The 56,737-nt window shown below is 67.8% G+C and carries 48 protein-coding genes (1 of these 48 only partly in view); 14 read left to right on the forward strand and 34 right to left on the reverse strand.

Features of this window, described 5'->3' with window-relative positions; all coding sequences use genetic code 11:
• The first annotated feature begins 93 nt into the window (after positions 1–93).
• From NGK62_RS17205 to NGK62_RS17225, 5 genes are all read left to right on the forward strand, one after another.
• The gene (locus tag NGK62_RS17205) at positions 94–612 is read left to right on the forward strand and encodes a thiamine pyrophosphate-binding protein (RefSeq protein ID WP_191295103.1); all 519 of its coding nucleotides are present in this window, start codon (positions 94–96) and stop codon (positions 610–612) included.
• Positions 613–614: 2 nt separating this feature from the next.
• Positions 615–1,220, forward strand: coding sequence for a thiamine pyrophosphate-dependent enzyme (locus NGK62_RS17210; protein ID WP_165867752.1), 606 nt, complete (start codon positions 615–617; stop codon positions 1,218–1,220).
• Entirely contained in the window at positions 1,217–2,842 is a 1,626-nt protein-coding gene (locus NGK62_RS17215) for a GMC family oxidoreductase (RefSeq protein WP_251879325.1), read from the forward strand. The genes NGK62_RS17210 and NGK62_RS17215 overlap by 4 nt, the downstream gene beginning before the upstream one ends.
• Before the next feature lie 18 nt (positions 2,843–2,860).
• Positions 2,861–3,838, forward strand: coding sequence for a Bug family tripartite tricarboxylate transporter substrate binding protein (locus NGK62_RS17220; RefSeq protein WP_118931305.1), 978 nt, complete (start codon positions 2,861–2,863; stop codon positions 3,836–3,838).
• 125 nt (positions 3,839–3,963) lie between these two features.
• A complete protein-coding gene (locus tag NGK62_RS17225) occupies positions 3,964–5,184 on the forward strand; it encodes a hypothetical protein (protein ID WP_251879327.1) in 1,221 nt (406 codons plus the stop codon).
• 12 nt (positions 5,185–5,196) lie between these two features.
• Here the strand turns inward: NGK62_RS17225 and NGK62_RS17230 are convergent, their stop codons facing one another.
• The 3 genes from NGK62_RS17230 to NGK62_RS17240 all read right to left on the reverse strand — a co-directional run bounded on the left by NGK62_RS17230 (position 5,197) and on the right by NGK62_RS17240 (position 8,147).
• Positions 5,197–6,414: a hypothetical protein gene (locus NGK62_RS17230; RefSeq protein ID WP_251879329.1), complete on the reverse strand. Its 1,218-nt coding sequence runs from the start codon at positions 6,412–6,414 to the stop codon at positions 5,197–5,199.
• 51 nt (positions 6,415–6,465) lie between these two features.
• Entirely contained in the window at positions 6,466–7,425 is a 960-nt protein-coding gene (locus NGK62_RS17235; protein ID WP_251879606.1) for an LLM class oxidoreductase, read from the reverse strand.
• A gap of 98 nt (positions 7,426–7,523) precedes the next feature.
• Positions 7,524–8,147: a glutathione S-transferase family protein gene (locus NGK62_RS17240; protein ID WP_059371506.1), complete on the reverse strand. Its 624-nt coding sequence runs from the start codon at positions 8,145–8,147 to the stop codon at positions 7,524–7,526.
• 119 nt (positions 8,148–8,266) lie between these two features.
• Here NGK62_RS17240 and NGK62_RS17245 point away from each other — a divergent pair, with 119 nt between their 5' ends.
• Complete coding sequence (locus tag NGK62_RS17245; protein ID WP_251879331.1) at positions 8,267–9,142, forward strand: LysR substrate-binding domain-containing protein; 876 nt, start codon at positions 8,267–8,269, stop codon at positions 9,140–9,142.
• A gap of 31 nt (positions 9,143–9,173) precedes the next feature.
• Here NGK62_RS17245 and NGK62_RS17250 read toward each other — a convergent pair whose 3' ends face one another.
• From NGK62_RS17250 to NGK62_RS17280, 7 genes are read right to left on the reverse strand one after another with little or no spacing between them, the layout of a single operon-like run.
• Entirely contained in the window at positions 9,174–10,559 is a 1,386-nt protein-coding gene (locus NGK62_RS17250) for an amidase (RefSeq protein ID WP_251879333.1), read from the reverse strand.
• Positions 10,556–11,563, reverse strand: coding sequence for an ABC transporter ATP-binding protein (locus NGK62_RS17255; protein ID WP_251879335.1), 1,008 nt, complete (start codon positions 11,561–11,563; stop codon positions 10,556–10,558). The genes NGK62_RS17250 and NGK62_RS17255 overlap by 4 nt, the downstream gene beginning before the upstream one ends.
• Positions 11,560–12,630: an ABC transporter ATP-binding protein gene (locus tag NGK62_RS17260; protein ID WP_059371470.1), complete on the reverse strand. Its 1,071-nt coding sequence runs from the start codon at positions 12,628–12,630 to the stop codon at positions 11,560–11,562. Before NGK62_RS17260 ends, NGK62_RS17255 begins: the two co-directional genes overlap by 4 nt.
• 16 nt (positions 12,631–12,646) lie before the next feature.
• Positions 12,647–13,540 (reverse strand): ABC transporter permease, encoded by an 894-nt coding sequence (locus NGK62_RS17265; protein ID WP_059371471.1) that lies wholly within the window; start codon positions 13,538–13,540, stop codon positions 12,647–12,649.
• Positions 13,541–13,559: 19 nt separating this feature from the next.
• Positions 13,560–14,495, reverse strand: a complete 936-nt coding sequence (locus tag NGK62_RS17270) for an ABC transporter permease (RefSeq protein ID WP_251879337.1) — start codon at positions 14,493–14,495, stop codon at positions 13,560–13,562.
• Positions 14,496–14,529: 34 nt separating this feature from the next.
• The gene (locus NGK62_RS17275) at positions 14,530–16,113 is read right to left on the reverse strand and encodes an ABC transporter substrate-binding protein (RefSeq protein ID WP_059371473.1); all 1,584 of its coding nucleotides are present in this window, start codon (positions 16,111–16,113) and stop codon (positions 14,530–14,532) included.
• Positions 16,114–16,170: 57 nt separating this feature from the next.
• On the reverse strand, positions 16,171–17,610 hold the full coding sequence (locus NGK62_RS17280) for a M81 family metallopeptidase (RefSeq protein WP_251879608.1): 1,440 nt from the start codon (positions 17,608–17,610) through the stop codon (positions 16,171–16,173).
• A 450-nt stretch (positions 17,611–18,060) separates the two neighbouring features.
• On the opposite strand from NGK62_RS17280, the gene NGK62_RS17285 reads away from it, so the two are divergent.
• Entirely contained in the window at positions 18,061–19,503 is a 1,443-nt protein-coding gene (locus NGK62_RS17285; protein WP_251879339.1) for a M81 family metallopeptidase, read from the forward strand.
• A 25-nt stretch (positions 19,504–19,528) separates the two neighbouring features.
• Here the strand turns inward: NGK62_RS17285 and NGK62_RS17290 are convergent, their stop codons facing one another.
• From NGK62_RS17290 to NGK62_RS17310, 5 genes are all read right to left on the reverse strand, one after another.
• Positions 19,529–21,046, reverse strand: a complete 1,518-nt coding sequence (locus NGK62_RS17290) for a thymidine phosphorylase family protein (protein ID WP_240633172.1) — start codon at positions 21,044–21,046, stop codon at positions 19,529–19,531.
• Entirely contained in the window at positions 21,043–22,401 is a 1,359-nt protein-coding gene (locus tag NGK62_RS17295; RefSeq protein ID WP_251879341.1) for an MBL fold metallo-hydrolase RNA specificity domain-containing protein, read from the reverse strand. The genes NGK62_RS17290 and NGK62_RS17295 overlap by 4 nt, the downstream gene beginning before the upstream one ends.
• Before the next feature lie 26 nt (positions 22,402–22,427).
• Positions 22,428–24,782, reverse strand: coding sequence for a phosphoketolase family protein (locus tag NGK62_RS17300; protein ID WP_251879343.1), 2,355 nt, complete (start codon positions 24,780–24,782; stop codon positions 22,428–22,430).
• A 25-nt stretch (positions 24,783–24,807) separates the two neighbouring features.
• Complete coding sequence (locus NGK62_RS17305; RefSeq protein WP_251879346.1) at positions 24,808–25,689, reverse strand: ribose-phosphate pyrophosphokinase; 882 nt, start codon at positions 25,687–25,689, stop codon at positions 24,808–24,810.
• A 156-nt stretch (positions 25,690–25,845) separates the two neighbouring features.
• Complete coding sequence (locus tag NGK62_RS17310; RefSeq protein WP_251879349.1) at positions 25,846–26,454, reverse strand: class I SAM-dependent DNA methyltransferase; 609 nt, start codon at positions 26,452–26,454, stop codon at positions 25,846–25,848.
• 67 nt (positions 26,455–26,521) lie between these two features.
• Between NGK62_RS17310 and NGK62_RS17315 the strand changes: the two genes are divergently transcribed.
• The 3 genes from NGK62_RS17315 (at position 26,522) to NGK62_RS17325 (ending at position 33,218) form a co-directional block, all read left to right on the forward strand.
• Complete coding sequence (locus NGK62_RS17315; RefSeq protein ID WP_118931292.1) at positions 26,522–26,941, forward strand: RidA family protein; 420 nt, start codon at positions 26,522–26,524, stop codon at positions 26,939–26,941.
• A 113-nt stretch (positions 26,942–27,054) separates the two neighbouring features.
• Entirely contained in the window at positions 27,055–29,358 is a 2,304-nt protein-coding gene (locus tag NGK62_RS17320; RefSeq protein WP_251879351.1) for a beta strand repeat-containing protein, read from the forward strand.
• Positions 29,359–29,390: 32 nt separating this feature from the next.
• Complete coding sequence (locus NGK62_RS17325) at positions 29,391–33,218, forward strand: autotransporter outer membrane beta-barrel domain-containing protein (RefSeq protein ID WP_251879353.1); 3,828 nt, start codon at positions 29,391–29,393, stop codon at positions 33,216–33,218.
• Positions 33,219–33,244: 26 nt separating this feature from the next.
• Here the strand turns inward: NGK62_RS17325 and NGK62_RS17330 are convergent, their stop codons facing one another.
• The 7 genes from NGK62_RS17330 to NGK62_RS17360 all read right to left on the reverse strand — a co-directional run bounded on the left by NGK62_RS17330 (position 33,245) and on the right by NGK62_RS17360 (position 42,214).
• Complete coding sequence (locus tag NGK62_RS17330; RefSeq protein ID WP_251879355.1) at positions 33,245–34,822, reverse strand: serine hydrolase; 1,578 nt, start codon at positions 34,820–34,822, stop codon at positions 33,245–33,247.
• Between the two features lie 7 nt (positions 34,823–34,829).
• On the reverse strand, positions 34,830–36,002 hold the full coding sequence (locus NGK62_RS17335) for a hypothetical protein (protein ID WP_251879357.1): 1,173 nt from the start codon (positions 36,000–36,002) through the stop codon (positions 34,830–34,832).
• On the reverse strand, positions 35,999–37,144 hold the full coding sequence (gene ampH, locus NGK62_RS17340) for a D-alanyl-D-alanine-carboxypeptidase/endopeptidase AmpH (protein WP_251879359.1): 1,146 nt from the start codon (positions 37,142–37,144) through the stop codon (positions 35,999–36,001). Before ampH ends, NGK62_RS17335 begins: the two co-directional genes overlap by 4 nt.
• A gap of 138 nt (positions 37,145–37,282) precedes the next feature.
• Positions 37,283–38,200: a GAF domain-containing DNA-binding protein gene (locus tag NGK62_RS17345; RefSeq protein ID WP_251879361.1), complete on the reverse strand. Its 918-nt coding sequence runs from the start codon at positions 38,198–38,200 to the stop codon at positions 37,283–37,285.
• 108 nt (positions 38,201–38,308) lie between these two features.
• Positions 38,309–40,390, reverse strand: coding sequence for a DUF8189 domain-containing protein (locus tag NGK62_RS17350; RefSeq protein WP_251879364.1), 2,082 nt, complete (start codon positions 40,388–40,390; stop codon positions 38,309–38,311).
• A 140-nt stretch (positions 40,391–40,530) separates the two neighbouring features.
• Positions 40,531–41,268 carry a hypothetical protein gene (locus NGK62_RS17355; protein WP_251879366.1) on the reverse strand — a complete coding sequence of 246 codons (738 nt, stop codon included), beginning with the start codon at positions 41,266–41,268 and terminating at the stop codon, positions 40,531–40,533.
• A gap of 67 nt (positions 41,269–41,335) precedes the next feature.
• Positions 41,336–42,214 carry a LysR substrate-binding domain-containing protein gene (locus NGK62_RS17360; RefSeq protein ID WP_251879368.1) on the reverse strand — a complete coding sequence of 293 codons (879 nt, stop codon included), beginning with the start codon at positions 42,212–42,214 and terminating at the stop codon, positions 41,336–41,338.
• Between the two features lie 110 nt (positions 42,215–42,324).
• On the opposite strand from NGK62_RS17360, the gene trpB reads away from it, so the two are divergent.
• Together trpB and trpA are read left to right on the forward strand one after the other, a co-directional pair.
• Positions 42,325–43,533 (forward strand): tryptophan synthase subunit beta, encoded by a 1,209-nt coding sequence (gene trpB / locus NGK62_RS17365; RefSeq protein ID WP_059378668.1) that lies wholly within the window; start codon positions 42,325–42,327, stop codon positions 43,531–43,533.
• Complete coding sequence (gene trpA, locus NGK62_RS17370) at positions 43,530–44,330, forward strand: tryptophan synthase subunit alpha (RefSeq protein WP_059378669.1); 801 nt, start codon at positions 43,530–43,532, stop codon at positions 44,328–44,330. Before trpB ends, trpA begins: the two co-directional genes overlap by 4 nt.
• A gap of 49 nt (positions 44,331–44,379) precedes the next feature.
• Here the strand turns inward: trpA and NGK62_RS17375 are convergent, their stop codons facing one another.
• The gene (locus tag NGK62_RS17375) at positions 44,380–45,351 is read right to left on the reverse strand and encodes a Bug family tripartite tricarboxylate transporter substrate binding protein (protein ID WP_251879370.1); all 972 of its coding nucleotides are present in this window, start codon (positions 45,349–45,351) and stop codon (positions 44,380–44,382) included.
• Positions 45,348–45,878 carry a GAF domain-containing protein gene (locus NGK62_RS17380; RefSeq protein ID WP_059378853.1) on the reverse strand — a complete coding sequence of 177 codons (531 nt, stop codon included), beginning with the start codon at positions 45,876–45,878 and terminating at the stop codon, positions 45,348–45,350. The genes NGK62_RS17375 and NGK62_RS17380 overlap by 4 nt, the downstream gene beginning before the upstream one ends.
• A 95-nt stretch (positions 45,879–45,973) precedes the next feature.
• Between NGK62_RS17380 and NGK62_RS17385 the strand changes: the two genes are divergently transcribed.
• Positions 45,974–46,939, forward strand: coding sequence for a LysR family transcriptional regulator (locus NGK62_RS17385; RefSeq protein ID WP_059378672.1), 966 nt, complete (start codon positions 45,974–45,976; stop codon positions 46,937–46,939).
• Here NGK62_RS17385 and NGK62_RS17390 read toward each other — a convergent pair.
• The 7 genes from NGK62_RS17390 to NGK62_RS17420 form a co-directional block, all read right to left on the reverse strand.
• The gene (locus NGK62_RS17390) at positions 46,932–48,122 is read right to left on the reverse strand and encodes a M24 family metallopeptidase (RefSeq protein WP_118931284.1); all 1,191 of its coding nucleotides are present in this window, start codon (positions 48,120–48,122) and stop codon (positions 46,932–46,934) included. The two genes, NGK62_RS17385 and NGK62_RS17390, sit on opposite strands and share 8 nt — an antisense overlap.
• 22 nt (positions 48,123–48,144) lie before the next feature.
• Positions 48,145–49,128: a Bug family tripartite tricarboxylate transporter substrate binding protein gene (locus tag NGK62_RS17395; RefSeq protein ID WP_251879372.1), complete on the reverse strand. Its 984-nt coding sequence runs from the start codon at positions 49,126–49,128 to the stop codon at positions 48,145–48,147.
• 162 nt (positions 49,129–49,290) lie between these two features.
• Positions 49,291–50,559 (reverse strand): NAD(P)/FAD-dependent oxidoreductase, encoded by a 1,269-nt coding sequence (locus tag NGK62_RS17400; RefSeq protein ID WP_251879374.1) that lies wholly within the window; start codon positions 50,557–50,559, stop codon positions 49,291–49,293.
• A 27-nt stretch (positions 50,560–50,586) separates the two neighbouring features.
• Complete coding sequence (locus NGK62_RS17405) at positions 50,587–51,885, reverse strand: NAD(P)/FAD-dependent oxidoreductase (protein WP_251879376.1); 1,299 nt, start codon at positions 51,883–51,885, stop codon at positions 50,587–50,589.
• A 10-nt stretch (positions 51,886–51,895) separates the two neighbouring features.
• Positions 51,896–52,627 carry an amino acid ABC transporter ATP-binding protein gene (locus NGK62_RS17410; protein ID WP_059378677.1) on the reverse strand — a complete coding sequence of 244 codons (732 nt, stop codon included), beginning with the start codon at positions 52,625–52,627 and terminating at the stop codon, positions 51,896–51,898.
• Complete coding sequence (locus NGK62_RS17415) at positions 52,624–53,283, reverse strand: amino acid ABC transporter permease (protein WP_054451769.1); 660 nt, start codon at positions 53,281–53,283, stop codon at positions 52,624–52,626. The genes NGK62_RS17410 and NGK62_RS17415 overlap by 4 nt, the downstream gene beginning before the upstream one ends.
• Positions 53,284–53,337: 54 nt before the next feature.
• Positions 53,338–54,093: a substrate-binding periplasmic protein gene (locus NGK62_RS17420; protein ID WP_059378678.1), complete on the reverse strand. Its 756-nt coding sequence runs from the start codon at positions 54,091–54,093 to the stop codon at positions 53,338–53,340.
• Between the two features lie 326 nt (positions 54,094–54,419).
• Here NGK62_RS17420 and NGK62_RS17425 point away from each other — a divergent pair, with 326 nt between their 5' ends.
• Positions 54,420–55,277 (forward strand): IclR family transcriptional regulator, encoded by an 858-nt coding sequence (locus NGK62_RS17425; RefSeq protein ID WP_059378680.1) that lies wholly within the window; start codon positions 54,420–54,422, stop codon positions 55,275–55,277.
• Between the two features lie 25 nt (positions 55,278–55,302).
• Here NGK62_RS17425 and NGK62_RS17430 read toward each other — a convergent pair whose 3' ends face one another.
• The 3 genes from NGK62_RS17430 to NGK62_RS17440 form a co-directional block, all read right to left on the reverse strand.
• Positions 55,303–55,842: a hypothetical protein gene (locus NGK62_RS17430; protein ID WP_118931280.1), complete on the reverse strand. Its 540-nt coding sequence runs from the start codon at positions 55,840–55,842 to the stop codon at positions 55,303–55,305.
• 160 nt (positions 55,843–56,002) lie between these two features.
• Positions 56,003–56,209, reverse strand: a complete 207-nt coding sequence (locus tag NGK62_RS17435; RefSeq protein WP_251879378.1) for an LSm family protein — start codon at positions 56,207–56,209, stop codon at positions 56,003–56,005.
• Positions 56,206–56,737, reverse strand: the 3' portion of a protein-coding gene (locus tag NGK62_RS17440; protein ID WP_251879380.1) for an ATP-binding protein. Its footprint extends 50 nt past the window's final position; 532 of the gene's 582 nt are visible here — the last part of the coding sequence; its start codon lies beyond the right edge, outside the window; the stop codon is at positions 56,206–56,208. Before NGK62_RS17440 ends, NGK62_RS17435 begins: the two co-directional genes overlap by 4 nt.

Raw genomic sequence — 56,737 nt, forward strand, 5'->3', positions numbered from 1 at the left:
CGTATCGATAAATCAATTTATATGAATGGTGAATTATTGATCGGATTCCTAGAATTTGGATCACCGCGTAAATGAGACGACACCGTGACCGCCATGCCTGCCTCCATACCCGCTACCGCCATCGTCGAACGGCTCGACGCGCGCGGCTTCCACAAAATCGTGACCGTGCCGGACTTCGTCCAGCTCTCGGTCCATGACCTGATCGACAGGACGCCGCGCTTTCAGGTCATCCGGTGCTCGGACGAGAACCAGGCCATCCATGTCGCGGGGGGGCTGCATATCGGCGGACACAAAGTCGCCGTGCTGATCCAGAACCAGGGTTTGCTCAATTGCCTGAACAGCCTGCGGGCCGTGGGCCTGGACGCGGGCTTGCCCATGCTGTTGATGATCGGCCAATTCGGCAGGGAGTTTGCCAATGTGGGAAACGACCCAGCCCGGTCGCAGCGCCGCGTAGTCAATCTGGTGGAACCCGTCCTGGACGTCATGGGTATCGACCATTGGCGCCTGGACGGCCCGCAAGATTTGCCGAACATCGACACGGCAATCGACTCCTGCGCCGCGCGGTCGGGACCTGCAGCAGTATTGATCGGCCACTACACCGCCTGGAACTAGCCATGAGCATTTCGACGCAAGACGCTTGCAAGATCATTCAAGAAGTCAGGGGCGACGCTATCGTGATCAGCACCATGTCCGCCATGCACAGCATGGACCAGATTGCCCCCGACTATGCCTTCGGCCTTTCATCGGTTCCGCTGATGGGAGGCGCGGCCGGACTTGGGCTGGGCTTGGCGCTTTCCTTTCCGGAGCGCAAAGTCATCATTCTTGACGGTGATGCCAGCTTGCTGATGGAGCTGGGCGTACTTGCCACGGTGGCAGGCATGCGTCCGTCGAACTTCTACCATTTCGTGTTCGCCAATGGCGTGCAGTTCAATGGCGGCGCGAATCTGGCGGTGGCGGGGGACGGGCGTGTCGATTTCAGCGCGGCGGCGCTGGCCTCGGGCTACGCGGGCGCGGCCCGGTTCACGCAGGCCCACGAGTTTCGTGCGGGCATAGGCGCATGGCTTGCCGCGCCTGCGCCCGCGCTGATCGAGCTTGAGATTGAACCGACTCCGGCGCGATTCGGTCCGCAGCTTGCGCAGCCGGAACAAGGCGATGCGCGTTTCGCGCGCATGGGAATGGAAGCGCGGCGGTTGATGCGCGCGCTGGGAACGGCACAATGAACTCGCCCGAAATCGTGGATTATGTCGTGATCGGCGGCGGGTCGGCGGGTTGCGCGGTGGCGGCTGGACTGGCCAGGTCGGGCAAGCACAGCGTCGTATTGCTCGAGGCAGGCCGGGCCGAGCGCAGCATCTGGACAAGAGTGCCCGCAGGGGTTGCTTATCTGATCCGCGACGAACGTGTCGTGAGGAAGTTCTACACGCAACCTGAAGCCCGTCTCAAGGATCGTCCGATCTATTGGCCGCGGGGCCGCGTGCTAGGCGGCTCGTCCACCGTCAACGGCATGATCTGGGTGCATGGCGATCCGCAGGAGTACGACCGCTGGCGCGATGAGTATGGGCTGTCTGGCTGGGACAACCAGTCCTTCAAGGCCTACTTGCGGCGAGTCGAGCGATTTCAGGCGGGAGATTCCGCCAGCCGCGGCCGGCAAGGGCCGGTTGTCGTGAGTGAATATGGCCCGCGCCAGCCGCTCATGGATGCGTTCGTGGCCGCCTGCGTGCAGGCTGGAATTCCGGCGAACGCCGACTACAACGGCTTGCACTACGAGGGCGTCGGCTACCTGCAGATGAACACCCGGCGAGGTCTCCGGGTCAGCGCTCGCGACGCGTATCTTGCGTCGCTGCCGCGCCGGAGCGCATTGCAGGTGATCACGGACGCGCCGGCGGAGAAGATTCTGTTCGGAGGCAGTCGCGCATGTGGCGTGGAGTACCGCAGGGGCGGAGCGCGCGGCCGTGTCATGGCCGCCAAGGAAGTTATCCTGTCGGCGGGCGCCCTGCAATCGCCGCAGTTGCTGGAGCTTTCCGGCGTAGGCGATTCGCAGCGTCTCTCCGGCTTGGGCATATCCGTCCGGCATCATGCGCCGGCCGTGGGCGAGGGCTTGCGCGATCATCTGCATGTGCGGCTGACCTACGAATGCCGCAACGCGCGTACGCTCAATCAGATCGTGCCCAGCACGTGGCGCAAAGCGCTGATGGCCCTGCGCCTGGCCGCCTGCGGGGATGGGCTGATGAGCAGCGCGAGCGCCGTCGCTCACGCCTTGGTCCGTACCGATCCAAGCCTCGCGCAGCCCGACGCCAAGCTGCAGTTGCACTATCTTTCCAGCGTAGATGCCAGGACCGCGGGCAAACTGGTGCTCGACGACTTTCCCGGATTCTCGATCGGCACCTTTGCATTGCGGCCGCAGTCGCAAGGCTCGGTGCACATTACTTCGAAAGATCCCGACGCGGCTCCCGCCATCCATGGCAACTATCTCGACCATCCCGACGATGTGCACGCGACGCTCGGCGCGTTGAGGCTCGCGCGCCAGGTGGCCGCGCAGCCGGCGCTGTCGGAGTTCGTCGTGCGGGAAACGAGGCCCGGGCCTGACTGCACTTCGGACGAAGCCTGGCTGGATTACGTCGGCTCGCTGGGTCAGACCTCGTATCACCCCATAGGCTCTTGCCGCATGGGAACCGATGCCGCATCCGTCGTGGATGAGCGGTTGCGCGTGCGGGGCGTTTCCTGCCTGCGCGTGGCGGATGCCTCGGTCATGCCGACCATGCCGTCGGCAAACACCAATGCTCCCTCGATCGCCATCGGGGAGAAAGCGGCGGACATGATTCTGGAAGATGCAGTACACCCATAAAAATCTTTGAGACAAGCCATGAAAAAGCACATCAGAGGACTGATAGTTCTTGCGTCACTTTGCGGCGTCGCGTTACCTGCATGGGCGCAAGGCGATGCCGCGTATCCCACGAAGCCGATCAGGTTGATCGTCCCATCGCCCGCCGGCGGGGAGCCTGACACGCTGGCAAGACTGGTCGCCCAGCAGATGAGCGCCGATCTGCGGCAGCCCGTCATCGTCGAGAACAAGGCAGGCGCTGGCGGATTGATAGGCATCGCCGCCCTGGCCAATTCCAAGCCGGATGGCTACACGATAGGCGTTTCGTACCAGGCGGCCTTGTCGTTGTCGCCGCACCTGCTCGTGAAGAAGCTCTTCGACCCCTTGAAGGACATTGCAGGGATCGGGCTGATTTCGGTTTCCGGCAATGCGCTGATGGTTCCCGCGAAGTCGCCCATATCTTCCTATGCAGACCTGGTACAGCGCGCCCGGGCCAACCCGGGAACGATGAATTTCGGCTCCTGGGGGGATGGCAGCGCCGGACACATCAGCGGTGAGATCATGAAGCGGCACGCCAACATCAGCATGCAGCACGTCGCCTACAAGGGATCGAGCGAAGCGCTGATGGGCATGCTGGGCGGCGATCTGGACGCGACGTTTGGCGGCTGGGCGCTGGCCTCCGCGCAGGCGAAGGCAGGGGCTGTCCGGATCCTGGCCGTGACGTCTCCCGAACGGGCCGGCATGTTCCCCGATGCTCCGACGTTCCAGGAACTCGGCATACCGTTCGGCCTTAATTCCTGGTACGGCGTGGTTGCGCCCGCAGGCGTACCCGCGCCGATCATTGAACGCCTGCAGGCGTCGGTGGAGCGAGCGGTCGGCCAGGAATCGGTCGCGACGAGCCTGAAATCGATGGGGATGCAGCCACGGTCGTCCACTGCGGCAGAGCTACAGCAACGCATCAAGAACGACTATGAGGTTTGGGGCAAGGAGATTTCCGCGGCGGGCATCAAGCCTCGCTAGCCCGCAAATCCGCTTCCTGATCCAGAACCGAACTGGAATTAGCGTTATCCTGCCGCCAGACTAGATCGTCGGCTGCCATGCCTACCGGGATGGCGCCGATGCCGCGACCGGCGAGGACTGCGCACTTGAAGCAAATCCGGCACTACCTGTTTGGCATCATCGTCTCCATCTTGCTGGCGGGACTGCTGGCATTCCTGGGCGTCGTGTTCGTTTCCACCCCGAACCTTGGCTGGGGCGCGCAGGCGCTGTTGAGCTATGGCGTTTTGTTCGGCGGACCGCTGGCCGTGGTGCTGGCGCTGTGCTGGATCGTCTACATGGTGCGCGACAAGGGCCAGGTGCCCGGGCGCGTCCACGCGTGGATGTTCCTGCCCACCGTGCTGGCGCTGGCCATCGTGCCCGTCAGCGACTCCATCGAGCAGGGCAAGTGGGACCGCTTCCAGGCGTCGCACCCTGCGATCCAGGAAGCGCACGTCAATCTGAGCGGGCGCACCATCTGGACGGACAGGCGCGGCGGAAGCGTGTCTTCGGGCGCGTCGCCGTACCTGGAGTCCGGGTCGGCGGCGCACTCCATGTTTTCGCGTTTCAGCCGCTATCCGAACCAGGGGCCGGCGGCCAGCGAGGCTTTTCCCTACGAGGGCGCGCGCCTGAAGGATGGCGTGGATCGTTATGTGTACTCCAGCCAGGACGGAACGCCCGGCGCGTCCGTGCCGCTGAAACGCGCGCCGTATCCCGATCTGGGCAAGCTGCCCTCGGCGTCCTCGCAGGGCGAGGCGGAGCTGGTGGTTTATCACTATTACCACTATGCCGATCACGTCGAGGTGGCGCCGGGCATCGCGCGCTTCGCTGGCACGACCGACGACCGGATGGAGGCGGCCGGGATGCCCGGGGTGGCGATATTCGGCCTGCAGAACCTGACGCCGCAGACTATCGCCCGGGTGGAGATCAATGGCCAGGCCTACGACATGGGCTCGGAGGCGGCGCGCAGCGTGCTGCCGCGGCCTTGCGATCTGGCGCGTGGCGGCAGCCCGGTATTGCTCGATCTGGAGCAACCCTTGCGAGTGCGTTGGCAGACGCTGGAAGAGCCCGGGACCTGGCGCGAGGCCACAGTGAACGTGCCGGCCTTCAGCGCCGCGAGCAGCAAGGATCCGGGCAAGGGCCTGCAGCGCGTGCGGCTGTACTTCCTGCCCGATGAGACGGTGGCCGCCGAACGCTACAGGGAGATCCGCGCGCGCGGCGAACTTTCCGTCCGCGCCACCGGGCTGCCCGCCGCGGCGCAAGCCTATACGGGCTGCGGCGGCGCGTATTCCGGCTACAACCCGCAGACCGTGAAGCTGCTGGGCAACTGAAGGCTGCGCGCGCTACACGTCTTCGACGCGTTGCGAGGGCGCAAGGGGCGTGCCGAGGTCCAGCATGGCGTAGATCCGCTGCGTGAACCGCTGCCGCCGCGTGGGCCTGCCCATGCGCCAGCGCGTGTCCAGCCATAGCAGGGGCAGGGCGAAGCCCAGCCACACGATGAAGAAGAGCGCCAGCAGGAAGACAGCCAGTTCGGGAAAGTCCCGGAACGAACCGTCGTCCGGTCCGGCGAAAAACTGCAGGCCGACCACGAACAGCCAGGCCGTCAGCAACAGCGCGCCTATCAGCTTGAGCATGCGCGCGCGCTGGCTCATGCCGACGCGGATGGGCGTGTCCCTGCCTTGTTCGCCGCCGTAGTAGCGGTGGCACATATAGCAGCGGCCGTCTTCCAGATTGCGCAGCGCGTAAACGGCGCGCCGGCCGTCCGGGTGGGCGGGGGCCGCGCGCACGGCCAATTCGACGCGGTCGTCCTCGGCCAGGAAGGGCAGCGCGTCGCCGAACGCTTCCTGGGCAATCATCGCGTAGTCCACGCCGTTGACCGTGTAGCGGTAGATGCCATAGTTGGGCCCTTTGTGGACCTGGCGCATTTCATGCGTGAGGCCGACGAGATGGCCCCGCACATGCCCGATGGGCGGCTCGCCCTCGTCCTGAGTCGATAGCGGCTCCAGGCGCGGCGGCTTGGGCGGCGGCGCAGGCGTGCCGGCAGCCGGCCTTTGCTTGGGATCGAACAGCGCCTCGCTCGCCAGGATCAGCGGGCGGTGGCGGCGGTTGTGCCAGAGGCCGTGCAGGGCCGACCCCGCCACCACCAGCGCCACCAGCGCGACGACCAGCGAGAAGACCATCAGGAACACGCGCGTCAGGCTGGCGATGCCGAGCAGCCAGGCCAGCCACGCGAACGCCGCGCAGACCGCGCCGCCGATGACGACCTCGCGCCAGCCGCGCCGCTTCAGGGTCTGGTAGTAGCGCGGCGGAACCGGCTCTCCGCGCGCCGGAACCGCCCAGGAAAAAACGGCCAGCCCTTCGTCGCCGTCCATCACGCCCAGGCGCGCCGGGATGCCCTGCTGATGCAGGCGCTGCAGCTGGTTGATCTGCGGCGCCTGCAGCCCGGCGGCGATCACGCTTTCTGTTCCTACGCGCAGGTACGCATCGTGCCGCACGAGCGGCACCGCGAGGCGGATCTGATCGATGGTTCCTTCGAGTATGCGGGCGGAGGGCTGCGCCATAACGGGATGCGGGGTGGAAACCGTCAAGGATAGCGTAGCGGCCCGCGTGCGTTACCAAGCGTCCGGCAGAGTTCCAGGCCCTTCATGCGTGGGGAAATGCGGCAGCACTTCTTCCGCCAGTTCCTGCAGCACGTCCGCCGCGGGCCGTTGCGAGAACTGGATGCCCAGCGCTGCGTGATTGACGCCGGCCGTCCGCCATTCCTCCAGCAACGCGATCAAACCCTTTCTGCCTGTGCGCAACACGAACCCGTTGCGCAAGGGCGTACGCGGATGATCGGGGTCGTCGACCAAGTCCAGCCATTCATTGGTCATGTGCGGACGGAAGCCGCCGTCGGGGATCATGGCGCGCCAGGCGCGGATTTTTTCCGCCAGGCGTTGCGGTCCCATCTGGGTATGCGTGGCGTCAGGATAGGTCAGCCAGCCATCGGCATGTTCGGCGATCCATCGCAGCGACTGGCCCGAGGAACCGGTGACGATCAGCGGTATGTTGCCCGCGGCCGGCTTGGGCAGGAACTCCGCGCGGCTGAAGCGTCCCAGCGGCGAATCGATCTCCAGATGTCCTGGGCGCATCAGCTGGCGGAAGTACGAGACGGCTTCTGCGAACCGCGGTCCGCGTTCGTCATGCCGCAGCCCATAAGCGGGAAATTCGGCAGGCCGGTCTCCCGAGGCGATTCCCAGCACCAGCCGGCCGCCCGACAATTGGTCGATGGTGCTGGCCGCCTTGGCCAGATCGATGGGGTGGCGCAGGGAAAAGATTGCGCTGCCCGTCGCCAGGGCGATCTTCTTCGTTTGCGCCGCCAGAAACGCCAGGTAGGTAAATGGATCGAAGACCTGGCCTGCATCGCCGAAGGAAGGGGAGTACAAGGGCACATCGCGCACCCAGACGGCGGCAAACTCCTGCCGGTCGATTTGCCGCACAAGTTCGGCTTGCCCCGCAAGGACCGCCATGCTGCCTTCATAGAAGCGCAGCGGCAGGAAGATGCCCAGCGTCAGGCGCTCGGGCGCGAACATCCGCCGATAGCCGGGGTGCGCGGAAAAGGCGAAGTATGACGCGCCCGCCGCGCCGTGGAGAGAGTGGGTGGTGTCCATTCCGACTGTCCTCGTTTCCTTCAAGCGCCCGTTGCCGGCGCGGGCAGGGTGATACCTTTGGCGACCGCGGGCCGCGCAGCCACGCGTTCGTGCCACGCGCTCAGGTGCCGGTGATGGCTGAAATCGAAATCGATGATCCGCGCGATGTGGCTCCAGCCGAAATGCGCGATGTCGGCGATGGAGTAGGCGTCGCCGGCAAGATAGGGCTGATCGGCCAGCCTGCGGTCCAGCACCGCGAGCGCGTCCTCGGTCAGGCGCTGGTAGCGTTCAAGCGCGGCGGCGTTGCGCGCCTTGTCGAAGACCTCGAAGTTGACGCGCTGTCCGATGATGGGACCGACGCTGCTGGAATGGAATTGCAGCCACTTGATGGTTTCCCAACGGCCCCGGGTGTCCGCGGGCAGCAGCCTCCCGGTCTTTTCCGCGAGATACAGCAGGATGGCCGCCGATTCGAACAACGCCACGCCGGTTTCATCGTCGGTCAATACCGGAATACGGCCATGCGGATTCAGGGCCAGAAAGTCGGGCTGGCGGTGCTCGCCCTGCGCGATGCGCACATGGTGCAGGCGGTAGGGCAGTTCCAGTTCTTCCAGCGCGATGGTGGCCTTGTAGCCATTGGGAGAACTATCGGTGTATAGATTCAGCATGGGCTTGCTCATTTAAGATTGGCTAAATATTGCGGTTGCGCGGCGGCAGTGAAATTCTCTGTCTTGAACGGGATCGGGTACAGCGATGATTTCTCACTTTTGAATTTAGGAAAACTAAAATGACGGCAACGCTTCCCCTGCAGGCGCTGCGCACCTTTGTCGAGGTAAGCCAGCGCGGCAGCATCACCGCGGCGGCGCAGGCTTTGCATGTCACGCCCGGCGCCGTCAGCCAGCAGATCCGGCTGCTGGAGGACCGGCTCGGCATCGCCCTGCTGGTGCGCGAACGCCACGGCATGCGCATGACGGAGGCGGGCGCCGAGGCGTATCCGATGCTTAGCGCGGCATTCGCGCAGATCGACAAGGCGGTGGACTTGCTGGCCGCGAAGCAGGCGCGGCAAAGCCTGACCGTCAGCACCGTGGCGACGTTCGCGGCATCGTGGCTGGTTCCCCGCCTGGGGCGCTTCAAGGAACGGCATCCGCACATCGAAATCCGGGTGGAGGCGACGCCTGCCCTGGTCGATCTGCGGCGCGACCACGTCGATGTCGCCCTGCGCCACGGACTGGGCGATTACCCGGGACTGGATGTGGTGCCGCTGATGGCGCCGGTGCTGGTGCCGGTGGCCGCGCCAGGCTACGCCGCAGCGCTGGTCGAAGCGGCAGACTGTCTGGATTACCCGCTGCTGCACGACGCGGACCGCGCCGACTGGCCATTGTGGTTAAGCGCGCATGGCGTGGCCCCGGATCCCCGGGCGCAGCGCGGCAATGCGTTCGATGACGACTTCCTGCTGATCCGCGCGGCGGAAGCAGGCCAGGGACTTGCGCTGGTGCCCGCCGCGCATGCGCAGGAAGAGATCGCGGCCGGACGTCTGGTGCAGGCGCTGGACAAGCCCTGGCCCGCGCGATTCGCCTACTACGCCGTAAGCAGGCCCGGCGCAGTCCGGCGTCCGGAAGTCCGAGCCTTCATCGACTGGATCGTCGAGGAGGCCGGGGCGTGACCGCTACGGCCGTTTGCGCGGCCAGGAGTCTTCAGGCTTCGAAACGCCGCGCCGCCTGCAACAGCAGGTGCTCGCTGCCCGCGCGGCCCAGCAGTTCCAGCCCGACGGGTATGCCGCTTTCCGTGAAGCCGATGGGTACGCTCAAGGCCGGCAGTCCCGTCACCGCCGCGAGCAGGCCATTGCCGCCGCGCTGGGCTTGGCCCAGCAGCACCGGCGCGCCACGCACGCTGGGATAGGCGAGCAGGTCCAACTGGCCATGCGCCATGGCAGCCAACACGTCGTCGCGCAGCGCCTGGGCGCGGGCCAGCACCGCGAGGCGCGCGCTGCCATCAGGATCGCGCAGCGCATCGCGCTCGCGCAGCAGCGGCGCGACTTCCGGGTGGGGATAGCCGCCGTCCAGGATGTCGGTCAGGCTGCGCACGGGCAGACCCGCATCACGCAGGCAGAGGGCCAGCGCGTCGCGGAATTCGTAGCCGGTGACGTTGGCGGCCGTCAGGCGCGCGTCTCCCAGCGCCAGCGCGACGGGCTGGACGTGTGCGTCGTCGGCTTGCCAGCCGGCGAGCGCCGCGCGGACGTGGCGCGATACCTCCAGTTCCGCGTCGGCCGGGCCGAAGAATGCCTCCAGCGTGCCTATGCGCCAAGCCCGGTCCGCGCCGCGCGCGTCTTCGCGTTGTCCCGCCAACACCGACCACAGGGCCGAGATATCCGCAAGGCTGCGGGCCAGCGGACCGACCGTGTCCAGCGTCGGCGACAGCGGCACTACGCCGGCGTTGCTGTAGCGCCCGGCCGTGGGCCGCAGGCCCCAGACCTGGTTGAAGGCAGCGGGGATGCGGATCGAGCCGCTGGTGTCGGTGCCGATTGCGGCCGCCGCGAAGCTGGACGCCGCCGCGACCGCGCTGCCGCCGCTGGATCCGCCTGGCACGCGCGCGGCGTCATAGGCGTTGCGCGTGCGGCCGGATAGTGAAGAAACGTTGGTGATGCCGCAAGCCAGTTCGTGCAGCGTGGTCTTTCCCAGCATCACGGCGCCGGCTTCGCGCAGCCTGCGCACGACGTCGGCGTCGCGTTGCGGGCGGCGGCCGGCCAGCGCCAGCGAGCCTGCGGTGGCGGGCATGTCCGCGGTATCGATGTTGTCCTTGAGCAGAAGGGGAATGCCATGCAGCGGCCCCAGTGCCGCCCCGCGCAGCCTCTCCCTATCCCGATCGGCGGCCTCGGCCAGCGCCGCGCCGTTCAGCACGATGACCGCGTTGAGCGCTGGCCCCGCCTGGTCATGCGCCGCGATGCGCGCCAGGTAGGCGCGCACCAGGTCCACGGCGTTGAGCGTGCCTGCCGCCATGGCGGCCCGCAACTCGGCGATGCCGCGGCCAAAGACCGGGTCGTTGCCCGGCAGAGGACCCGCCAGCAGGCGCGGCGCGCTCATCGGAAGTGGCACGCCACCCATTGCTGCCCGCCGTTCGAGCTATCGGGCCGCTGCGTCAGGACCGGCTGCTTCTCCTTGCACACTGGCTGCGCCAGCGGGCAGCGCGTGTGGAAGCGGCAGCCGCTGGGCGGATTCGCGGGGCTGGGCGGATCGCCCTGCAGCAGCTTGCGCTGCGCGGGCTTGTGCGGATCGGGAACCGGGACGGCCGACAGCAGGATCTCGGTGTAGGGGTGCAGCGGGCGCGAGAACAGCGTGTCGCGGTCGGCGACCTCGACGATGCGGCCCAGGTACATCACCGCCACGCGATGGCTGATGTGGCGCACCACCGCAAGGTCATGCGCCACGAACAGGTAGGCGATGCCCATCTCTTCCTGCAGGTCCATCAGCAGGTTGATCACCTGCGCCTGCACCGACACGTCCAGCGCGGACACCGGCTCGTCGCACACGATCAGCTTGGGCCGCAACGCCAGCGCGCGCGCAATGCCCAGGCGCTGCCGCTGGCCGCCGGAGAACTCGTGGGGAAACTTCTTCATCGCTTCCGGACGCAGGCCGACCTTGGAGAACAGCCAGGCGATCTCGTCGGCGCGCGACCGGCCGCCCGAGGCCGGGAAGTTCTGCAGCGGCTCGCCGACGATGTCGCCTGCCGTCAGCCGGGGGTTCAGCGACGCGTACGGATCCTGGAAGATGATCTGCATGTCGCGCCGGCGGCTGCGCATCTGCTCGGCCGACAGCGCCAGGATTTCCTCGCCTTCCAGCCGCACGGATCCCGAGGTAGGCTGGATCAGCCGCAGCACGGACTTGCCGGTGGTGGTCTTGCCGCAGCCGGACTCGCCCACCAAGGCCAGGGTCTCGCCCCTGGCCACGGAGAAGGACACGCCGTCCACGGCCTGGATGACCTTGCGGCGCGGCTTGAACCAGCCGCCCGCGCCGGGGTAGTGCATCTTCAGGTCGCGTACTTCCAGCAAGGGCGTGGCCGGTGTGGCGGGCGGGTTGCGGGCGCTCATGCTTGGACTCCAGTCAGGGCGGCGCCGGGCGTCGCGGAAGCCGCCGCCTGCGGGGCGGGTTGCGCGGCGACGCGCGCCGCTTCATGGCAGGCCACCACGTGGTCGCTGCCATGTTCCAGCAGCTGCGGCGCTTCGGCACGGCAGCGGTCGGTGGCGTAGGCGCAGCGCGGGGCGAAGCTGCAGCCTTTGCCCAGTTCGCTGGGCGCGGGCACCATGCCGGGAATCTCGGCCAGGCGCTGTGTCGATGCGTTCATCGACGGCATCGACGCCATCAATGCCCGCGTGTACGGATGCAGGGGGCGGTCGAACAGTTCGGTGACGGGCGCTTCTTCCACCTTGCGGCCTGCGTACATCACCGCCACGCGGTCACAGCATTCGGCCACCACGCCCAGGTCGTGGGTGATCAGCACGATGCCCATGCCCAGGCTCTGCTGCAGGCTGCGCAGCAGGTCCACGATTTGCGCCTGGATGGTCACGTCCAGCGCCGTGGTCGGTTCGTCGGCGATCAGCACTTCGGGATTGCAGGCCAGGGCCAGCGCAATCATCACGCGCTGCCGCATGCCGCCGGATAGCTGGTAGGGGTACTCGTGCACGCGCCGTTCGGGTTCGGCGATCTGCACCAGGCGCAGCATTTCCTCGGCGCGGCGGTAGGCCTCACGGCGGCCGAGCTTCTGATGCAGCATCACCGTTTCCGCGATCTGCCGGCCTACCGTCAGCACCGGGTTCAGCGAGGTCATCGGCTCCTGGAAGATCATCGAGATCCGGTTGCCGCGGATCTGGCGCATCTGCTTTTCGGTCAGGCCCAGCAGGTCGGTGCCGCGGTAGCGGATCTGGCCGCCGGCATAGCGCCCGGGCGGCGTCGGAATCAGCCGCAGGATGGACAGCGCGGTGACGCTCTTGCCGCAGCCGGACTCGCCGACCACGCCCAGCGTGCGGCCTGCCCGCACCTGGTAGGACACGCCGTCCACCGAGCGCACGGTGCCGGACACGGTGTCGAAGTAGGTGCGCAGGTTGTCGACTTCTAGCAGCACGTCGCCCGGGGCGACGGCGGCGGGGGATATAGCCATGGCGTGCTCCCGGGTCTTAGCGTTGATTGGCCAGGCGGGGGTCGAGCGCGTCGCGCAGGCCGTCGCCCATCAGGTTGATCGCCAGCACGGTGATGGCCAGCAGGATGCCCGGGTACAGGATGGTGTAGAACGCCACCGCCACGTAGTTGCGGGCGTCGGCCATCATGTTGCCCCAGCTGGGCACCTGGGCCGGCACGCCTACGCCCAGGAACGACAGCACCGCTTCGGTCAGCACCGCGGTGGCGGCGATGAACGTGGCCTGCACCACCAGCGGCGTGACCATGTTGGGCAGCACGTGGCGGCGCAGGATCACCGGCAGGCGGGTGCCCACGGCGTGGGCGGCTTCGACGTAGAGCTGTTCGCGCAGCGTCAGCGCGAGCGAACGCACCAGACGCACCACGCGCGGCACCTGCGGGATCGCGATGGCGATGATCACCGTGGTCAGGCTGGCGCGGATCACCGCCATCAGGGCGATGGCCAGCAGGATGTCGGGAATGGCCATCATGCCGTCCATGATGCGCATGATGATGGCGTCGGCCCAGCGTACGAAGCCCGCCAGCAGGCCCAGCACCACGCCGACCGCGGTGGCGATCAGCGCCACCACGATGGCCACCACGAGCGACACGCGGCCGCCCCAGACCACGCGGCTGAACACGTCGCGGCCCAGCGCGTCGGTGCCGAAGTAATGCTCGGCCGACGGCGGCTTCATGCGTTGCAGCGGATTGATGCTGATGGGGTTGTGCGTGGCGATCCAGGGCGCGGCGATGGCCAGGCCCGCTACGATCAGCAGCAGCGCCAGGCCCAGGATCAGGGTGGGGTGCTTGCGTACCCAGCGCCAGCGGCGCCCGCTGGCGCTGAGCGCCTCGTGCAGCACCACGGGCGGGCTGGCGGAAATCGAGCTTTCTGACATGTTTCTTTCCTGCGGCGGCTCAGTAACGGATGCGAGGATCGAACAGCCGGTAGCTGAGGTCGATCAGCAGATTGATCATCACGTAGGTGCCGGCCGATAGCAGCAGCACGCTCTGGATGACCGGATAGTCGTGGTGCTGGACCGCGTCGATGACCAGGCGGCCGATGCCGGGAATGGCGAAGACCGTCTCGGTCACGACCACGCCGCCGATCAGCAGCGCGATGCCCACGCCCACGGTGGTCGCGATGGGAATGGCGGCGTTGCGCAGCGCGTGCTCCAGCACGGGCAGCACCGCGAGGCCCTTGGCGCGCGCCGTGCGGATGTAGTCCTCGTGCAGCACTTCCACCACGGTTGCGCGGGTCATGCGGGTGATCAGCGCGATGTACACCAGCGCCAGGTTGATGCAGGGCAGGGTCAGGTTGCGCAGCCAGGGGCCCACGCCCTCGGACAGGCTGACATAGCCCTGCACCGGCAGCCATTGCAGCTTGATGGCGAAGCCGTAGATCAGCAGGTAGCCGACCAGGAACACCGGCACCGAGAACGCCAGCACGGCGAACAGCATGACCAGGCGGTCGATCCAGGTGCCGGCGCGGTAGGCGGCCAGCACGCCCAGCGGCACGGCCACGATGATGGAGACCAGCATCGTGAGCGCGGCAATGGACAACGTGGGTTCCACCCGCTGCGCCAGCAGCTGCGTCACGGGCACGTGGGTGAAGATGGACGTGCCCAGGTCGCCTTGCAGCAGTTTGCCCGCCCACAGCCCGAACTGCCGCCACAGCGGCTCGTCCAGGCCCAGCGCCACGCGCAGCTTGGCGATGTCGTCGGCGGAGGCGAAATCCCCGGCGATGAGCGCCGCCGGGTCTCCCGGCGACAGGTGGATCAGCAGGAAGACGATCACCGCCACCACTGCCATGACAGGCACGATGGCCAGCACTCGCCGGAGGATGTAACCCATGGTTGTCTCGCGTATCGATTAGGCTGGCTGCGGACTACTTGTCCAGCACCCACAGGTTCGGCAGGCTCCAGATCTTCTCCGCGTTCTTCAGGCTGTTGTGCGAAGCGAATGCCCGCGAATACTGGCCCACCGAGATCGCGGGGAAGGCTTCATAGGCGCGTTCCTGGAACAGGTCGAGCACACGCTTGCGCTCGTCCGAGCTGGTGGCCGCGATCCATTGGGCGCGCAGTTCGTCCAGCTTCTTGTCGCAAGGCCAGCCGGGCAGGCTGTTGCCGCACACCGCGCCCAGGTAGGTGTTGCTGATGGGCGAGTCGACGTTGAACTCGGACGCGGCCGACAGGAAGATGTTCCAGCCGCCCTTGTCGATGGGTTCCTTGCGGGCGCGGCGGGCGGTCAGCGTGGCCCAGTCCATGGACTGGATGTCGAGGTTGACGCCGATGTCCTGCAGCGCCTGGATGGCGACCAGCGTGGCGGAGTTCAGGTAGGCCAGGTCGGTGGGCAGCAGGATCGCGACCTTCTCGCCCTTGTATCCGGCCTCGGCCAGCAGCTTCTTGGCCAACGCGGGATCGGGCTTGGCGTAGGGCGCCGCGCCGGCGGCGGTGTCGTTGGGGCCGCCGCAGATGAAGACCGTGGCGCAGTACTTCATGCGCAGGTCGTCGGGATAACCCATGGCGGCGGTGAACTTGTCCTGGTCCACCAGATGGGCCACGGCCTGGCGCGCCTTCTCGTTGTTGAACGGCGGCATGGACTGGTTCAGGATGATGTAGCCCTGGGCGCGCTCCATCACGCCGATCTTGACGTTCTTGTTGCCGCGCAAGGCGTCGATGTAGTCCGCCGGCGCCTGTTCGATCATGTCGACTTCGCCGTTGGTCAGCGCGGCCGTGGCGCTGTTGGAGTCGGGCAGCACGCGCCATTCCACGCGCGGAATTTTCGGGGTCTTGTTGCCGGCCAGGCCGTCGGCCTGGGCCTTGGGGCCGACGTAGTTCGGATTCTGCTCGAACACGATCTTGCTGCCTGGCACCCATTCGGCGCGCTTGAAGACGTAGGGGCCGGAGCCCACGACCTCGGTCAGCGGCCGGTCGGCCGGCTGCGAGGCCAGGCGCTGGGGCAGGATGAAGGCGGGATAGCTGGACACCTTCGCCAGGCCTTCCAGCACCAGGTCGAACGGCTGGTCCAGGGTCAGCTTGAAGGTGCTGGCGTCCACGGCTTCCCACTTGCCGCCGGCGCGCGTGATGGCCTGGCCGATGTTGTCGCGCGCGGACCAGCGCTGCAGCGACGCGATCACGTCGGCGGTGGTCAGGGCCTGGCCGTCGCTGAACTTCAGGCCGGGCAGCAGCGTGAAGGTCCAGGTCTTCTTGTCGTCGCTGGCCGAATACTTCTCGACCATCTGCGGCTGCGGCTTGCTGTGCGAATCCATCGCGAACAGCGTGTCGTACACCATGTAGCCGAAGTTGCGCGTGATGTAGGCGGTGGTGAAGGTCGGATCCAGCACCTTCAGGTCGGCGTGCGGCACGATGCGCAGGGTCTTGGCCTGCTGCGCGTGCGCCGGTGCGGCGCCCAGGGTGAAGGCCAGGCCGAGGGTGGCCGTCGAGAACAGGCAAAGCAGGCGTTTTTTCATCGCGCTAGGCTCCCATCTTGTTGGTGGATGCGCCGGCGTCCACGCGCCGGCAGGTTCTTAGAGCGGCCACTTGGGCAGCCGGATATTGCGGTACGTGAGCGTTTTCCAGTCGGGCGTGGCGACGCCTTTGCCGCCGACATAGATGATGTGGCGCGCGACTTTCGAGAACGAGGCATGGAAGTGCTGGGCGGACTTGACCACCACGATCTTCTTGGAAGAAAGATCGCAGCCCAGCTGCGTGAGCAGGTCCATGTTGATGGCCTGGTTGCGCAGCGAGGTCAGCACGATCTCGATGCCGTGGGTCTCGACCAGCGCGCAGTCGCCCATGGCTGCCGGCGCGCCGGACAGGCCCGTCATGATCATGTCGGCCTGGATCGCCTTGACCGTGCAGCGCAGGTCCAGCGGATCGCCGGACAGCGGGCCGACCTTGCCGCCGATGCGCAGGTCCAGCACCGCGCCGGGGCCGGCGTCGAAGGCGATGCGCGCCGACACCGGATCCCACATGGGGCCCAGCGCCGCGTTCGTCACGCCGCGTTCCAGCATGCGGCTCAGCACAAAGGTGGCGTCGCCAGGGGCGCCGCTGCCGGGGTTGTCGGGCCGGTCGGCCAGCACCACCGGACCGTCGCCGAAGGCCAGGGCTTCATCCAGCGCCTGGTCCACGCTGCGGTAGGGCACCATCAACTGTTCGCGCATGCCGATGAGCTCGTCGGCCAGACGGCGCGCCAGTGTTTGCGCACGAGCGGCATCGCCGTCGGCATAGACCAGCACCTTGGTGCCCATTTCCGGCACGTCGCCGGTGGCGAAGCCTTGCGCCGCCGAGATCGACAGGATGCCGTCGCGGCCTTCCAGCGCCTTGATGCGGCTGACGAACCCCTGGGCGGGTTCGCGCGTGGTGTGCATGGGCACGATCATTTCGCAGTCGATCAACGCCGCGACGGGCCGTGTGCGGCCGGCTTGCGCATCCAGGCACAAGGCCAGCAGGTCTTCCGCGCGTTCACGGATATCGGTGTGGGGATATTCCTTGAACAGCACCAGCACCGTGGCCTGTTCCACCATCAACGGACTCAGGTGCGCATGGGGATCCAGTTCGGCGCCCACCACCACATCGGGGCCGACGATCTCGCGCACGCGGCGCAGGATGTCGCCCTCGCAGTCGTCGTAGCCGTCGGCCACCATGGCGCCGTGCAGGCCCAGCAGCACCATGTCCACCGGCAGCGCCGCGCGCAGGTCGGCCAGGATCTGGTCGCGCAGCGTCTCGTAGGCGGCGCGGGTGGTGGTGCCGCCCGGCTGCGCGGAAGTGACCAGGCCTTCGGCCAGCGTCCACCCGGCTTCGCGGCCGCGTTGGCGCGCCACGTATAGCGGCGCGCCTGCGAAGGTCACCGTGTCCGGATGCGTGCCCGCCGGGTAGTAGTCGCGGTCCTGGAAGGAGGCGAGGCTGGTGGGCATGGGCGCGAAGGTGTTGGTTTCCGTGCCCAGGCCGGCGCTGAAGATCTTCATGGCCGGGCCTCCGGACAGGCTGACGCATGCGCCGCGGCGCGCGCGGCGGTCCAGGTCGACGACATAGTTTTCCCCTTGTATGGATCGGATGTCCGTCATTGCCGCCACACCAAAAGGGGGGCACTGCGTTCCGTATCGCGGATGATCGGCGGCACACCAGCGCGGCACAAATAGCTAACGTGTTCCCATGGATAACCCAAGGTTATGGTGTGCGGTTTTTCGGGGAAAATCGCGGCGAAAAGCGCGCAGATCGGCTGCTTTTAAGGGAAAACGATAGGCCGGCCGAAAGCCTTTCCGGGCGCATATGAAAGGTTATGGACAGTTCATGATTTGGAATTTGTGGGCCGGGCAGGCGGCGCTCAGAATTTGCAGCTGTTCCTGGCCGGCGGACATGCCGCAAGGCCTGTCGCCTTCAAACCGCTAGCGGCGCGCCGCGCCCTGGAGTCGCCCATGCGCATATTCACCGGCGCCCTCGCCACCGAAACCAATACGTTCTCGCCCCTGCCTACCGGTCTGTCGGCCTTCAAGTCGCGCGAATACCTGCCCGGCGGCACGCATCCCGACCACATGACGTTCTACGCCGGGCCGCTGTGGGCCGCGCGCCAGGGCGCAAGCGCGGGCGGCTGGACGCTGGTCGAAGGGCTGGTCGCTTCGGCCCAGCCGGGCGGCACCACCACGCGCGCGGCCTACGAAACCTTGCGCGACGAGTTGCTGGCCGACCTGCGCGCGGCGCTGCCGGTGGACATGGTGCTGCTGGGCCTGCACGGCGCCATGGTGGCCGACGGCTACGACGACTGCGAGGGCGACATCCTGCGCCGCGTGCGCGAGATCGTCGGCCCCGATGTGGTGGTGGGCGCCGAACTGGACCCGCACGCGCATCTCACGCCGCTGATGGTGGAGCAGGCCACTGTGCTGGTCTTGTTCAAGGAGTATCCCCATACCGATGTGCTGGAGCGCGCCGAAGACCTGCTGGCCTTGTGCCTGGACGCGCAGGCCGGCCGCACGCGGCCGGTGGCCGCGCTGGTCGATTGCGACATGATCGTGCCCATGCACACCACCCGCGAACCGGCGCAGGGCTTCGTCAGCCGCATCAAGGCGCTGGAAGGCCGCGACGGCATCCTGTCGATCTCGGCGGCGCAAGGCTTCGCCACCGGCGACGTGCCGGAAATGGGCACCAAGGTGCTGGTCTACGCCGATGGCGATGCCGCCCGCGCACGAATGCTGGCGCGCCAATTGGCCGACGAACTCATCGCGATGCGCGAACAGTTGATGGTGCCCTACCGCAGCGTGGACCAGGAGCTGGACGAAGAGCTGGCCTTCGGCGGCGGTCCCATCGTGCTCGCGGACCGTTCGGACAATCCTGGCAGCGGCGCGGCCGGCGACTCTACCTATCTGCTGGCCAGGATGCGCGAACGGGGCATACGCAATGCCGCCATCGGCCCTCTGTGGGATCCGGTTGCCGCCCGCATCGCCTTCGACGCCGGCCCTGGCGCGGAGCTGGACCTGCGTATCGGCGGCAAGGTTGGCCCCTTGTCCGGCAGTCCCGTGGACGCGCGCTGCCGGGTCGTGGCCACGCATGCGGACATGACCATGACGGGCAACTCCAACACCCGCATCGCCCTGGGCGATTGCGCGCTGGTCGACGTGGACGGCATCCTGGTCGCCCTGGTCTCGCTGCGCACCCAGGCCTATCACACGGACCTCTTTACCCAACTGGGCTGCGACCTGACGGCGCAGCGCCTGATCGTGGTGAAGTCCGCGCATCACTTCCACGCCAAGTACGCGCCGCTGGCCAAGGCGGTGCTGTATGTGGCCGCGCCCGGTTCCGCCAGCCCGGACTGGCGCAGCCTGCCGTACCGCAAGGCCAGGCTGCCGAAGTGGCCGATCGCGTAGCGGCTTGAGACCAGCTCCGCCCGCGTCAGGCTTCGATGGTCACGATATCCCCGGCGTGCCGCGCATACTCCAGCGCATAGGCCATTTCGCTGCGAGTCTGCGCATGGAGATAGAGCCAGGGCTGCCCGCGCGCGACTTCATCACCCAGCCGCGCGTGCAGCGACACGCCGGCGGCGGGCCGTTCCGGCGCGCCGGCCAGCTTGGCCAGGCGCGACAGCTTGCGGTTGTCGATATGGGTCACGCGGCCGGCTTGCAGCGAGACCAGAGGTTCGACGTGCGCGGCCTGAGGCGGTTCGCGCAGCCCGCCCTGGGCGGCGCAGATGCGGGCGAACTTCTCCCAGGCCCGGCCGCTGTCCAGGGTTTGCAGGGCCAGCGCGATGCCCTGTCCCGGCGGCGCAGCGCCGCCGATTTCCAGCACGGCGCCGGCGACCAGCGCGGCGCGTTCGCGCAGGTCCTGCGGCTGATCGGGGTCGTTGCGCAGTACCGCCAGCACGTCGCGGGCCTCCAGTGCGGGTCCGATGCCGCGGCCGACGGGCTGGCTGCCGTCGGTGTACAGGCAGCGCAGGGTCAGACCGAAATGCGCGGCCGTTTCTATCAGATGGCCGGCCAGGCGCTCGGCGGTCTCGTGGCTGCGTATCTTGGCGGTGGGGCCGACCGGAATGTCGATCACCACGTGCGTGGCGCCCGCCGCGATCTTCTTGGACAGCACCGAGGCGATCAACTGGCCTTCGGTGTCGATGTCCAGCTCTCGTTCGACGCGCACGAAGATATCGTCGGCCGGGCTCAGGTGCATGGCGCCGCCCCAGGCGATACAGCCGCCCTCGGTCTGGACGACCCGCTGCAGCTGTTCGATGCCCAGGTCCACCGGCGCCAGCATTTCCATGGTGTCGGCGGTACCCGCGGGCGAGGTGATCGCGCGCGATGAGGTCTTGGGCATGACCAGGCCGTTGGCCGCGGCGATGGCGACCACCAGCGGGGTGGTGCGGTTGCCGGGCAGGCCGCCCACGCAATGCTTGTCGACCACGATCGGCGCCTGCCAGCCCAGGCGGTCGCCGACGTCGACCATGGCCTTGGTCAGGAAGATGGTTTCATCGATGCTCAGCGGCAGCGTGGCCGTGGCGGTGAGGAAGGCCGACAGGTGCACGTCGGTGTAGCGGCCGCGCACCACGTCGCGGACGATGGCGGCAAGATCCTCTTCGCCCAGGCGGCGGCCATAGATGCGTTGGCGCACGCCGGCCAGGGATTCCAGCACCGGCGGGTGGCGGACCTGCACGCTGTCGCCGTCGCGTATTGCCAGCGCGTCCCAGGCTTCCTCGGACAGCGCCACTTCGTCGAGCGCGAGCAGGTCGCTGTCGATCTGGTAGAGCTGGGCCTGCACTTCGTGGCCGTTCGAGGTGATCAGCACCTGCGAGCGCGACGCCAGGCCTTCGGAACGGCAGACGTGGCAGTCCGCGCGCATCAGCGCTATCGGCTGATGCTGCGCGTGCAGGCGCATGCGCGTTGCGCGCAGCGCGGGCGGTTTGAGTTCCGTAACGCTGCTCACAGCTCGTACCTCTGGTCCTGCAGCGGGACGGTGACATGCCAGCTGAGTTCGCGCTGGATGCGTTCGCGCAGCGCCTCGGAGGCCTCGGGCTCGCCATGGACGATGAAGACCCGGCGCGGCGCTTCCTGAAAACCGGACAGCCAGCGCATCAGCTCGTCGCTGTCGGCGTGCGCCGACAGCATTGGCAGCTCGGCGATCTCGGCGTTGATGGGCGTCCACTGGCCGTAGATCTTGGTCTCGGTCGCGCCGTTGAGCAGCTTGCGGCCGCGCGTGCCGGCGGCCTGGAAACCCGAGAACAGCAGGGTGTTGCGGTGGTCGCTGCCGAAGGCGGCGATGTGGTGCAGCACCCGCCCGCCGGTGGCCATGCCGCTGGCCGAGATGATGACCTTGGGATAGCGGTTGGCCGACAGCGCCTTGGATTCCTCGACGTCGCGCACGTAGGTCACGGCCGAGCAGGCGGCCTCGTACTCGCGCGGGGATAGCTTGTGATCGCCGGCATGGCGGTCCAGCAACTCGGTGGCGCTGGTCGCCATGGGGCTGTCCAGGTAGACCGGGACGTTCGGCAGCCGGCCGGCCTGGCGCAGTTTCCACAGCGCATGGATCAGGGTCTGCGCCCGCCCGACGGCGAAGGCGGGAATGACGACAGTGCCGCCGCGTTGCACCGTGCGTTCGATCACGGCGCCCAGGGCTTCGACGGGATCGGCCGGGTCGTGGCGCCGGTTGCCGTAGGTGGACTCGATGACGATATAGTCGGCCCGTGGCACGGGTTCGGGATCATGCATCACCGGATCGTTGTAGCGGCCCAGGTCGCCCGAGAACACCACGCGCATGCCGCCGATATCGATCTGCGCGGTGGTTGCGCCCAGGATGTGGCCGGCGCGGCGCAAGGTCAGCTTCGCGCCGCCGGGCAAGGCGGTTTCCTGGTGCAGCGCTACATCGGAAAAATGCGTCATTGCGCGTTCGGCGTCGACCACGCGATAAAGCGGCAGCGCGGGCTTGTGCTTGGAAAAGCCCTTGCGGTTGGCGAAGTCGGCGTCCTTTTCCTGCAGGTTGGCGCTGTCCAGCAGGATCAGTTCGGCGACGTCGCGGGTCGCGGGCGTGGCGTGGATCTTGCCTTTGAAACCTTCGGCCACCAGCCGCGGCAGGTAGCCGCAATGATCCAGATGCGCGTGCGTGAGCACTACCGCATCGATATCGGCGGGCGAGAGCGGCAGCCGCTGCCAATTGAGTTCGCGCAGGTTCTTCAGGCCCTGGAACAGGCCGCAGTCGATCAGCAGGCGCGTGTCCGCGTGGCTCAGGAGGTGCTTGGATCCGGTGACGGTGCCGGCTCCGCCCAGGCAGGTCAGTGTGAGCATGGTTTCCTTGTGCAGCATCAGAAGGGTTAGGCGAGGTCGGCAGGATTGCCCTTGCCGTCCAGGGCTTGCAGGCGCGGCGCGTCCAGCACGTCTGCCCGGCGCCAGCCCGCCACGGCAGCGGCGGCATCGACGGCGTGCGCCCAGGTGCAGCGGTTGGCGTACAGCATGCCAGGCACGTCCAGCGTGCCGCCGCGGCTGATGTAGCCCAGCGCGCGGGTGCGGGCCGGGCCGCCGTCCAGCCGGCGCAGCACGCCCAGCATGGGTTCGGGGCGCGTATGGCACAGCAGCACGCGCGGCAGGCCGGGCGGGAAGAGGGCGTGGAGGGCGGCGTCAGGTAGCGTGAATGCCGCTTCGAGTTCGTCGCGCGGGGCGCGCAGGCGGCCCGGCTCCAGCACCACGGACACGCAGCACTCGTGGCCCAGCGCGGCCAGATGGGCGCGCGCCTTCAGGGCTTCTTCGAGCTGGTAGGCGCCGATGGCGACGAATTGCAGGGCGCAGGCTTGCGGGTCGCCGGCGACGTGGGCCGCGCCTTGCTCCACCAATGCCTGCGCCGCCTGGGCGTCGAAGCGCTGCTTGCCGTCGCGCTTGGACACGACCAGGCAGGCGACCTGCGCGCGCTGCGCATAGACCGCGCGCAGCGCCGCCGCGGCGCTGTTGCCGTCCACCGGGAAGAGCACGCGCGAGGTGTCGGACATTTCACCCAGCAAGGCTTCGCCTATGGTGGGGTCCTGGTGCGATTGCTCGTTCTTGGCGTTTTCCCAGGTATGGGAGGTGACCACCAGCGGTACGGACAGCCAGCCCGGGGTTTGTCCCAGTTCCTTCTGGCGGCGCGCGAAGATGATCTCCTGGCGCAGCAGCCCCAGCATCTTCACCGCGAAGGCCTCGTAGCTGACGATGAGGTTCAGGCCGCCCTTGTTCGCCAGCGCGGCGGCGGCCACCGCTTCCTCGTTCAGGGCGGTAATGACGGCGCCGTGCTGGTCTTCGGCCACGCCGGCCTCTGGATGGTCGACGCGGTGCTTCAGCAAGGCCAGCGCGCCGCCCATCTTGTTGCTGGCCAGTTCGTCCGGATTGCCGATGCGCACGCGCAGGCGCGGATTGGCCCGCACCAGTTCGACGAACCAGCGGTCCAGCGCCGCCATGGCGCTGCCCTGGACGCCAGCGGCTTCCCAGGCGGGCTCGGGCAGCGCAGGCGCGTCGGGATGCCGGTGCGCCATGGGGTGCCTGCTTTCCAGCGGGCGGCGCTGCGCATCGTGATTGGCCAGCGCGGCCAGCGCCGCGTCCAGTTCAGGCCCCGGGACGAACAGCCGGGCGGCGCTGGCGTTGAAAGCATCGCGGGCCGCGCTGTCGGTGTGCGGGTTTCCGCCCAGCGGCAGGTTGTGCGCGGCGTTGGTGCCGGCGCCGGGAAAGCCGAATCCCTTTTCGGTTTCGGCGATGACATAGGGCAGCCGGGCAGGGTACTGGAAGCCTGGCGCCGCCAGGCTTGCGGCCAGCGCGTCTTCCGCCGCCAGGATGGCCCAGGCGATGGCTGCCGGATCGCGGCCGTCGACGATGAGCGGATCGAAGCCGTTGTGGCGCAGGTCCTCGGCCAGCCAATGCGCGCCGCCTTCCTGCACGATCTGCGTGCGCTGCTCGATGCGGCGGCCGTTGAGGATCATGACCGGCACGGCCTGGCCGCAATCCTCGGCCCGCCACCAGCGCGTGGCCCAGTCGGAGCCGCGCTGTTCTTCGAACGCGCCGTCGCTCAGGAATGCCACCAGGCTCTCGCCCGGCAGCGGCATATGCACGTATTGCAGGCCGGCAAAGCCCAGGTAGCCGCCTTCCGACACGGCGCCCGCCGTGTTGGGGCCCGCGTGGCTGCCCAGCGGCACGGCAGGCAATCCGCGGGCGTCGATGGCGTAGGAGTAGAAGTCCGTGATCAGGCGTCCCAGCCCGGCTTCGCTGCGGTCATAGCGGCCGCGCTGCGCGGGCGACACGTCGCCGGTCAGGGCGTTGACGGCTTCGATGGCGGCCACGCAATGGCCTTGGCCCATCAGCCAGCCGCGGGTCTTGCCGCTCAGCGCATTGGCCAGCAGGTAGGCGACGAAGGCGGGCGCCATGTTCAGCGATCCGCCGGTGTGGCCTTCGGGATTGGGTTTGAAGTCGTCGGCTGCCAACGGCCCGCCGTTCAGGTCGATGCGGCGCGCGTAGGTCATGTGGGCCACCACGTTCATGGCGGCGCAGCTGAGGCGGTCGGCCGCGGCCAGCATGCGGTAGGCATCGTCCGCGCTGGCGACGCGGCCGCTGGCCGTCAGGCGCCGCACCAGCGCGTCGACGCGTTCGACGGTGTCAGCGCGGTGCTGGATGGGGCCGTGGCCGGATAGCCAATGCTGGCGGAGCGTCATTGCGGGTTCCTTTCAAATCGGGTGATCAATCGCGCAGATTGCGCAGCAGCGCGTTGGCCAGCAGGGACGCGAGTTCGATGCGGTTGCTGGGATGAGGCACGGCGTCGGTGGAAACGACGCGTTCAAAACAGGCGGATACCTGCGCCCAGGCGTCTTCGGCGAAGAGCGCATGCACCACCACGCATTGCGGCGGCCGCATGCCCGCCAGCTTGCCGGCAGCCACCACCAGGGTGCGGCCGGAAGAGGCGATGTCGTCCACCAGCACCGGCGTGTAGTCGCGCCAGGCGGAGAGATCGGGAGCTTCGATGTCGACCTGCCGGTCGCCGCGGCGGGTCTTGCGCAGCACCACGTGCGGCGCGCCGATGCGCGCGGCGATCGAGCCGGCCCATTGCTCGCTTTCCTCGTCGGGGCCGACGATCAGCGGCGCTTGCACATTGCCGGCGATCCAGCAGGCCAGCCGCGGCGCCGCATGCAGCGTGGTGGTCGGGATGGTGTACAGCGCCGACAGCGACGGATGCCGGTGCAGATGCGGATCGACCGTCAGCAGGCGGTCGAAGGTCGCGGACACCAGGCGCGCGAACGACAGCGAACTGACGCTTTCGCCCTCCTGGAAGCGTTTGTCCTGGCGCATGTAGGCCAGATACGGCGCGATCAGGTTGACCTCGGTGGCGCCCAGTTCGCGCGCAGTGTCGGCCGCGAAGATCAGGCTGAGAAAGCAGGGATCCGGCCGGGCCAGCGTGCAGACGATGTCGACGGCGCGCCCTTGCGGGTCGCCATGCAGCCGCACATAGCTTTCGCCGTCGGGAAAGCGGCGGGTTTCGACAGCGCCGAGTTCGCCTTGGCACAGGGCGGCAAGGCGCTTGGCGAATCCTTCGTTGCCGGGTAGCGGGAGGATAAGTCTTTGCATGAATGCCGGGTCCGCCTGATCGAGGTTGGGGAAACCGAAGAGGCCGGGTGGGCCCCGCGCGGCCCTGGAAGGGCCGCGGCATTCTGATTATGGCGCAGGGGCGGGGTTTTTCGACGTCGTACGCCGGTCAAACCTTGATGTAACTCAAAGGTTTTATCAGCGTCGCCGCGCCAGCCAGATGTTCGCGCCGCCGCAGGTCGTATCGCCTTCCACGTGGCGTACCACTTCAAAGCCGGCCTGCCGCAACAACTCGCGGTACTCCGCGGTGTTCAGGCTGCCGTGATAGAGCGGCTGGCCTTCGAATTGGCCAATGGCCTCCCCCAGACACGTTCCGCTGGTGTACATCAGCGCGGCACCCGGCGCGGCGAGGCATTCAAAGGTCTTGAACATGGGCCGCTGGTCTTCGGGCCGCAGGTGAAAGAAGCTGTGCCAGGCGATCAGCCCGTGGAAGGGACGCAAGGGTGGCAGGTGGCGCATGTCCGCTTCAATCCAGCTGTGATCAGGGAACGAGGCTCTTGCCCGCGCAAGCATGGCGTCCGAGGCATCCACACCGGTCAGCCTGCAGCCGCGTTCGATCAGGTGGCGGGCGATGGGGACGCCGGTGCCGCAGCCTATGTCCAGCACTTCGGGAGCGGGGCCGGGCAGCAGGTCCAGGAACGCGTCCAGCCAGGCGCGTTCGACCAGCTGCGTGCCGCGCAGTTTCTCGAAGGCGTCGGCATGCTCGCGGTACAGCGTGATCACGTTATCGGCGGGGGAGGTGGACATCGCGGCGTTCCCTAGTAGAGTTGCAAATCCGATGAACCAGCAACGCCCGCGTTGCACAAGGACTTCCATGAGCAAGATCGAGCGTCTGCGCCTTCCCGATGACGATCCCGTCTTTGGCGGCAACCGCATTTTCGACCTGTTCCAGTATTCGCCTGCGGTCACGGCCAACGGGCTGGTTTTCATCGCAGGGCAGATCGGCTTGCGCGCCGACGGCTCGCTGCCCGAATCGGCTGTGGAGCAGGCGGACCTGGCGTTCCAGCGCATCGCCGCGGTGCTCGGCCATCTGGGCCTGGATTTTACCGATGCGGTCGAACTGGTCTCGTATCACGTCGACGTCGGCGCCGACCTTGCCGGCTTCCGCGCGGTGAAGGAAAAGTACATACGTTCCGACTTCCCGGCCTGGACCATATTGGGCGTTGCGGCGCTGGCGCGGCCCGGGCTGGCGGTGGAGATCAAGATGGTCGCGGCGGTGCGGGATTCGAAATAGGGCCGGGAGCGGCGACTCATCAGCCCGGATGGTTGATTCGTCATCCGGGACTTGTACGGCGCGCGGCGAACGGCGAATTTCTCAATTTGCCCAATTTCGCCGCAGCCGCCGCCATGATCTCCCCGCAAGATACTTCCAAGCCAGTCCGCCACGGCTTGCGGCTTACCTGGCTGGCCCTGCTGCTGCAGACGGGGATTGCCACCGTTTACGTATTCGGACGCCCGGCCTGGGCGCAGACGGCACCGTTGTCCTATGAACTGCGCGGCGCCGACGGCACCTGCTGTTCCAGCGGCGACCACCCCGACAACGGCCATGACGGCCAGTGGGGGCAGCGCGACTTCGTGCAGACGGACAGCAATCAGCGCATCAGCGCCAATGCACCCGGCCAGACCGGCATCCTGATCGACGTCAGCGGCGGCAAGGGCGGCAACGGCAGGGACGCGGACCCCAACCATTGGGGCGGTAATGGCGGCGGCGGGCGGATCATCGACTACACCTTGGCAGCCAGCACGGTCAATGCCGCCGGCCGCGGGATCGATCTGTATTCCGCGGGGGGCAATGGCGGCCTGTGGGGCAACGCTGACGGGCCCAATGGCGGCTACGGGATAGGCGGCGACGGACACCAGGCGCGAGCCACGTTGAACAACGCCAACGTGGTCGGCGCCGGTTTCGGTGTCGCCGTCCAATCCTGGGGAGGGTCGGGGACTGATAGCGCCATCGCAAAGGGCTTCAGCGGCGCGTACACGTCCGGCCACGGCGGCAATGGCGGCGCCGCGTCCGTGATCCTGCAGGGCACGACATCGGTGACCGCGCGCGGGCCGGGGCCGGCCGACGTCAGCGCGGCGGTGGGCCTGATATCGTCGGGCGGCAACGGCGGCGCCGCCGAACACACGGGCGACTTTGGCGGACATAGCGATTCAGGCCGCGGCGGGGATGCTTCCAGCGTCGTCTTTACCGCGTCGGCAGGATCTTCCGTCACCGGGCTGGGCGACGGCGTGTATGGCGTGATCGCCCGCTCCATCGGCGGGAATGCGTCGACCGCCAACGGCACCGACACCAAAGCCGCCGCAGGCGGCAACGCGGGCTCGGTCACCATGGCCAACGGCGGGACCATCAAGGCCAACGGCAATCGCGGCATTGGCGTCTACGTGCTGACCCAGGGCGGCAACGGCGGCAATGGCGGCCATGGCTCGTGGGCCGAGGGACACAATGGCGGCGCGGGCGGATCGCCCGGCGCGGTCACGATCACCAATACCGGCAAGATCACGACCGGAACCGCCGGCACCGTCGGCGCAAAGGGCATCGTGGCCAGCGTGCTGGGCGGGGAAGGCGGTCCGGCCGGCGCCAGCGGCGCGTTCGGACAAGGCGGCAACGGTGGCGCGGGCGCGCTTGCGGGCCAGGCGATCACCATCACGAACGCAGGCGCCATCAGCACCCACGGCAACGACGCCGCCGCCGTGATCGCCAACAGCGCGGGCGGCGGCGGCGGGCTGGCCTCGTCCAGCAACGGCATCATCGCCGTGGGCGGCGGGCATGGCGGCACGGGCGGTTCGGGCGGCGGCATCGCCATGGCCAACAGCGGCGGCATCGATACCTCGGGCGACAACAGCGCCGCGGTGCTGCTGCAAAGCATAGGCGGCGGTGGCGGCGTGGGCGGCGACGCCAACAGCACCGGCGTGATCGCGTCGGTCGCCATCGGCGGCACGGGCGGCGCGGCGGGCAACGGCGGCCTGATCCAATTTTCCTCGCAAGGCAGGATCCAGACCCGGGCCGGTAACGCATCCGGCGTGATACTCCAGAGCATAGGCGGCGGAGGCGGCAGCGGCGGATCGGCCAATGCGGTCGGCGTGGGCGTGGGTCTGAACGTGACGGTGGCTACCGGGGGCAAGGGCGGTAGCGGCGGCTCCGGCGGCACTGTGTTATTCACGCAGGCCCGCCAGGGCACGATCACGACCGTGGGCGCGCACAGCAATGGCGTGTTGGCGCAAAGCATAGGCGGCGGGGGCGGCAGCGGCGGACTGGCGAATTCCCGCGTCGTCACGATCGCGCCGCAAGTGGGCGACAACCCGAGCGGCGCCGTCACGGTCGCGGTGTCCAACGGCGGCGCGGGACAAGGAGGCGGCGATGGCGGCACGGCGCGGGTCACGAATGAAGGCGGCATCCGCACCTCGGGCGCGCAAGGCATCGGCGTGGTGGCGCAGAGCATTGGCGGCGGCGGAGGCAATGGCGGCGGAGTCCTGGCGCCAGTCAAGACGCCGGTCATAGGCAACACGCGAATCGATCTGCAACTGTCCGTGCGGCATGGCGGACAGGGTGGGCAAGGCGGCAGCGGCGGCCGCGCGCAGGTCGGCAATGCGGCGACTGGCGTCATCGCAACGGCGGGGCGGGGGCGGCAGGGATCGTCGCGCAAAGCATAGGCGGCGGCGGGGGGAATGGGGGCATCGTCCAGATGCACGACGCCGCCAGTTTCAATGACATCCTGGGCGCGCCGGGCAGCCTGGCCGGCCTGTTGGAGAAGGCGGCGGACTGGCTGGAGAAGGGTCCGGAACTGGCCTTCAAAAAGGCCGTCAGCCTGTCCGTCGGGGTCACGACCGGCGGCAGCGGTGGCGCGGGGAACGCCGCAAGCGCATTCGACGTGCGCAACGACGGCGCCATCGCGACGGCGGGAGACCAAGCGCCGGGCATCCTGGCGCAGAGTATCGGCGGCGGTGGCGGCAATGGCGGGGCGATAGATTCGGCCGGGGCATCCACCCTGCTGTCCAGCATCGATGCGCTGATCAATGCCGCCGCGTCCGGCGCGCAGGACCTCTACACGGTGGCGCTGCCTCAGACCAGCATCACCCACCAGACCGGCGGCAACGGCGGCGCGGCAGGCGTGGGCGGAGGGAGCGGGTCCGATCCGGCCATCGTCACCAACACGGGAACGATCGCCACGCAAGGCAGCGGTTCGGCTGGCATCGTCGCCCAGAGCATAGGCGGTGGCGGCGGCAGAAGCGCGGCCAGCGGCCAGGACCTGCAGGCGGTGGTCTCGGCCGGCGCCGGCAGCCAGGCGCCCGAGATCATCGACAAGATCACCCGCATCGTCGGCATTCTGGGAACCAAGGGCGGATCGCTGTTGGGATCCCTGATCAACGTGCGCAACGGCGGCGTGGACGGGGCCAGCGGCGCGGGCGGCGCAGTGACGGTGGACGCCAGCGCCGCCACCAGCCGCATCGGCACGCAGGGCCGTCAGGCGCCCGGCATCCTGGCCCAGAGCGTGGGCGGGGGCGGCGGCATATCGGTGGTCGATCAGCCCTTGTTCCTGTGGAGCCAGACCGCCGCGACCGTCGCGTTGGGCGGCGACCCCGGGGAGGGCGTGTCGACCAGCACGGGCGGGGCGGTTGGCGTCGTTCATGGCGGCGTTCTCTCGACGGACGCGGGCGGCTCCGCCGGTATCGTGGCGCAAAGCGTGGGCGGCGGGGGCGGCGTCAGCATGCTCGCCCTGCGCAAGGCCAGCCTTGCCGCCATCCAGCAGCAGGCTACCTTGGCGGTCGTCCTGGGCGGCGAGTATCCGTCCAACACCAACGGATTCAACCTGGTCCAGGTATCCGGCGGCGCGGTGAGCGTGGCGAACAATACCGGCCGCGTCGCCACGCAGGGCTGGTGGGCGCCGGGGATCATGGCGCAGAGCGTGGGCGGAGGCGGCGGCATGGCGGCGGCGTCGTCCAGCGCGTCCCTTGGCGGCGTCGATATCCAGTTGGGCAGCACCGCGAAAGCCGGCATGGGGGCCTTCCTGGGCAACGCCACCGGCGCCGGGGGCAACGTCAACGTCACGAACACGGGCGGCAGCATCGCCACGAGCGGCGCACTGTCCTTCGGCATATTGGCGCAGAGTATCGGTGGAGGCGGCGGGTTGGTCACGCTGGATGGCGGCACGGGGCCGGCTGCGAATGCCGTGAACATCACGTTCGGCGCCAGTTCGCCGATGCAGGGACCGGGCGGCGCGGTCAGCGTGACGCAGGACGTGGGCGGACGCATCGTTACGGCCGGCGTCAATTCGCACGGCGTCGTCGCGCAAAGCATAGGCGGCGGGGGCGGCATCGCCGGCTTGGCAACGCAGCCCGGCCTGGTGACGCTGAAGCCCGTCTCGTCTCCCGCGCAAGGCGGAGACGGCAACGCCGTCAACCTGTCCATCGCGGGGCTGATCGCGACCTCGGGCAAGGGCGCCGCCGGGATACTGGCGCAGAGCGTGGGCGGCGGCGGGGGGCTGGCGGGCGACCAGTCATCCGCGCAATACACGACCGGCCTGATCCAGAACGCCGGCCTGACCGGCGGCAAGGGCAATGGCGGCGCGGTCAACGTGGCTATCGGCACGGGCGGCACCGTCCAGACCTCGGGCGCGAACGCGCCTGCGATCCTGGCGATGAGCGTGGGCGGGGGCGGCGTGTTCAAGGACGGCAACCTCTACCAGTACAGCACTCCCGGCAACGAACTGGCCTATGGCGGGCCGGTAAGCGTGGACATCGGCCATGCGGCGCAGGTGGTCGCCACCGGCGCCAATTCGCCGGCCGTGGTTGCCATCAGCAATGGCGCCTATGGCGGAGGCCGGGCCATCTCGATCAACCTGGGCCAGAACGCCCTGGTCAGCGCCAGCGGCGCATCCTGCACGGGCATCCTGGCGATCACGCCACTTGCCAGCACCACCATCACCAACGCCGGCGTCATCCAGGCCAGGACGGCCATGGACGTGGCCGGCGCGGCTGTCGTCAACAACAATGGGATCGTGGCGGGCGACGTGCTCCTGGGCGGCGGCAGCATCTTTCACAACAACACCGGCGGCACTTTGTACAGCGGCGCCCGCTTCCAGGGCGACCTGGACAGCGCCGGCATCCTGAATCCGGGCGGACCGGGCGTGTACACGACCACGCGCATTACGGGCGCGCTGAACCATACGGGAACCTACCGGCCCGACTTGAATTTTGGCGGCCACGACAGCGACTTCATTTCGGTAGCGGGCGCTTCGACCTTCGCGGGCACCGTCAAGCCGGTGCTGCGCAATCCCGTGAAGAACGTATGGCTGGGGATAGGCCATTTCGACGCCGCGCAAACCAGCGTTCCCGCGACCGCAAGCGACAGCCCCCTGTTCAGCTACGCGCTGAAGAACAATGGCGCGGGCGGCCTGCGCGACCCGCTCATTTCCGTCGACGCCAACTTCACGCCTGCGGCGTTTCCGCTCACCGCGGATCGCGCGAGGATCGCGAATTCCCTGCAGGCGCTGTGGAACCAGGGGAAAGCAAGCGATGCCTCCACCTTCGACAAGTTCACGGGCGTTCAGAGCGCGGACCAGTACCGCGACGCCCTGAACCGCATCGCCCACGACGGCCAGTTCGCCCGCGCCGCCAACCAGATGCATGCCTCCTACGCGTCGATGAACCGGATGATGAGCTGCCCGGCGTTCGTCGGCGAAAGCACGATCCTGCGCGAAGGCGATTGCGTCTGGACCCGCCTGGACACGAACTGGACCGAACGCAAGGCCACTTCGGACGACGAGGGTTACCGCGTGCGCCAGAGCACGCTCACGCTGGGCGCGCAGCGCGAGATCGCCACCAATTGGTTCCTGGGCGGTTCGTTGAGCTATGCCTACGGCAAGACCACGTCGGCCGCCGACTTCTCGGGCAATAGCGACACCTACGCGGGCGGCCTGGCCTTGAAGTACAACAATGCGCCGTGGCAGGTCTCGCTTGCCGTGCATGGCGGCATGGAGAAGAGCAGGATGTCGCGCGGCACGCTGGACGGCACGGCCAAGAGCAAGCCGGAGTCGTCATTTCTGGCGGCCAGGCTGCGCACCGCCTACGAATTCAGCCAGCCGTCCTGGTACTTGCGGCCCTATGTGGATCTGGACGTGAACCACATCCGGCAGGAGGGCTACAGCGAACAGGGCGCGGGCGCCTTGAACCTGAAGGTGCGCGGCAACGACACGACCTCGTTCATGGCCTCGCCCATGGTGGAGCTGGGCGGGCGCAAGGACCTGGCCAGCGGCGCGACCTTGCGCTCGTACGTGGCCGGCGGGATGAGCTTTCTGAGCGGCGGCGATGTCGTGACCACCATGCAGCTCAACGGCGCGGGCGCGACGCCCTTCACGCTGCGCTCGGGCATGCCCAGGACCTATGGCAACCTGGCGGCCGGCCTGGAATACGTCACGCCCAAGGGCGTGGAGCTGAAGACGGAATATGCCTTGCGCGGCAATGGGGAATACCGCGACCAGTCCCTGACCCTGCGCGCCGCCTACCGCTTCTGAGCCGGCGGCGCGGCGGGGCGCGGCGGCTACTTGCGGACCCAGCGCCCCTGGCCGCTGTCGTCGTAGAACTTGATGTCGAAGCCCTGGGCCCGTCCCTGGTCCATCCTGAAGACGATGGACGCCAGCGAGGCAACCAGTTCGGCTTCGCCCACGGGCGCGAAAGCGTAGGTGTCGCCGTCCCAGTGCCGCAAGGGGATGCGCATGCCCTTGGGTCCCAGCACCAGGGTCAGGGCGCCGTTGGCCTCCTGGATCTCGGCGGGGCCATAGTAGGGGTTGTCGAACCTGCCGGTGTATTGCGACAGTGCTTTCGAAGCTGCGGGCTTGGCGGGATCGGCCTGTCCGGACAGATCGGCCTGGGGTTCGAAGAACGCCTTCATCGCGCCGTTGTAGGCCGCGAACCAGTCGCGCGTGGGTTTGCCGTACAAGGCGGTGTCGGTGAACGATGCCGCGACGGATTCGGCCGCGCCCACCGGCGCGCCATTGGTCAGCACCACGATGCCGATGCCGGCCGAAGGGACGATGCGGAAGGTCGTTCCCGTTCCCATCAGGAAGGCGCCGGAATGCCCCATTGAAGGGCGTCCGCCCAGTTCCGTGTTGACGTTGAAGCCATAGCCGTAGAAGCCGGAGCGCGAGTCCAGGTCATGCGCGCGGGCGCTGAATGCCTGGGGAGAGAGCGCGGGCAACAGCGCGCCGGGGGCGATCAAGGCCTTGTCTTGATATTGCCCGTCCGCGAGCAGCAGCTTCAGCCATTCCGCCAGGTCGACGACGGTGGAGGACACGCCGCCCGCGGGCGCCTGCTGATCGGCGTTGCGCTGGCCCGCGGGCACGAAGCGGCCGTGCTGGTAGGCGTGCAGCACGGCGCGATTGCCGCGCGCCTCGAAGTCGCCGTAGCGGTAGCTGGTCGACTTCATGCCCAAGGGCTTGAAAAGTTGGTCGTCGGCCAGTTGCTCCCAGGGACTTCCGGCGGCCTTGGCCACCGCTTCGGCGCCGATGGTGGTGCTGAAGTTGGCATAGTGGTAGGACGTGCGGAAGGCATCCAGCGGCAGCAGGCGCAGGCGGGCGATCACGTCGCCGCGGCTGAAGCCCAGGTCTTCGAGATCGTCGCCCGCCGTGCCCGGCAGGCCGGAACGGTGCGCGAAGAAATCGCCGATCGTGGCGCGTTCGGACACATAGGCGTTGCTCAGCCTGAAGTCCGGCAGATAGCGCGAGACCGGATCGTCCCAGGAGGCGCGGCCCTTGGATACTTCAATCGCCGCCACCGTCGCCGACAGCGACTTGGAGATCGATGCGATCTGGAACACGGTCTGCGCATCCACCGGCGCCTGCTTGCCGGCCTCGCGCGTGCCGTATCCCTGCGCCAGCACGGTCTTGCCGTCGATGACCACTGCCACGGCCATGCCCGGCACCTGGCTGCGCCGCATGATGTCCGCGACGATTTGCGGCAGTTCCTGCACGGCGCGTTCCTTGCTGCCAGGCGGGATGGCGACGGCGTCCGCGGGCGGATTCGGCGCGCTGGCGATGGGCACGGGCTGCGACCAGACGGCCGTGCCGCCGCCCAGCGCAAGAAGGATGATTCCGGTGACGAGCGTGTGTTTGCGGTTCATGATGGCCTCAGAATCCTGCTTGGTAAGCGATGCGGAAAACGCCCTGGTTGATGCGCAGGGCCTGGTCGCGCTGATGCGTGAGCCCGGCCTGCACGATGAATCCCATGGGGGTGACGTAGGTGACCGCGCCTGAAATGCCCCAATCCGTGTCGTCTTGCAGGCCATGCTGCGCCAGCTTCTGGCCGTTGCCGGAAAGCTTGCGCACGGCGGCCGTCGCGGTCAGCTGCCAGCGGTCGCGCGACAACGAGACCGAGGTCACGCCGTTGCCGTTGGACACGGGGGCGCCGCGAAAGGCGCTGGAATAAGTGGCTTCGTTGAACCAGCTGAGATTCCACGAGTTGGCCAGCGGCGCGTCGTAGCGCAGCCGGGCCGACACCGTGTTGGCGCTTTTCCCTTGATCCGGATCCAGATGCAGCCGGCCCGCGTCCAGCCCGCCCGACAGTCCTTCCAGTCCGGGCAGATCGCGGAAATCGTAGGAAAGGATGAAGGACTTCAACTGGTCGCTGAACATCGGCGGCTGATCGGGCCCGATGAGGCCGCCGTCCAGGCTGAAGCGTCGGTTCATCGCGGTGTTGTCGCGCTTGAACAGCATGGCGGCCACGGAGTGCGTTCCGCGGCCCGAGGTATCCAGGGTGTAGCGCCCGCCCAGCCCGATCGAGCCGCGGAATTCCGAGTTCTCGTTGAAGCCCGTGTATAAGCCATCGATCACGTGCCAGGCGTCGCCAAAGCCCAGGTCCATCTTGCCGCCGTACAGCGCGTAGTTGTCCGCGGTGTAGGCGGCGAACAGGTTGTCCAGATTCACGCCCAGGTCGGAAAACGCATTGTCCTTGGTGTCGTTGGCGGACGAGTTGAACGTCGCCTTGGTGCGGATCGAAAACTGCCGCGTCAGCTGCAGCACCAGGGCCGCCTCCGCAGTGGGCTGCACGCTGCTCCAGTGCGAGCGGGGAAGCTGGCCGTTGTCGTCCTGCACGCCGAAGAAACCGGTATAGCCGGTCATCAGCAGGAAGCGGCCGTTGAGCCGCGGATAGGTTTCGCCGCCCTCGCCCAGCTCGCTGTAGGGCGTGAGGAAGATCTCCGTCTTGAAGATGTCCCGGGCTTCCTGCGCGCACGCGCCTTGCGCGGCCACGGCCAGCAGCGCGGCCGCTGCGGCCTGGCACAGCGGCCGGCGGGGTCCGTTCACCGCGCCAACTCGGCCGCCAGTTCACGCACCTGGGAATGGATGTTGTTGAACATGGCGAAGTTCACGCGGCTGGCGACGACGAACACGCCCAGCCCGCGGTTGGGCGACAGCACGGCGTAGGACATGAAGCCGCCCAGGCCGCCGCTCTTGCCCAGCAGCAAGGGCGTGCCGTTGCGCGGCAGGGTCACCACCCAGCCCAGGCCCATGCCGTCGGCATCGGTGACTTCCGTGCCTACGACGGACTTCAGTCCGTCATAGGGCAGCCACATCGTGTGCGCCAGCAACGACGCCTGCTTCGATTGTTTGGCGCCGTCCAGGTGCCAGCGCATCCAGCGCGCCATGTCGTCGGCGGTGGAGTAGATGCCGGCGCTGGCGTACATCACGTCAGGCACAGGGGCATTGGGATCGGGCTTGTCGAAGGGATCCAGGCCGGTCATCAGGCGCTTTTTCTGCGCGTCGCTCAGCGCATTGGTGGTGTCGGTCATGCCGGCGGGTTTCAGGACTTCGTCGGCCAGCACGGTCGAATAGTCCGCGCCGCCGGCCTTGGCCAGCGCATCGCCCAGCAGGCCGAAGCCCAGGTTGGAATACAGCGTGGTGGTGCCGGGCACGTAGGCCGGCTGGTGGCTGCCGACCCACTTCCAGTAATAGGCGCGGTCGAACGCGGCGAACGGATTGTCGGAGGGCTTGGCGTCGGGGTTGGGCAGTTCACGCGGCAGGCCGGCCGAATGCGTGGCCAGGTCCAGCAGGGTCAGCGGACGGCCGTTGGCTTGGACCTTGGCGTTTTCCGGCGCATAGTTGGCCAGGGGATCCGTCAGCTTCAGCTTGTCCTTGGCCGCCAGCGCCGCCAATACGTCGCCGGCGAACACCTTGGATACCGAAGCGATCCTGAAAATGGAGCGGCCGTCGGGTTCGACGCCGCTGCCTGGCGCGGTTTCGCCATAGCCCTGAATCACGACCTCATCGCCGCGCACGGCCGCGATGATCAGTCCCGGCGCGCCCGAGTTCAGGTACAGCTGCATGCCGGCCATGGAGACGGCATCCTGCAGTGCCAGGTCGGCCGCGCGGGCCTGGCTGGCGCCCAGTGCGCAGGCGGCGCTCAAGGCTAGGGAAGTGATGCGCGGCAGGATGCGGGATGTCAGCATGCGGTTCTCTTTGCGGGACTGTGGGAACGGCTGTTCCTTTGCCTGCGATGATCCCAAAAACCCGTTGCGCGGCCACTTGCGGCAGGACGAAACAACATGCCGGCATGACGAACTGCATATTTCGCAGGCTCGCCCGGTTCAGATTCCCATGCGTTCGCGCAGCGGTTTGCGGTATGAGCGCGACACCGGCCAGGTCTCGTCCACGGCTCGCATCCGGATCAACCACTTGTCGACGCTGCGGCGGTCCACGTCCATGACATGCAATGCGTTTGCAATGGCGGTGCGGTGTACACGGAAGAAGGTCTGTTCCGGCAGCAGGGTCGACCATATGCCGAGCGCGCGCGAGTCCAGCACCATCGACCCGTCTTCCAGCCAGATCTCGCTGTAGTTGCCCGCCGAGCGCACGCCCACGATGGTTTCGGGCTGCACGCCGCGGACCACGCCGCGCATGCTGAGATAGATCACGGACGTGGCGCTGTCGTAGCGTGGCGTGCGTCCGCGTTCGCGGCTGTTGCCGTACTTGGCCTGGCCGATCAGGTTGGCGCATTGGTAGAGGGCGCGGACCTCGTCGGCGGACCAGGTCCGGTGCCGCACGGTGGTGTCGAAGCCGATGATGCCGTAGAGCTTCTTGTCGTGGAAAACCGGCACGCTCAGTACGCTCTTGTTGCCCTGGCGCTGGAACTCGACCTGGATGGCGCGGGCGGTGCGGGGCAGGTCGTTGACGTCGTGGATCGCGACCGCCTGGCCCTTGACCATGAACTTGTGCAGCCAGGCGATCAGCGTGGTCGGCACGTCCTGGAGTTCGGCGACGAAGGGCTCGGTCATTCCGCGGCACCATTCATGGGTATTGCGCAGGCGCAGCATGTCCGGGCGGTACTCGATCATCCAGGACCGGTCCACGTCCGAGGTCTCGCCCATGTAGGCCAGCTGTTCGGAGATCGCGTCGTCGGCGGGGAGCTTGAGCAGGCTCATCGCGCAGTGGTAGAGCCAGTCCGATGCGGGGCTGGGTTCGAGCAGGGTGGGGGTGTGAGTCTGGTACTGGACTGCATCCTTCACTTGCGGTTCCCCCCTTGCGGCGACATGGCGCTTGGCGCGCGCGGGCCGGACCCCGCGGCTAGGCGGGATTTTCCCTCCGGTAACGAGGGATGACAAGAACCGAAATCATCACCGCACCGTGGTCGGCGTCGCCGCCTGGGACGCTTGCGTCGGCATGCGGCCTACGCTGAGCGTCCCGGGATCCTCGGCAGAGGGGCGCACCACCGCCGCCTTGTTGGCGTCATTGGCGCCGAGCTTGGGCAGGTCGATGGGGCGGGCGGCCACGGTTTCAAAGGGGCCGCCGCCAGCGGATGGCACGCCCTCCAGGGTGACGCCGCGGGTCCAGTTGCCATCGTGGCGCGACAGCACCTCGTAGCGCTGCGGGCCGCCGGTGGCGCGGGCGACGATGTAAAGCGTGCCGTTGACCAGATTGAGCGCGGGCGGCGAGGCCGCCTGGGCGTCCAGCTTGGACGGCCTGCCGTGCTCCACCAGCCAGAGCTGTCCGCCGGCGCGTTCCAGTAGCGCGACCATGACGTTGCCGCTGGCATCGGCGCTGATGGCCGGGCGGCCGATGTAGGGCACGCCCATGTCGGTCGGAGAGCCCCAGTCCATGTCGAGATCGGTGGTGTCGCCGGTCTCCATCAGCCGGGTCAGGTGGTTGTTGCCGCGCTGGCGGAAATAGAGTTCGACGCGGTTCTGGTGATTGCGGATCGCCGCCAGGCCGCCAGCGGCCTGGGGCGCGGGCACGCGGCGCCAGTCCTGCCATTCGGGGAGCTGGCTCTTGGCGGCAGGCAGTTGGCGGGTGTAGTAGAGCTCGCCAGTCCCGGTGATCGCGAAGATTATGTAGCGTCCGTCGCCACCCAGCGCCGCGGCCGGGGAGCCGGTCACGCCTTCCAGCGGCGGCAGGTCCTGCCAGGCGCCCCAGCTGCCGTCGATGCCGGACGGGGTTATCCAGTGCAGCAGCCCGTCGTAGCCCAGCGCCACGGCGGCGGCCTCGCCGCGCGGCGCCACGGCCGGGATCTGGGTCACGCGCAGGCCGCCCAGCGCCTGCCAGCCCTGCCAGGTGCCGTCATGGCGCTGCTTGTTGGCCCATACGCCGCCCAGCGGGTCGCGCGCCATCAGGCCGGCCGTGCCATCGGTATGGCTGAACGAGACCAGCGGCCCGCTAGTGCGCCCGCCCAGGCTTTGCCAGCGGCGCTCGCCGGTGTCCCAACGGTTCACCGCGCCATTGGTTTCGCCAGCGGCGAACACCACCATGCCGCCGCGCCCGTCCGGGTAGAGCTGCGGCGCGATGTCCTGGCGCGACACGTAATAGGCGCGCTGCACCCAGGCGGCCGCCGGGCCGGCGGGTTCCTTGCAGCCGGTGGGGCCGGCGCAATAGTGGTAGTCGTTCCAGGCGTAGTGCTGGAAGATCAGCGACTTGCTGGCGATCTCCGCCTGGGTCAGGTTGGTGGCGCGTTCCTGGCTGGGGTAATCGACATAGCCCATCTCGGCGTAGTTGCCGGGCGCGCGCAGCATGGCTTCGCGCGCCAGCCGGGCGCTGGCGATATGGTCGGGATGGCCGTGGCCGGCGCAGCGCCAGCACAGCTGCGTGTAAGGCACGGCGATGGTGTCGTCGAGGTGGCGCACCGTGGTCGGCGCGTACTGGCGGATCAGGTCGGCCAGGGTGTCGATCAACTGTTCGCGCGTGTAGGACTCGGCATAGGGGCCCAGCGTGTCGACGTTCTGTCCGGGTACGGATTCGGTGCGGCTCAGCGGCGTCAGGCTGCCCCAGCCCTTGCCCAGCCACGGATCCTTCAGGCGCATGTGCCAAAGCTGCACGCGCGGATTGCCCTTGAGGGTAAAGCGCGCGATGCGCCGTCCGCCCGCGGTGCCGGAGTCTTCCTTCCATTCGTCCGGTTGATGCGCCATGTAGGCATAGGCGGAGCGCACGCCGCGTTCGCGTCCCAGCATGTAGCTTTCGCCTTCGCCGGCATCGCTGGCGGTCAGGTAGACCAGCCGCACGCAGCCCCCCGCCTGGATGTTGGAGGCGATGTCCGGGTTCATGAACAGCAGGTCGTCGTCCAGGTGGGCGACGAAAGCCATATCCTTGATGCCATGGCATTGCGCCAGCGTCGGTGGTGCGGCGTAGGCCTGGGCGCAGAGCAGGGTGGCGACGGTACAGAGGAGCGCCCGGCCAACGGGGCGCAGCATGGCCAACAAGACGTGCATAACGGGGCGCAGCAGAAAAGGCGCGGCGCGTAAAGGGTATTGAGGTGAGACCAGTATAGCGGCGCGGAATTGCAATAAATGGGGGCGGTACAGGCCGCTTCGTAAGCTCGGTCGCGGCCCGGCACGGCCCACTGCGCGCGCTAGCGATCCGGCGCGGTTGCCGCCTTGTCGCCCCGGTACGGGCTGAGATCCAGCCCCGCCTGCTGGAAGCGCCGCACGATTGCCGGCAGTTGCTTGCTCTGGCTTGCGCCGTCGACGCCCTGGATGGCCTGGCGGCACGTCTCGATGTTCTTCGGACAGCCGTGGCCGGGCGCCAGCAGGCTGGCGTACACCGATATATTGACGGCCAGCTGGGACACCTGGATGTCGGTCGGCTTGCCCAGGTAGAAGTCGTCGAGGTCGCGCTTCAGGCGGGCGGCTTCCGCTTTGCCGGCAGGGGCCGCGTCGCGGCAGTCCATGAAGGTGGGGGAATGGTCGACCCACTGCATGCGGCGGCATGCCAGGGCCAGGTGCGCGGACGGCGTGAGGCCGGCGGGCAGATGCGCCCGGACCGTCGGCGATCCGGCGGTGGCGAACGATACGGCCTGTCCGTCCCTACGCTTGCCGGCATCGATCGGGCCGGCGATCAGCATGTTCATATCCAGCGACGCGGGAAAGCGCGCGGTCGGGCCGTTGGCATAGGCCCGCGACACGGTTTCGGCGGTCGCCGCGGGCAGGCCGAGCCTTGCTCCGATAAGGCTGTTGCCGCCTTGCAGGTAGGTGTCGAGCTCGTCGCGCAGCACCGCTTCCAGCACCGCCGCCTCGGTGGCGGAAAGACTGTAGGCGGCGCTGGCCAGCGTGGGGAACACCAGGCCCAATATCGCGCAGAGCTTTTTCATGGATATGTTTCGGCGGTGTGGTTCGGCGCGCAAGCGTAACCGGTTTGCGCGCGTTGCGTGGATGGCATCAGTTCGCGCCGGCGCTGGCCAGCAGCCAGTCGCGCAGGCGTTCGTGCGCGGCGTCGGCGCGGACCGCATCCTTGCGCAGGCACAGGCTGAAGGCCGCGCCGCTTTCGACGAAGTCCAGCGGCGCGGCCAGCCTGCCTCGGTGCAGTTCGGCTTCCACCAGCACCGCCGGCGCGATGGCCACGCCCAGCCCGGCCGCGGCGGCTTCCAGCATGTGGCCCAGATGGTCGAACTCGCGCCCGGCTTGCCGTGGCGTCAGCGCGATGCCCTGGCGCGCCGCCCAATCCTTCCAGGCGTCGGGCCGCGAACTGGTGTGCAGCAGCGGCATGTCCTGCACGTCGGCCGCGCTGCGGATACGCGCGGCCAGGGCCGGGGTGCAGACCGGACCTATGGTTTCGGCGAAGAGCGGCGTGACATCCCATTCTTGCGGCCAGGCGCGTCCGGCCAGGATCAGCGCGTCCACGCGCTGCGTGTTCAGCAGGGCGGCGTCGGCGGCTGTCTGCAGCCTGATGCGGATGTCCGGATGCAGGGCTTCGAACCGGTCAAGCCGCGGGATCAGCCAGTTGGAAAGAAAGCTGGCGGGCGCGCCCACCGCCAGTTCCGCTGGCTGCGTGCCGCGCCTGAGTTCATCGCAGCGGCGTTCCAGCAGGTCGAAGGCATCATGCGCGGCGCGCTGCAGATCCAGGCCCGCCGCGGTCAGGTGGACGCGCCCGGCGCGGCGCTCGAACAAGGCGCAGCCCAGCCAGTCTTCCAGCTGCCGGATCTGCTGGCTGACCGCGCTGTGGGTCACGCAGAGCTCCTTGGCGGCCAGCGTGAAGCTTGCCTGGCGAGCCGCGCTGTCGAAGAAGCGCAGGGCATTAAGGGACGGCAGGCGTCGCATGGCTGTTAGCTGGCCTTACATGTATGGGAAATAAATCATTGATTCAAATAAATATTTTGTGAAGATAGCATAAGGCAAGTTATCTCTAGCCCGTCACGGAAAACTTGCCCATGCCATCCGCCATCCATCCGGCCGCGCCCGACAGCCGAGGCCAATTCGGCCCCTACGGCGGCCGCTACATGCCCGAAACGCTGGTCCCCGCCCTGGACGAACTCGAACGCCAGTTCAAGGCGGCTTTGGCGGACGAAGCCTTCTGGCAGACCTACCGCGGCCTGCTGGCCGACTATGTGGGTCGGCCGAGCCCGCTGTTCCTGGCCCGCGGCGTTTCCGAGGAGCTGGGCGGCGCGCAGGTCTACCTCAAGCGCGAAGACCTCAACCACACCGGCGCGCACAAGATCAACAATTGCCTGGGGCAGATCCTGCTGGCTCGCCGCATGGGCAAGCGCCGCATCATTGCTGAAACCGGCGCGGGACAGCATGGCGTGGCCACTGCCACGGTCTGCGCCCTGTTCGGCCTGCAGTGCGTGGTCTACATGGGCGCCGAGGACATGGAGCGCCAGTCCGTCAACGTGCGCCGCATGCGCATGCTGGGCGCCGAGGTGCGCGCGGTGCATGCCGGCACCGCCACGCTGAAGGACGCCATGAACGAGGCCTTGCGCGACTGGATCGCCCACCCGGCCGACACGTACTATCTGCTGGGTACCGGCGCCGGACCGCACCCTTATCCCTGGCTGGTGCGCGAGTTCCAGAAGGTGATCGGGGAGGAGACGCGCCAGCAGATCGCGGCCAAGACCGGCCGCATGCCCGACGCCATGGTGGCTTGCGTGGGCGGAGGCTCCAACGCGATGGGTTTCTTCTATCCCTTCCTGGAGCTTGCGGACGTGCGCCTGTACGGCGTGGAAGCCGGCGGGCTGGGTCTGGCCAGCGGGGCCCACGCGGCCAGCATCAGCGCGGGCTACGAGGGCGTGCTGCACGGCTGTCGCAGCTATTACCTGCAGGACGAAGACGGCCAGATCGTCAACGCGCATTCGATATCGGCCGGCCTCGACTATCCCGGCGTCGGTCCCGAGCACGCCTTGCTGCATGATCGCAAGCGCGTGGACTACGTGTCGGTCACGGACGCCGAGGCCGTATCGGCCTTCCATTGGCTGACGCGCAAGGAAGGCATCCTGCCCGCGCTGGAAAGCGCGCATGCGCTGGCCTACGTGCGCAAGCTGGCGCCGCGGATGGGGCGTGACGAGATTCTCGTCGTATGCCTGAGCGGACGCGGCGACAAGGACATGGACACGGTGACTCAATTTGGCGAGGTGGCGGCATGACCCGGCTTGATCGAACCCTGGCAGCGCTGCGCCAATCCGGCCGCAGTGGGCTGGTGACCTATTTTGCGGCGGGCGATCCCGATCCCGCCGCATGCCTGGAGCTCCTGCGCGGCTTGGGCGCGGCGGGCGCGGACGTGATCGAACTCGGCATGCCGTTCAGCGATCCGGTCGCGGACGGTCCCGTGCTGCAACAGGCCAACGTGCGCGCGCTGGCCGGCGGCCAGACCCTGAGGCGCACGCTGGCCCTGGTGCGCGATTTCCGCGAGGCGGACGCGCATACGCCCGTGGTGCTGATGGGCTATCTGAATCCCATCCTGCGGCGTGGCGTTGACGGCTTTATCGAGGACGCGGCCGCGGCGGGCGTGGATGGCCTGATCATCATCGACCTGCCGCTTGAACACGCTGACGAGATCGGCGGCGCGGCGCGCGCGCATGGCCTGCATCTGATCCGCATGTCCGCGCCGACGTCCGAGAACGCGCGGCTGGCGGGCTTGCTGCGCGACGCCAGCGGCTTCGTCTATCACATCATGCTGGCCGGCACGACGGGTGCGGACCTGCCCGACGAGCGCCGCATCGCCCAGGACTTGGAGCGGCTGCGTTCGCATACCCGGCTGCCGGTGGCCGCGGGCTTCGGCGTGCGCTCGCCCGACGAAGCCCGGCTCGTCGCCAGGCATGCCGATCTCGTCGTGGTGGGTTCGCGGCTGGCGCAGGTGTTGGCCGAGCAGGGCGTGGCGGGCGCCCTGGACGAGGTGCGCGGGCTGGCTGCAGCGTTGCGGCAGCGAGGCGCCGCCGCATAGTCAGGCCGCCCGGCGGGTGTCGGTCCGGCGCATGTCAGCCCGAGGGATGTCACTGCACCTTGAGCTCGATGTCCCGCGCGACCTCTCCCAGGCGGGTGAAATCCGCCTGCGCGCGTTCCCTGGCCTGTTGCGGCGTATTGGCGACGATGACCCAGCCCAGATCCTTGAGCTTGCGTTCGGTGTCCGCGCCTCTCAGTCCGGCGACCAGAGCGCCGTGCAGCTTTTCGATCACGGCATCGGGCGTGCCCTTGGGTGCGGCCAATCCGAACCAGCCCGCCGGCACCAGGCCGGTAATGCCCAGCTCCTTGGCCGTGGGGACTTTGGGATAGCCGTCGAATCGATAGTCGCTGGTGACGAACAGGGCCGTGGTCTTGCCCGCGCTGACGTAGGGAATCTGCGAGGCCGCGTTGTCCATCATCGAATCGATGTGGCCGCCCATCAGGTCGTTGACGGCGGGCGCGGCGCCCTTGTACGCGACGATGTTCAGGTTCAGGCCAGCCTGCTTGGCGAAGGCGGCCTGCGTCAGGTGGGCCTGCGTGCCCAGACCGGCGTTGGCCGAGGTCAGGCCAGCGGGCTTTTGCCGCGCCAGCGCCTGGAAGGCGGCGTAGTCCTGCGCGGGGAAATCCTTGTTGACCACGAAGACGAAGGGCACTTCCACCGCGATGGAGATATGCGCCAGGTCGTTCACCGGCTGGTAGCGCAGCTTGTAGATGTGCGGATTGACGGCGATGGTGCCGCTGGCCGACAGCAGCAGCGTATAGCCGTCGGGCGCCGCGCGCACCACGTGCTCGGTGGCGATCGAACCGCCGGCGCCCGGCCGGCTTTCGACGATGACGGGCTGGCCCAGCTGCTTTTGCAGCGACTCCGCGATCAGGCGCGTCAGCGTGTCGGAAGCGGAGCCGGGCGCGTAGGGATAGACGATGGTGATCGGCTTGGCCGGGTAGGCGTCCGGCGCCGCCTGGGCGGCGGCGGGGCCCAGGCACAACAGCAGGGCGGCGATATGGCTGCGTAGGCGCTTCATGATTTCCCCTTGTGGTTTTGGGAGGTTCGGATGATGTCCTGTACTACGGGTATGGCCAGCGCCGCATACCAGCCCAGTTCCGCGAGCATGTCGCGCCGGTACCAGCCGGCCTGGTGCAGCAGATTCAATGAGCCCAGCGTCCGCCCGTTCCAGCGCACCGGCACGTTGACGGCGCTGGCGCAGCCCAGCGACGCGATCAGTTCATGGTCGGGAAAGGCCCGTTCGCAGTCGCCGCGATCCATGCACAGGCGCGCCTCGCCTTGCTGCACCACGGTGGCGAAGAACTCGCTGTCGTGGCGCATGGGCTTGCTGCCGCCGGCGGGATAGGCCGCGGGTTGGCTGGAGTAGTAGCGACGGTTCAGTCCCGCCTCCCAGTCCAGCACCAGCACGGTGAACAGGCGGTAGCCGATGCGCTGCTGCAACGCCTGGCCCAGCGCGCGCAGGCCGGCGCCGGGCTGGCCGTCCAGCGCCAGGCCGCAGGCCACGGCTTGCAGGGACGATTCGGAGGAAATGGAGACAGCGGTCATGGGGCCATCTGGGGCGATTCGGGAGGTGCCCATTTTGGGCATGAAGCCCATAGACGGCCAATGAATAAACCTGAGATATCCATTACCATTTCCGCATGATTGCCCCCCTCTCCGAATTGCTCTGGACGCGGCGCCTGAAGCTGCGCCACCTGGAAGTGCTGATCGCCCTGGAAAAGGCCGGAACCGTCACGGCCGCGGCCAAGGCCATGCACATGACGCAGCCCGCGCTGTCGCACTGGCTGAGCGATATGGAAGACATGGTGGGCACGCCGCTGTTCGCGCGCGGCAGGACGCTGGCGCTGACCGAAGCGGGGCGCTCGTTGTGGCGCTACGCCTGCCGCGTGCTGGGCGACACCGCGCGCACGGGCGAGGAGATCGAGGCGGTCAAGGCCGGCGTCGCCGGCCGCCTGCACATCGGCACCATCCTGTCGGCCGCGCCAGTGCTGTTGCCGCGCGCCATCGCCACGCTGCACCAGCGCGCGCCGGACGTGCAGATCGAACTGGTCGAAGGCCTGCTGGATCCGCTGATCGAACGGGTGGCGCGCCACGAGATCGATCTCATCATCGGGCCTCTGGATCTGCGCGCCAGCCGCTCCGGCTTGTGCGCACAGTGGCTGATGACGGACAGCTTCAGCCTGGTGGCGCGGCGCGGACATCCGCTGGCCGGCATGGCTGCGCCGCAGTGGGCGGACACGCAGGGCTATCCCTGGATCCTGCCGCCGCCGGGCGTGCTGTCGCGCGTCAGGCTGGACCAGGCGCTGGTGGACGCGGGTCTGACGCCGCCCAAGCCCGCGGTGGAAACCAGTTCGCTGGTGGCCCTGCTATCGCTGCTGCAGGACAGGGAGTACGTCGCGACGCTGGCCAGCTCCGTGGCCCACATGTACGAAAGGCTGAACCTCATCAGCATCGTGCAGGCGCCGACTTGTCTGGAGTTCGGCCCCATAGGCATGCTGTGGGCCGCGGATTCGCCCAGCATCGTGCTGCCCTGGTTGCGCGAGATCCTGCGCGACGAGGCGCAGGATCTCGCGCAGGAAGCGCCCGGGGCCGGCCAGCCTACCTGACGGTGGCGTATTCCAGCGTCTTGGGCGTGCCGGTCAGCACGCGCGGCGTATCGCCCACCACCACCGTGTCGTCCAGGCGGAATCCGCCTATGCCATAGGCGTAGATGCCAGGCTCCGCGGAATACACCTCGTTGGCCAGCAGCGGACGCTGGCAGAAGGCCATGTCTTCCGGGTATTCGTGGTGGATGATGCCGACGGCATGCCCGGTGCGATGGCGGATGAAGTTGGCGTAGCCGGCCTTTTCGATTTCGGCCTGCGCGGCCGCGTCCATCATGCACACCGGGTTGCCGGTGCGGGCCGCGGCGATGGCCGCTTCGTTGGCGGCCTTGGCCGCGGACCAGAGCCGGGTTTGCTCCGCGGAGGGCGCGCCGCAAAACCAGGTGCGCTCATTCTCGATGGTCAGCCCGTTCAGGCGCGGGATGACGATGTTGACCAGCACGTCGCCTTCCTTGATCCGCGCGCCGCAGGAGGCGCCGTCGCCATGCGGCGAGGCGGACGCCGGGCCGCTCAGCGTCCAGCAGCGGATGACTTCGAATTGCTCGCCCGGAAAGCGTTCGGCGGCTTCCTGCACGAACAGCGAGGCCATGGCGAAATCCAGTTCCTGGACCAGCCTGCCGGGACGGATGTTCTCGCGGTACCGGTCCTGTATCCAGTCGGAGATCGACGCGGCCGCCGCCATCACGGCAATCTCTTCCTCGTGCTTCTGCCAGCGCAGCGAACGGCATTCCGCCGTGGCCGCGCGCAGCGTCAGATCGGGCAATAGGCGGCCCAGCTGCGCCAGCACGGGGCTGCCGCCTTCGACCGCGATGCGCGAACGCGCCAGCCCGGCCTGCCGCAGGCGTTCCGCCAGCACTTCCGGCAGCTGGGTGATCAAGGGCAGGCGGTCGGTGACGCGCGGGTGTTCCGCGTAGTAGGTGATGTCGGTGATCCAGACCTTGCCTTGCTCTTGCGAGAAGCGCATGTGATGCGTCGACAGTTCGTTCATCACCAGGAAGGGTGCGCCATTGCGCGGCACCACCGCGAAGATGGGGCGTTCCCAGGGCAGGACGTCGGTGTGGAAGTTGGTGGCGAACTGGAAGAAATCCGCCGAGGTGAACACGATGGCATCGACGGCCAGGTCGTCCATCAGTGCCGTCATTTTTTCGTGGCGATAGCGCCAGACGGCATTGCTGAGCTTGGGCATGTCTTTCCTTTCAGGGTTGCGGTCAGTCGTTGTTCAGGCCGAGCTGGCGTATCAGAGGTCCCCAGGCCGCGCTGTCGCGCGCGACCGATTCCGCGACCGCCTGCGGCGTGGACGGCAGGGGTTCGAGTTGGAGCTCCTGCAAGCGCGTCTTGACGGCCGGGTCTTCGAAGAAGCGCCGGGTTTCGGCATTGAGGCGGTCGATGGCGGCCGAGGGCGTGCCCTTGGGGGCGACCAGGGCATACCAGCCCGGCAGCGGGAAATCGGCGATGCCCAACTCGGCCAGCGTGGGCACGTCCGGCACGCTGGCCGCGCGCCGCGAACCCACCACCGCAAGCGGCACGACCTTGCCCGCCCTGGCCTGCACGGCGGCGGTATTCAGCACGTCCGCCATGAGCTGCGTCTGGTTGGCCATGACGCTGGTCAGCCCCGCGGCGGCGCCGTTGTAGGGCACGTGGGTCAGGCGCAACCCCAGGCGCTGTTCGAGCATTTCCACGACCAGATGCGTGGAGTTGCCTTTGCCTGCCGAAGCGAAGTTAAGGCTATCGGGGGCGGCCTTGGCTTTTTCGACCAGGTCCTTGAATGAACGTATGCCGGTCTGCGGATTGGCGACGAGCAGGAAGGGCGTGTTGACCAGCAGGCTGACGCCGTCGAAGTCCTTGCCCGGGTCGTAGGGCAGGTTCTTGTACATGTAGGGGTTGAACGCCAGGTACGAGATGCCGCTGATCAGAACGGTGTAGCCGTCGGCGGGTTGCTTGGCGACATGGCTGGAGGCCAGGATGCCGTTGGCGCCCGGGCGGTTCTCGACCACCACCGGCACATTGAGATGCCGCGACATGTAGTCGGCCCAAAGGCGGCCGATGACATCGGTGCCGCCGCCCGCCGCTTGCGGCACGACGAGCTTCAGCGGCTTGTCCGGATAGGCGGCCGCCGCGGCGGTGCAGGCCGCCAGCAGGCCGCAGGCAAGCCCGGCTGCGCGCAGGCAGCGGGCCAGCTTGGTACGCAACATATGCATTCCCCATGGATTCGTTGGATAGGCGCCGCCGGGTGGCGGCCTGCCGAGATGGCATCCAGGCGATTATGGGGAAGGGGCTTATGAGTGCCCAATGAAAAAAGCTGAGGGCACCATTAGCGTTATTGCATAGGTGCCCGCCAGCGCGATGGCCGGAGGCTAGGCGTAGCGCTCCAAGCGGAACGGCCGTATATCTACCGGCGTTTCCTTGCCCTGGATCAGGGCGGCCATGGTTTCGCCCACCGCCGGGCCGATGCCGAAGCCATGGCCGGAGAAGCCTGAGGCCAGATAGAGTCCAGGCGCCTGGGCGATGGGGGCGATGACCGGCATGGCGTCCGGCGTCACGTCGATGTACCCGCCCCAGGAATGCGCGATGCGCGCCTGCTGGAACACCGGGAAGGCGCGCAGCAGGCGTTCCCAGGCCTGGTCTATGCCGCGTTTGTAAGGCGCGGGGTCGAGCACGCGGCAGCGCTCGTAAGGCGTCTCGCGGTCGGCCGGAAAGCGGCGCGGCGTCGCCAGCTCTTCGAAGAAGCGCTTGCTGAAGCGGATCCGGACCAGGGAATTATTGGCGATCCAGGCGCGCAGGAACTTGCTCATCAGGCGGAAGCTGTCGGGCACCAGCTCGGCCAGCGAGGCCGAGAATTGCGAGACGGTATAGCCGCCGTCGGCGCGTTTGCGGCAGGTGAAGTCCTTGCCATTGATGGCCAGCGAAACGCCGGCGTCGAAGGGCTCGGTGCGCAGCACCGAACCGCGCACCTTCAGCTGCGGGAAGTCCACGCCCAGATTGCCGCAGAACAGGCGCGACCAGCCGCCGGCGGCCACCAGCACCGCCTGCGCGCGCAGCGTGCCGCGTTCGGTGATGACCGTGTCGACGCGGCCGGCGCTGGTCTCCACGCCGCGCACGGCGCAGTTTTCGTATATCAGCGCGCCGGCCTGGCGCGCCAGCGCCGCCACGCCATGGGTCGCGATCTGTGGCTCGGCCACGCCGTCGGCGGCGCTGTAGAGCGCGCCCGTCCACGCGCGGCCGGAACTGGGCAGCAGGCGCAGCGCCGCGTCGCGGCCCAGCATGTCGGCCTCTACGCCATAGGCGCGGGCCTTGCTTAGCCAGCTTTCGTGCTCGGCGGCGTCAGTGTCGTTTTCCTGCAGGTAGACCAGGCCGTTGCGGCGGTAGCCGACTTCGACCTGGGCCTGGATGTCGCGCCAGAGCTGGTTGGCGCGCAGCGCCAGCGGCACTTCGGGCAGGTCGCGTCCCAAGGTACGCACCCAGCCCCAGTTGCGAGAGGATTGCTCGCAGGCCAGCGTGCCTTTCTCGAACAGCGCGCAGCGCACGCCCGCGCGCGCCAGCGCGAGCGCCGTGCTCACGCCTATGATGCCGCCGCCGATGATGGCCACGTCCACCGTGGCCGGAAATTGCGTTTGTGTCGTCATGGCAAAGTGAAAGCGCCAGGGCAAGGGTCAGGCGGGATAGCCCAGCGCGTCGCGCAGGCGATACCAGTTGATGGCCAGCGAGGCGCCGAATTGCCGCGCCGGGTAGAAAGGCATGCGTCCGATGGGCGTGACGGGAAAGTCGAGTTCGTCCGCCGGCACGCCGCGGATGGCGTCGGTCAGCACGCGCCCCAGCGCGGTGCCCATGGCCACGCCGCGTCCGCAGTAACCGTAAGCGGTCCAGACGCCAGGCGCCAGGCGATGCACGCGCGGCAGGTCGTCCATGGTCATGCCTACACGGCAGGCCCAGCCGTGGCGCCAGGCGGCGTCGGCCAGCTGCGGGAAACGCGCGACCGCGGCACGGCGCAGCTGCTCGCCGGTTGACGGATCCAGGCGCTCGGACGAGTGCCCGCGGCCGCCGATGACGAAGCGCCCCTCGGGGTCGATGCGGCAGTAGTAGGTGATCTTGCGCGTCTCGGAGATGCCGGCGCGCAGCGGCAGCAACTGCTCCTGCAGCGCGTGCGGCAGGGGATCGGTGGCGATCTGCGCGCTGGATACGTTGACATACGACTGCGCGACGGCCGGCCATAGGCGGTCGGTGTAGGCATCGGTCGCCAGCACCACATGGCGCGCGTGGACGGCAAAGCCGTTGACGCTCAGCGTCGCGCCGCCGTCAGGCGTGGGCGCGATGGCGGACACTGGCGAGTGGTCGTGCACCGCCGCGCCGGCGTCCAGCGCCGCGCGTGCCAGCCCGCGCGCAAAGGCCAGCGGCTGTACGGCGCCCGCGCGCTTCTCGCGTAAGCCCGCGGGCCAGAAAGAGGATCCGGTGGCCGCGCGCATCGCATCGGCGTCCAGGTATTCGACCTCGCCGCCATGCGCGTTCAATTCCCGCGCGCGGCTTTTGAGATAGCTGCCCGATGCCGCCGAGAACGCGCCCTGGATCCAGCCGTTGCGGGTGGGAGAGCAATCGATGCGCAGGCGTTCGGCCAGTTCGAAAAGATAGTCGGCATTGCCGTAGGCAAAGCGCATCATGCGCGCCGCCGTGTCCGCGCCGAAGCGGCGGATCAGCGCGGCCGGGCCAGGCTTGAAGCCCGGCACCACCTGCCCGCCGTTGCGTCCGGAGGCGCGGTGGGCCACTTCGTGGGACTCGAACAGCGCCACCTTGAAGCCGGCCTCGGCCAGATGCAAGGCGGCCGACAGGCCGGTGAAGCCGCCGCCGACCACGGCGGCGTCGACGTGCAGCGGACCGGCCAGCGCCGGCGAGGCGGCGCGCGCAGGCGCGGTCGCTGCCCACAGCGTGGCTGCGGGCGAAAAAAGATCGTTGTTCATGGTGCCGGAGCTACTGGGCGTGGGTGACGCGCTTGAGGAAATCGCGCATGCGTTCGTTGCGGGGATTGGTCAGCACTTCGCGCGAGGGGCCTTGTTCGGCGATGCGGCCGTTTTCCAGGAACAGAACGCGGTCGGAGACGTTGCGCGCGAAGTCCATTTCGTGCGTGACGATGACCATGGTCATGCCCTTTTCGGCCAGCGTGCGCATCACGGACAGCACTTCGCCCACAAGCTCAGGATCCAGCGCCGAGGTCGGCTCGTCGAACAGGATGGCATCGGGCTCCATCGCCAGCGCGCGGGCAATGGCCACGCGCTGCTGCTGGCCGCCGGAGAGCTGTTGCGGATAGTGGCTCATCTTTTCGGCCAGGCCGACCGACGCCAGGATCTCGCGGCCGCGCGCGGTGGCGGACTCGATGCTCTCGCCCTTGACGTGCACCGGGCCTTCGATGACATTCTCCAGCGCGGTGCGGTGCGGGAACAGGTTGAAGCGCTGGAACACCATGGCCACGCGCTGGCGGATGTTCTGGATGTCCTTGCGGCGCGCGTCCACGGTGACGCCGTCGATCGTGATGCGGCCGCCGTCGTAGCGCTCCAGGCCGTTGATGCAGCGCAGGAGCGTGGACTTGCCGGAGCCCGACGGCCCGATCAGGCAGACCACTTCGCCTTGCTGGATTTCGGCGTCGATGCCTTCCAGCACGCGGTGGGCGCCGAACGACTTGCTGAGGTTTTCGATCTTGATCATTGGCGGCGCCCCAGTCGGCGTTCAAGTTTGCCGATGAAGTACATCATGGGCAGGCTCATGGCCAGGTACATGAGGGCGACCAGCGTGAAGATGGTGGCGCTCTTGAAGGTGGAGGATGCGATCAGCTTGCTCTGCATGGACAGTTCGACCACTGTGATGACGGCCGTCTGCGAGGAGTCCTTGAGCATCATGACCACGTTGTTGCCATATGGCGGCAGCGCGACCTTGAAGGCCTGCGGCAGCACCACGCGGCGCATCAGCTTGGCGCGCGACATGCCCAGCGACTGGGCTGCCTCGAACTGGCCGGGATCGACCGCGTCGATACCCGAGCGGAACACCTCCGACATATACGAGGAGTACGCGATGCCCAGGCCCAGCGCGCCGGCCTGGAAGGCGGTCAGGCTGATGCCGATCTCCGGCAGCACGAAGTACATGTAGAAGAGCACGACGATGATGGGAACGCCGCGGATGATGTTGGTGAGGATGCGGCTGGCGTGCGACAGCGGCGCCACGCCGCTGACCCGCAGCAGGGCCCAGAACAGACCGAGCGCCGTGGCGATGACCAGCGCCGCCGCAGTGATGGCGATGGTCGTCAGCACCCCCTGCATCAGCACCGGGAAGAACTCCGCGGCGTCACTGAAAAATGACTGGAACATCTTGGATACCTGTTAGGCGGCGCGCCGCGGCGGATCGGGCCGCGGCGCTCGGGATCAGGGCGTGACGCCCCACTTCTTCATGATGGCGGCGAGGGTGCCGTCCTGGCGCAGCGCATCGATGGCCGCATTGAGCTGCTTGACGCGTTCGGCGTCGCCCTTACGCACGGCCAGTGCGATGTTGGTGGGCATGGCCGGCTGATAGCTGTCGACGTAGCGCACGTTGCGCACGCCCTGGGTGCGTACCTGGTAGGAGATCACCGGCCCGTCGCCGAAGGCCGCGTCCAGGCGTCCCAGCGCCACGTCGCGCACCAGGTCGGACATGGTTTCGTACATCTTGATTTCCTTGAGGCCGGGCGCGGCCTTCAGCGGCTCGACATAGAGCGTGCCGATCTGCACGCCGACGGTCTTGCCCTTCAGGTCGGCGATGCTCTTGTAGTCGCTCTTGTCCTTCTCCGGCACGATCAGGGCCTCGCCGTACTCCACCACCAGCTGCGTGAAATCCACCACTTCGGCGCGCTGCGGCGTCTTGGCGAAGGCCGAGGCGATGATGTCGATCTTATTGGTCTGCAGGGCAGGCACCAGCGAGGCGAACGGAATCGGCATCACTTCCGCCGTAAAGCCGGCCTGCTTGCCCACGGCGTGGGCGATGTCGATCATCACGCCTTGCAGGGTATTGGTCTTCGGGTCCAGGAAGTTGAACGGCACCGCGGTGGGCGTGGCGCCTACCTTGACGGTCTGGGCGTGCGCGCCCGACAGCGCGGCGGCGCACAGCGCCGTCGCCAACAACGTTTTCAACACTTTGTGCAGCATCGGAATCCCCTTGGAAGCTGGAATCGCGCGCCTGCACGGTGTATCGGACGTCCGATTTCGTCCTTGTCAGGTGCGCATTATCGTATCGAATAGCGATAAGTATATATCGCATGTAGATTTTATAATCTGGCCAAGGAAAGCCTGTCAATCAACTCCGGTTTCGGCTAAGCGCTTTTTATTTAAGGGTTTTCCCGGGATTACCTGCTGCGGTAAAGGTAGAATATGTCAAAAGAACCGCGGCTTTTTCTTGCATTCATTTGAATTGGAATGCAATCTCTGCCTATCGAACACTAATAGACTGGCGGCCTGCGCCGCCCAGCCCAGCCATGAATCCGGAATCCTCCACGCTGTACGTCCAATCGCTGGCCACCGGCATCGCCGTGCTCGATGCGTTTGACGCCGAACACACCTCCATGAGCCTGCCGGACATTGCCGCGGCGGCGGGCATCACCCGCAGCGCCGCGCAGCGTTTCGCGTTCACGCTGGAAGCGCTGGGGTTGCTCAACAAGGACCCTGTCAGCAAGCGTTATTCACTGTCGTCGCGCACGCTGGACGCAGGTTGCCGCTACCTGGAATCGCATCCGCTGCTGGACCGCGCCAATCCCTTCCTGCTGGAACTCAACCGCAATGCCGGAGAAACCGTGAACCTGGCGGAGCCGGCCGGGCAGGACATGATCTATATCGGCCGCTTTCCCAGCCCTTTGCGGCTATTGGTGCACATGCCCGTGGGCCGGCGTATCCCCATGTACTGTTCCTCGACCGGGCGCGTGTACCTCGCCGGCATGAGCGACGAGCAGGCTCTCGAGGCCCTGGAGGCCAGCGAGCGCGTGAAGTACACGGCCAACACGCTGACCGACCTGGACGAGCTGATGGCGCAGATCCGTTTGTCGCGCGAGCAGGGTTATGCCTGCTGCAAAGAGGAGTACTACCGCGGGGATCTGGCGCTGGCGGTGCCGGTCTACGACTTGAACCAGCGCGTGGTGGCGGGCCTGCAGTTGTCCGTGTCGGCGGCCAAGTGGACGGTCAAGCGCGCGGTGTCGCGCTTTGTCCCGATGATGCTGGAAACCGCCCGGCAGATTTCCACGTCGCCGCCCACGCCTCGCGCGCTGACGGCGTTTGGCGGCGGCGCCGCGCGCGATCTGCACGCCGAGCCGCCAGGGCGCGCCAGCGGGCGCAAGGCTTAGGGCTGGCGGCCAGGCAGCGGCGGCTTCAGGCCGCCTGCGGCGCTTTTTCGCCCGGCTCGCCGCGGCGGCCGGGCTTGCCGTACAGCAGGCGCGCGCACAGGAATGCGCTGAGCGCGCCGGGCGCCGCGCCGATGGTCAAGGGGAAGCCGAGTTCTTCCTGCCATGGCCTGCCCTGGGAGATAAAGCCCACCAGGAAAACGAAGCCGTAGACGGCGCCGACCAGCCCCATTGCGGCATAGGCGCGCCAGGACGGATGCGCCGGCCGCAACGCGCCGGCCACGATGCCGCACAGCAGGGCGGGCACGAAGCCAAAGATGTAGAACCAGGGCAGGGCATAGACCAGCATGAGCAGGTTCTCGGGATCCCGGGTCGCGGCCGTCAGCGCGATGATGACGGCTGCGCCGCCAATGGGCGGCGCGGCCACGCCGTAGAGCGCGCCGCCCGCGACCAGGTCGCTGCCCAGGCGCCGGCCGGCGGTGTCCATCGCGCGTTGCCGCTTGCGGCGGTAAGCGATGGCGGCGAGAGCGCCTAGAAGCAGAATGCCGGCCGAGATATATGGGGTCATCGCGTCATGCAGAATGTGGGCGGGAGTGGCATGGCCGGCTTGCCGCTGGGACGCGGCAAGCCGGCGCAACAGGCCTGATGATACCGTGGCGGCCGGCCCGGTTTTCCTGCATGCGCCGCGCCCGCACCGGACGCAGCGCCATCCTGCAGCGGCGCGGCGCTCAAGTCTGGTCGTTGTCGGCGCGCGCGTCGGCGCTGCCGTTCAGCGAGCTGGCCAGCGCGGGGGCTGTTTCGTCCGCCTTGCGCTGTTGCTCCGTGCGCCGCATCAGCCGCTTGCTCACCATGGCGGCGACGAAGGCATTGCGTTGGGCCGCGTCGTAACCAGGGTGGCTGAGTTCGCGTACGTATTCGTTGATCACGGGTTTCATGGATGTTCTCTCGTCTTGAGGCCAGGCAGGGGCCGGGCGTGTGGGCTTGGGTCGGCGCGGACGGCTTGCAGCAGGCGCGCCATGGTGACTTCGGCGCCGGTGTCGGCGGTAGGGAACGCGCGGCTCCAGCGGCGCGCGCGCTGATCCGGCGCGGCGGCCGGAAACTGGACCACAAGGCGCAGCCGCCTCAGGAATGCGCTGTCCAGGTTGGACTTCATGCTGGCGGCCCGCGACGCCAGGCCGCGGTACGACTGCATGGGTTGCAGCAGGTAGCTGACCTCGATATTGGCGTAGCGGTCATGGCTGTCCTTGACGTTCGTGCGCTTGCCGAAGAGGGCGTCGGCTTCGTCGAAGAACAGGACCGCGCCGCGCTGCTCGACCGACTCGAACAGGCGGTTCAGGTTTTCCTCGGTTTCGGCGATGTATTTGCTGACGATCCTGGACAGGTCGATGCGATGCAGAGCCAGTCCCGTCTCGCGCGCCAGTTCCCCGGCAGCCTCGAGCGCCTGCGCCTGCGGGCTGTGCTGG

It is taken from the genome of Achromobacter sp. Marseille-Q4954 (genome assembly GCF_943737025.1).
Taxonomy (GTDB): Bacteria; Pseudomonadota; Gammaproteobacteria; order Burkholderiales; family Burkholderiaceae_B; genus Achromobacter; species Achromobacter bronchisepticus_A.

What these genes read in the sequence shown, in the direction of transcription:
- NGK62_RS17205 (WP_191295103.1), top strand. Translation starts at nt 94, where the DNA reads ATGCCTGCCTCCATACCCGCTACCGCCATCGTCGAACGGCTCGACGCG.
- NGK62_RS17210 (WP_165867752.1), top strand. Translation starts at nt 615, where the DNA reads ATGAGCATTTCGACGCAAGACGCTTGCAAGATCATTCAAGAAGTCAGG.
- NGK62_RS17215 (WP_251879325.1), top strand. Translation starts at nt 1,217, where the DNA reads ATGAACTCGCCCGAAATCGTGGATTATGTCGTGATCGGCGGCGGGTCG.
- NGK62_RS17220 (WP_118931305.1), top strand. Translation starts at nt 2,861, where the DNA reads ATGAAAAAGCACATCAGAGGACTGATAGTTCTTGCGTCACTTTGCGGC.
- NGK62_RS17230 (WP_251879329.1), bottom strand. Translation starts at nt 6,414, where the DNA reads ATGGCGCAGCCCTCCGCCCGCATACTCGAAGGAACCATCGATCAGATC.
- NGK62_RS17235 (WP_251879606.1), bottom strand. Translation starts at nt 7,425, where the DNA reads ATGTTCGCGCCCGAGCGCCTGACGCTGGGCATCTTCCTGCCGCTGCGC.
- NGK62_RS17240 (WP_059371506.1), bottom strand. Translation starts at nt 8,147, where the DNA reads ATGCTGAATCTATACACCGATAGTTCTCCCAATGGCTACAAGGCCACC.
- NGK62_RS17245 (WP_251879331.1), top strand. Translation starts at nt 8,267, where the DNA reads ATGACGGCAACGCTTCCCCTGCAGGCGCTGCGCACCTTTGTCGAGGTA.
- NGK62_RS17250 (WP_251879333.1), bottom strand. Translation starts at nt 10,559, where the DNA reads ATGAGCGCGCCGCGCCTGCTGGCGGGTCCTCTGCCGGGCAACGACCCG.
- NGK62_RS17255 (WP_251879335.1), bottom strand. Translation starts at nt 11,563, where the DNA reads ATGAGCGCCCGCAACCCGCCCGCCACACCGGCCACGCCCTTGCTGGAA.
- NGK62_RS17260 (WP_059371470.1), bottom strand. Translation starts at nt 12,630, where the DNA reads ATGGCTATATCCCCCGCCGCCGTCGCCCCGGGCGACGTGCTGCTAGAA.
- NGK62_RS17265 (WP_059371471.1), bottom strand. Translation starts at nt 13,540, where the DNA reads ATGTCAGAAAGCTCGATTTCCGCCAGCCCGCCCGTGGTGCTGCACGAG.
- NGK62_RS17270 (WP_251879337.1), bottom strand. Translation starts at nt 14,495, where the DNA reads ATGGGTTACATCCTCCGGCGAGTGCTGGCCATCGTGCCTGTCATGGCA.
- NGK62_RS17275 (WP_059371473.1), bottom strand. Translation starts at nt 16,113, where the DNA reads ATGAAAAAACGCCTGCTTTGCCTGTTCTCGACGGCCACCCTCGGCCTG.
- NGK62_RS17280 (WP_251879608.1), bottom strand. Translation starts at nt 17,610, where the DNA reads ATGAAGATCTTCAGCGCCGGCCTGGGCACGGAAACCAACACCTTCGCG.
- NGK62_RS17285 (WP_251879339.1), top strand. Translation starts at nt 18,061, where the DNA reads ATGCGCATATTCACCGGCGCCCTCGCCACCGAAACCAATACGTTCTCG.
- NGK62_RS17295 (WP_251879341.1), bottom strand. Translation starts at nt 22,401, where the DNA reads ATGCTCACACTGACCTGCCTGGGCGGAGCCGGCACCGTCACCGGATCC.
- NGK62_RS17300 (WP_251879343.1), bottom strand. Translation starts at nt 24,782, where the DNA reads ATGACGCTCCGCCAGCATTGGCTATCCGGCCACGGCCCCATCCAGCAC.
- NGK62_RS17305 (WP_251879346.1), bottom strand. Translation starts at nt 25,689, where the DNA reads ATGCAAAGACTTATCCTCCCGCTACCCGGCAACGAAGGATTCGCCAAG.
- NGK62_RS17310 (WP_251879349.1), bottom strand. Translation starts at nt 26,454, where the DNA reads ATGTCCACCTCCCCCGCCGATAACGTGATCACGCTGTACCGCGAGCAT.
- NGK62_RS17315 (WP_118931292.1), top strand. Translation starts at nt 26,522, where the DNA reads ATGAGCAAGATCGAGCGTCTGCGCCTTCCCGATGACGATCCCGTCTTT.
- NGK62_RS17320 (WP_251879351.1), top strand. Translation starts at nt 27,055, where the DNA reads ATGATCTCCCCGCAAGATACTTCCAAGCCAGTCCGCCACGGCTTGCGG.
- NGK62_RS17325 (WP_251879353.1), top strand. Translation starts at nt 29,391, where the DNA reads ATGCACGACGCCGCCAGTTTCAATGACATCCTGGGCGCGCCGGGCAGC.
- NGK62_RS17330 (WP_251879355.1), bottom strand. Translation starts at nt 34,822, where the DNA reads ATGAACCGCAAACACACGCTCGTCACCGGAATCATCCTTCTTGCGCTG.
- ampH (WP_251879359.1), bottom strand. Translation starts at nt 37,144, where the DNA reads ATGCTGACATCCCGCATCCTGCCGCGCATCACTTCCCTAGCCTTGAGC.
- NGK62_RS17350 (WP_251879364.1), bottom strand. Translation starts at nt 40,390, where the DNA reads ATGCACGTCTTGTTGGCCATGCTGCGCCCCGTTGGCCGGGCGCTCCTC.
- NGK62_RS17355 (WP_251879366.1), bottom strand. Translation starts at nt 41,268, where the DNA reads ATGAAAAAGCTCTGCGCGATATTGGGCCTGGTGTTCCCCACGCTGGCC.
- NGK62_RS17360 (WP_251879368.1), bottom strand. Translation starts at nt 42,214, where the DNA reads ATGCGACGCCTGCCGTCCCTTAATGCCCTGCGCTTCTTCGACAGCGCG.
- trpB (WP_059378668.1), top strand. Translation starts at nt 42,325, where the DNA reads ATGCCATCCGCCATCCATCCGGCCGCGCCCGACAGCCGAGGCCAATTC.
- trpA (WP_059378669.1), top strand. Translation starts at nt 43,530, where the DNA reads ATGACCCGGCTTGATCGAACCCTGGCAGCGCTGCGCCAATCCGGCCGC.
- NGK62_RS17375 (WP_251879370.1), bottom strand. Translation starts at nt 45,351, where the DNA reads ATGAAGCGCCTACGCAGCCATATCGCCGCCCTGCTGTTGTGCCTGGGC.
- NGK62_RS17380 (WP_059378853.1), bottom strand. Translation starts at nt 45,878, where the DNA reads ATGACCGCTGTCTCCATTTCCTCCGAATCGTCCCTGCAAGCCGTGGCC.
- NGK62_RS17385 (WP_059378672.1), top strand. Translation starts at nt 45,974, where the DNA reads ATGATTGCCCCCCTCTCCGAATTGCTCTGGACGCGGCGCCTGAAGCTG.
- NGK62_RS17390 (WP_118931284.1), bottom strand. Translation starts at nt 48,122, where the DNA reads ATGCCCAAGCTCAGCAATGCCGTCTGGCGCTATCGCCACGAAAAAATG.
- NGK62_RS17395 (WP_251879372.1), bottom strand. Translation starts at nt 49,128, where the DNA reads ATGTTGCGTACCAAGCTGGCCCGCTGCCTGCGCGCAGCCGGGCTTGCC.
- NGK62_RS17400 (WP_251879374.1), bottom strand. Translation starts at nt 50,559, where the DNA reads ATGACGACACAAACGCAATTTCCGGCCACGGTGGACGTGGCCATCATC.
- NGK62_RS17405 (WP_251879376.1), bottom strand. Translation starts at nt 51,885, where the DNA reads ATGAACAACGATCTTTTTTCGCCCGCAGCCACGCTGTGGGCAGCGACC.
- NGK62_RS17410 (WP_059378677.1), bottom strand. Translation starts at nt 52,627, where the DNA reads ATGATCAAGATCGAAAACCTCAGCAAGTCGTTCGGCGCCCACCGCGTG.
- NGK62_RS17415 (WP_054451769.1), bottom strand. Translation starts at nt 53,283, where the DNA reads ATGTTCCAGTCATTTTTCAGTGACGCCGCGGAGTTCTTCCCGGTGCTG.
- NGK62_RS17420 (WP_059378678.1), bottom strand. Translation starts at nt 54,093, where the DNA reads ATGCTGCACAAAGTGTTGAAAACGTTGTTGGCGACGGCGCTGTGCGCC.
- NGK62_RS17425 (WP_059378680.1), top strand. Translation starts at nt 54,420, where the DNA reads ATGAATCCGGAATCCTCCACGCTGTACGTCCAATCGCTGGCCACCGGC.
- NGK62_RS17430 (WP_118931280.1), bottom strand. Translation starts at nt 55,842, where the DNA reads ATGACCCCATATATCTCGGCCGGCATTCTGCTTCTAGGCGCTCTCGCC.
- NGK62_RS17435 (WP_251879378.1), bottom strand. Translation starts at nt 56,209, where the DNA reads ATGAAACCCGTGATCAACGAATACGTACGCGAACTCAGCCACCCTGGT.